The sequence below is a fragment of the Cupriavidus sp. C3SS-1 genome (genome assembly GCF_057073755.1).
Genome location: NZ_CP172701.1, coordinates 171,827 through 229,497 on the forward strand (window position 1 = coordinate 171,827; position 57,671 = coordinate 229,497).

Annotated in this window: 43 protein-coding genes and 10 pseudogenes (2 of these 53 running past the window's edge); 21 read left to right on the forward strand and 32 right to left on the reverse strand. The window is 61.9% G+C overall.

Annotation, left to right across the window (positions count from 1 at the left end; translation table 11 throughout):
* From ACIGJC_RS29310 to ACIGJC_RS29320, 3 genes are all read right to left on the reverse strand, one after another.
* A protein-coding gene (locus ACIGJC_RS29310; protein WP_483715053.1) for a tripartite tricarboxylate transporter substrate binding protein crosses the window boundary here: on the reverse strand, positions 1-64 show its 5' portion. 920 nt of this gene lie to the left of the window's left edge; only the first 64 of its 984 coding nucleotides appear in the window; the start codon lies at positions 62-64; the stop codon falls past the left edge of the window.
* A 67-nt stretch (positions 65-131) separates the two neighbouring features.
* The gene (locus tag ACIGJC_RS29315; protein WP_483715054.1) at positions 132-1,748 is read right to left on the reverse strand and encodes an alkyl sulfatase dimerization domain-containing protein; all 1,617 of its coding nucleotides are present in this window, start codon (positions 1,746-1,748) and stop codon (positions 132-134) included.
* A gap of 446 nt (positions 1,749-2,194) precedes the next feature.
* The gene (locus tag ACIGJC_RS29320) at positions 2,195-2,926 is read right to left on the reverse strand and encodes a Crp/Fnr family transcriptional regulator (RefSeq protein ID WP_483715056.1); all 732 of its coding nucleotides are present in this window, start codon (positions 2,924-2,926) and stop codon (positions 2,195-2,197) included.
* Positions 2,927-2,972: 46 nt separating this feature from the next.
* Between ACIGJC_RS29320 and ACIGJC_RS29325 the strand changes: the two genes are divergently transcribed.
* From ACIGJC_RS29325 to ACIGJC_RS29355, 7 genes and pseudogenes are all read left to right on the forward strand, one after another.
* Complete coding sequence (locus tag ACIGJC_RS29325; RefSeq protein WP_483715057.1) at positions 2,973-3,500, forward strand: thiamine pyrophosphate-binding protein; 528 nt, start codon at positions 2,973-2,975, stop codon at positions 3,498-3,500.
* A 10-nt stretch (positions 3,501-3,510) separates the two neighbouring features.
* Positions 3,511-4,104, forward strand: coding sequence for a thiamine pyrophosphate-dependent enzyme (locus ACIGJC_RS29330; RefSeq protein ID WP_483715058.1), 594 nt, complete (start codon positions 3,511-3,513; stop codon positions 4,102-4,104).
* Positions 4,105-4,115: 11 nt separating this feature from the next.
* Positions 4,116-5,729 carry a GMC family oxidoreductase gene (locus ACIGJC_RS29335; RefSeq protein ID WP_483715060.1) on the forward strand — a complete coding sequence of 538 codons (1,614 nt, stop codon included), beginning with the start codon at positions 4,116-4,118 and terminating at the stop codon, positions 5,727-5,729.
* A 44-nt stretch (positions 5,730-5,773) separates the two neighbouring features.
* Positions 5,774-7,414 carry an AMP-binding protein gene (locus ACIGJC_RS29340; RefSeq protein WP_483715061.1) on the forward strand — a complete coding sequence of 547 codons (1,641 nt, stop codon included), beginning with the start codon at positions 5,774-5,776 and terminating at the stop codon, positions 7,412-7,414.
* Positions 7,415-7,694: 280 nt separating this feature from the next.
* Positions 7,695-9,005 (forward strand): MFS transporter, encoded by a 1,311-nt coding sequence (locus ACIGJC_RS29345; RefSeq protein WP_483715063.1) that lies wholly within the window; start codon positions 7,695-7,697, stop codon positions 9,003-9,005.
* 453 nt (positions 9,006-9,458) lie between these two features.
* The gene (locus ACIGJC_RS29350) at positions 9,459-10,406 is read left to right on the forward strand and encodes a LysR family transcriptional regulator (protein WP_483715064.1); all 948 of its coding nucleotides are present in this window, start codon (positions 9,459-9,461) and stop codon (positions 10,404-10,406) included.
* 57 nt (positions 10,407-10,463) lie between these two features.
* Positions 10,464-10,607 (forward strand): annotated as a pseudogene (locus ACIGJC_RS29355) (IS701 family transposase); the annotation flags it as partial.
* 2 nt (positions 10,608-10,609) lie between these two features.
* Here ACIGJC_RS29355 and ACIGJC_RS29360 read toward each other — a convergent pair.
* The 9 genes and pseudogenes from ACIGJC_RS29360 to ACIGJC_RS29400 all read right to left on the reverse strand — a co-directional run.
* Positions 10,610-10,879 (reverse strand): annotated as a pseudogene (locus tag ACIGJC_RS29360) (IS66 family transposase); the annotation flags it as partial.
* A gap of 229 nt (positions 10,880-11,108) precedes the next feature.
* A pseudogene (gene ltrA / locus ACIGJC_RS29365) lies at positions 11,109-12,586 on the reverse strand (group II intron reverse transcriptase/maturase).
* A 415-nt stretch (positions 12,587-13,001) separates the two neighbouring features.
* The gene (locus ACIGJC_RS29370; protein WP_483715066.1) at positions 13,002-13,283 is read right to left on the reverse strand and encodes a hypothetical protein; all 282 of its coding nucleotides are present in this window, start codon (positions 13,281-13,283) and stop codon (positions 13,002-13,004) included.
* 29 nt (positions 13,284-13,312) lie between these two features.
* The gene (locus tag ACIGJC_RS29375; RefSeq protein ID WP_483715067.1) at positions 13,313-14,473 is read right to left on the reverse strand and encodes a low temperature requirement protein A; all 1,161 of its coding nucleotides are present in this window, start codon (positions 14,471-14,473) and stop codon (positions 13,313-13,315) included.
* A 35-nt stretch (positions 14,474-14,508) separates the two neighbouring features.
* A pseudogene (locus ACIGJC_RS29380) lies at positions 14,509-17,200 on the reverse strand (excinuclease ABC subunit UvrA).
* 691 nt (positions 17,201-17,891) lie between these two features.
* Positions 17,892-18,576: pseudogene (locus tag ACIGJC_RS29385) on the reverse strand (type 1 glutamine amidotransferase domain-containing protein).
* 190 nt (positions 18,577-18,766) lie between these two features.
* The gene (locus ACIGJC_RS29390) at positions 18,767-19,150 is read right to left on the reverse strand and encodes a hypothetical protein (RefSeq protein ID WP_483715212.1); all 384 of its coding nucleotides are present in this window, start codon (positions 19,148-19,150) and stop codon (positions 18,767-18,769) included.
* Positions 19,151-19,190: 40 nt separating this feature from the next.
* Positions 19,191-19,443 (reverse strand): annotated as a pseudogene (locus ACIGJC_RS29395) (transposase); the annotation flags it as partial.
* Positions 19,444-19,582: 139 nt separating this feature from the next.
* Positions 19,583-19,722: pseudogene (locus tag ACIGJC_RS29400) on the reverse strand (pyruvate kinase alpha/beta domain-containing protein); the annotation flags it as partial.
* A gap of 70 nt (positions 19,723-19,792) precedes the next feature.
* Between ACIGJC_RS29400 and ACIGJC_RS29405 the strand changes: the two are divergent.
* Positions 19,793-20,755 carry an IS5 family transposase gene (locus ACIGJC_RS29405; RefSeq protein WP_483715068.1) on the forward strand — a complete coding sequence of 321 codons (963 nt, stop codon included), beginning with the start codon at positions 19,793-19,795 and terminating at the stop codon, positions 20,753-20,755.
* A 103-nt stretch (positions 20,756-20,858) separates the two neighbouring features.
* The gene (locus ACIGJC_RS29410; RefSeq protein ID WP_483715191.1) at positions 20,859-21,419 is read left to right on the forward strand and encodes a nuclear transport factor 2 family protein; all 561 of its coding nucleotides are present in this window, start codon (positions 20,859-20,861) and stop codon (positions 21,417-21,419) included.
* A gap of 11 nt (positions 21,420-21,430) precedes the next feature.
* Here the strand turns inward: ACIGJC_RS29410 and ACIGJC_RS29415 are convergent, their stop codons facing one another.
* Entirely contained in the window at positions 21,431-24,898 is a 3,468-nt protein-coding gene (locus ACIGJC_RS29415; RefSeq protein ID WP_483715192.1) for an adenylate/guanylate cyclase domain-containing protein, read from the reverse strand.
* Between the two features lie 411 nt (positions 24,899-25,309).
* Positions 25,310-26,136, reverse strand: a pseudogene (locus ACIGJC_RS29420) (efflux RND transporter permease subunit); the annotation flags it as partial.
* A 350-nt stretch (positions 26,137-26,486) separates the two neighbouring features.
* Between ACIGJC_RS29420 and ACIGJC_RS29425 the strand changes: the two are divergent.
* Positions 26,487-27,023 (forward strand): annotated as a pseudogene (locus tag ACIGJC_RS29425) (IS630 family transposase); the annotation flags it as partial.
* A 417-nt stretch (positions 27,024-27,440) separates the two neighbouring features.
* Here ACIGJC_RS29425 and ACIGJC_RS29430 read toward each other — a convergent pair.
* From ACIGJC_RS29430 to ACIGJC_RS29445, 4 genes are read right to left on the reverse strand one after another with little or no spacing between them, the layout of a single operon-like run.
* Complete coding sequence (locus tag ACIGJC_RS29430; protein WP_483715070.1) at positions 27,441-29,165, reverse strand: acetyl/propionyl/methylcrotonyl-CoA carboxylase subunit alpha; 1,725 nt, start codon at positions 29,163-29,165, stop codon at positions 27,441-27,443.
* An 8-nt stretch (positions 29,166-29,173) separates the two neighbouring features.
* Positions 29,174-30,823, reverse strand: a complete 1,650-nt coding sequence (gene pxpB, locus ACIGJC_RS29435; RefSeq protein ID WP_483715071.1) for a 5-oxoprolinase subunit PxpB — start codon at positions 30,821-30,823, stop codon at positions 29,174-29,176.
* A gap of 27 nt (positions 30,824-30,850) precedes the next feature.
* Entirely contained in the window at positions 30,851-31,663 is an 813-nt protein-coding gene (locus ACIGJC_RS29440; protein WP_483715072.1) for a putative hydro-lyase, read from the reverse strand.
* A gap of 34 nt (positions 31,664-31,697) precedes the next feature.
* Entirely contained in the window at positions 31,698-32,987 is a 1,290-nt protein-coding gene (locus ACIGJC_RS29445; RefSeq protein ID WP_483715073.1) for an MFS transporter, read from the reverse strand.
* Positions 32,988-33,356: 369 nt separating this feature from the next.
* Between ACIGJC_RS29445 and ACIGJC_RS29450 the strand changes: the two genes are divergently transcribed.
* On the forward strand, positions 33,357-34,025 hold the full coding sequence (locus ACIGJC_RS29450) for a GntR family transcriptional regulator (RefSeq protein ID WP_483715074.1): 669 nt from the start codon (positions 33,357-33,359) through the stop codon (positions 34,023-34,025).
* Between the two features lie 285 nt (positions 34,026-34,310).
* Here ACIGJC_RS29450 and ACIGJC_RS29455 read toward each other — a convergent pair whose 3' ends face one another.
* The gene (locus tag ACIGJC_RS29455; RefSeq protein WP_483715075.1) at positions 34,311-34,673 is read right to left on the reverse strand and encodes a type II toxin-antitoxin system PemK/MazF family toxin; all 363 of its coding nucleotides are present in this window, start codon (positions 34,671-34,673) and stop codon (positions 34,311-34,313) included.
* A gap of 488 nt (positions 34,674-35,161) precedes the next feature.
* Between ACIGJC_RS29455 and ACIGJC_RS29460 the strand changes: the two genes are divergently transcribed.
* From ACIGJC_RS29460 to ACIGJC_RS29470, 3 genes are all read left to right on the forward strand, one after another.
* Positions 35,162-35,434: an XRE family transcriptional regulator gene (locus ACIGJC_RS29460; protein WP_483715076.1), complete on the forward strand. Its 273-nt coding sequence runs from the start codon at positions 35,162-35,164 to the stop codon at positions 35,432-35,434.
* A 441-nt stretch (positions 35,435-35,875) separates the two neighbouring features.
* A complete protein-coding gene (locus ACIGJC_RS29465; protein WP_483715077.1) occupies positions 35,876-36,556 on the forward strand; it encodes a methyl-accepting chemotaxis protein in 681 nt (226 codons plus the stop codon).
* Positions 36,557-36,569: 13 nt separating this feature from the next.
* The gene (locus ACIGJC_RS29470) at positions 36,570-37,364 is read left to right on the forward strand and encodes a type IV pili methyl-accepting chemotaxis transducer N-terminal domain-containing protein (RefSeq protein WP_483715078.1); all 795 of its coding nucleotides are present in this window, start codon (positions 36,570-36,572) and stop codon (positions 37,362-37,364) included.
* A 125-nt stretch (positions 37,365-37,489) separates the two neighbouring features.
* Here the strand turns inward: ACIGJC_RS29470 and ACIGJC_RS29475 are convergent, their stop codons facing one another.
* Both ACIGJC_RS29475 and ACIGJC_RS29480 read right to left on the reverse strand, forming a co-directional pair.
* The gene (locus tag ACIGJC_RS29475; protein ID WP_483715079.1) at positions 37,490-37,672 is read right to left on the reverse strand and encodes a glycine cleavage T C-terminal barrel domain-containing protein; all 183 of its coding nucleotides are present in this window, start codon (positions 37,670-37,672) and stop codon (positions 37,490-37,492) included.
* 129 nt (positions 37,673-37,801) lie between these two features.
* Positions 37,802-38,320, reverse strand: a complete 519-nt coding sequence (locus ACIGJC_RS29480; RefSeq protein WP_483715080.1) for an aminomethyltransferase family protein — start codon at positions 38,318-38,320, stop codon at positions 37,802-37,804.
* Positions 38,321-38,511: 191 nt separating this feature from the next.
* Between ACIGJC_RS29480 and ACIGJC_RS29485 the strand changes: the two are divergent.
* Positions 38,512-38,736: pseudogene (locus ACIGJC_RS29485) on the forward strand (IS3-like element ISAzo10 family transposase); the annotation flags it as partial.
* 283 nt (positions 38,737-39,019) lie between these two features.
* Here the strand turns inward: ACIGJC_RS29485 and alr are convergent.
* The 4 genes from alr to ACIGJC_RS29505 all read right to left on the reverse strand — a co-directional run bounded on the left by alr (position 39,020) and on the right by ACIGJC_RS29505 (position 43,423).
* Positions 39,020-40,129: an alanine racemase gene (gene alr / locus ACIGJC_RS29490; RefSeq protein WP_483715081.1), complete on the reverse strand. Its 1,110-nt coding sequence runs from the start codon at positions 40,127-40,129 to the stop codon at positions 39,020-39,022.
* A gap of 90 nt (positions 40,130-40,219) precedes the next feature.
* Positions 40,220-41,644 (reverse strand): amino acid permease, encoded by a 1,425-nt coding sequence (locus ACIGJC_RS29495; protein WP_483715082.1) that lies wholly within the window; start codon positions 41,642-41,644, stop codon positions 40,220-40,222.
* A gap of 98 nt (positions 41,645-41,742) precedes the next feature.
* The gene (locus ACIGJC_RS29500; protein ID WP_483715084.1) at positions 41,743-42,120 is read right to left on the reverse strand and encodes a Rid family detoxifying hydrolase; all 378 of its coding nucleotides are present in this window, start codon (positions 42,118-42,120) and stop codon (positions 41,743-41,745) included.
* Positions 42,121-42,169: 49 nt separating this feature from the next.
* Positions 42,170-43,423, reverse strand: a complete 1,254-nt coding sequence (locus ACIGJC_RS29505; RefSeq protein WP_483715085.1) for a D-amino acid dehydrogenase — start codon at positions 43,421-43,423, stop codon at positions 42,170-42,172.
* Positions 43,424-43,670: 247 nt separating this feature from the next.
* On the opposite strand from ACIGJC_RS29505, the gene ACIGJC_RS29510 reads away from it, so the two are divergent.
* Complete coding sequence (locus ACIGJC_RS29510; protein WP_483715086.1) at positions 43,671-45,200, forward strand: sigma 54-interacting transcriptional regulator; 1,530 nt, start codon at positions 43,671-43,673, stop codon at positions 45,198-45,200.
* 77 nt (positions 45,201-45,277) lie between these two features.
* Here the strand turns inward: ACIGJC_RS29510 and ACIGJC_RS29515 are convergent, their stop codons facing one another.
* Positions 45,278-46,660, reverse strand: coding sequence for an aminotransferase-like domain-containing protein (locus tag ACIGJC_RS29515; RefSeq protein ID WP_483715194.1), 1,383 nt, complete (start codon positions 46,658-46,660; stop codon positions 45,278-45,280).
* 169 nt (positions 46,661-46,829) lie between these two features.
* Here ACIGJC_RS29515 and cyoA point away from each other — a divergent pair, with 169 nt between their 5' ends.
* The 5 genes from cyoA to ACIGJC_RS29540 all read left to right on the forward strand — a co-directional run bounded on the left by cyoA (position 46,830) and on the right by ACIGJC_RS29540 (position 51,278).
* A complete protein-coding gene (gene cyoA / locus ACIGJC_RS29520) occupies positions 46,830-47,822 on the forward strand; it encodes a ubiquinol oxidase subunit II (protein ID WP_483715196.1) in 993 nt (330 codons plus the stop codon).
* A gap of 1 nt (position 47,823) precedes the next feature.
* Positions 47,824-49,800: a cytochrome o ubiquinol oxidase subunit I gene (gene cyoB / locus ACIGJC_RS29525; RefSeq protein ID WP_483715088.1), complete on the forward strand. Its 1,977-nt coding sequence runs from the start codon at positions 47,824-47,826 to the stop codon at positions 49,798-49,800.
* 4 nt (positions 49,801-49,804) lie between these two features.
* Entirely contained in the window at positions 49,805-50,449 is a 645-nt protein-coding gene (cyoC, locus tag ACIGJC_RS29530) for a cytochrome o ubiquinol oxidase subunit III (protein ID WP_483715089.1), read from the forward strand.
* Complete coding sequence (cyoD, locus tag ACIGJC_RS29535) at positions 50,446-50,823, forward strand: cytochrome o ubiquinol oxidase subunit IV (protein WP_483715090.1); 378 nt, start codon at positions 50,446-50,448, stop codon at positions 50,821-50,823. Before cyoC ends, cyoD begins: the two co-directional genes overlap by 4 nt.
* 164 nt (positions 50,824-50,987) lie before the next feature.
* Positions 50,988-51,278: a hypothetical protein gene (locus ACIGJC_RS29540; RefSeq protein WP_483715091.1), complete on the forward strand. Its 291-nt coding sequence runs from the start codon at positions 50,988-50,990 to the stop codon at positions 51,276-51,278.
* A 562-nt stretch (positions 51,279-51,840) separates the two neighbouring features.
* On the opposite strand, the gene scpA is transcribed toward ACIGJC_RS29540, so the two are convergent.
* The 6 genes in view from scpA to ACIGJC_RS29570 are tightly spaced (at most 57 nt apart) and all read right to left on the reverse strand, a layout consistent with a single transcriptional unit that may run on beyond the window.
* On the reverse strand, positions 51,841-53,940 hold the full coding sequence (scpA, locus tag ACIGJC_RS29545) for a methylmalonyl-CoA mutase (RefSeq protein WP_483715092.1): 2,100 nt from the start codon (positions 53,938-53,940) through the stop codon (positions 51,841-51,843).
* Positions 53,937-54,776: a Pnap_2097 family protein gene (locus ACIGJC_RS29550; protein ID WP_483715094.1), complete on the reverse strand. Its 840-nt coding sequence runs from the start codon at positions 54,774-54,776 to the stop codon at positions 53,937-53,939. The genes scpA and ACIGJC_RS29550 overlap by 4 nt, the downstream gene beginning before the upstream one ends.
* 1 nt (position 54,777) lies before the next feature.
* Positions 54,778-56,061: an MSMEG_0569 family flavin-dependent oxidoreductase gene (locus ACIGJC_RS29555; RefSeq protein WP_483715095.1), complete on the reverse strand. Its 1,284-nt coding sequence runs from the start codon at positions 56,059-56,061 to the stop codon at positions 54,778-54,780.
* A gap of 57 nt (positions 56,062-56,118) precedes the next feature.
* Positions 56,119-56,406: an MSMEG_0570 family nitrogen starvation response protein gene (locus ACIGJC_RS29560; RefSeq protein WP_483715096.1), complete on the reverse strand. Its 288-nt coding sequence runs from the start codon at positions 56,404-56,406 to the stop codon at positions 56,119-56,121.
* 3 nt (positions 56,407-56,409) lie between these two features.
* Positions 56,410-57,426 (reverse strand): sll0787 family AIR synthase-like protein, encoded by a 1,017-nt coding sequence (locus tag ACIGJC_RS29565; protein WP_483715097.1) that lies wholly within the window; start codon positions 57,424-57,426, stop codon positions 56,410-56,412.
* On the reverse strand, positions 57,423-57,671 hold the final stretch of the coding sequence (locus ACIGJC_RS29570) for an MSMEG_0567/Sll0786 family nitrogen starvation N-acetyltransferase (protein WP_483715098.1). 306 nt of this gene lie beyond the right edge of the window; only the last 249 of its 555 coding nucleotides appear in the window; its start codon lies off the right edge, out of view; it ends in the stop codon at positions 57,423-57,425. The genes ACIGJC_RS29565 and ACIGJC_RS29570 overlap by 4 nt, the downstream gene beginning before the upstream one ends.

Genomic DNA, 57,671 nt, shown 5'->3' on the forward strand with positions numbered 1-57,671 from the left:
CCGTGGCAGCAGCGGCCAAGGCTGCCGCGCGGGCGACAAAGGAGCGTCGGTCAAGGGATGTCATCTGGTTGTCTCCTATGGGTCTCAGGAGCAAGCGGCAGTCTTCGCTGCCGGCTTGCATTAAAGATGCATCAAAGCGCCTCGCAGCTCGCCTCATCGGGCGTGTCGAAGAGAGCGAAGAACTCCAACACGGCGGCGATATCACGGCTGCGCGCAGTGCCGGACTGCAGCGCTTGCTCTGGTGTAATCTCGCCGACGTATAAGGCCGCCCAGCCGGCGTGCGTGATGGCAAGTTCCGGCGCACCATTGAAGCCGCTGCCCGGCTCGGCCACAAACTCGCAGACACCGCGTCGTACGTGCAGCGCATGACGCACCTGCCTGTCGGTGACTTCGATCATCAGCTTGGCGTCGACATCGAGCGAGCGCTCGGCAGCAAGGCGAATTCGGAAGAAATTGATATAGCGGGACGGATCCACCGCCAGGATGGCTCGCGCCTCAGGCAAAACCGAAGCGGGGACGCTGATCTTGCGCTCTAACTCCAGCGCCTGCGTCAGGCAAAAGTGGCGCGCGATAGTTCCGGGGGTCCGGTAAGCGATTTGGCGCAGGGCCTCGGCCTGCGCTTCGCGGAAGCTGTCGTTCTGTGGCGCGGTGGCGAGCAGCCAGCCGGCAAGGCGGCTTGCCCACACCAGGTCGCCATCGGCCATGGCGGCTCGGTATTGCTCAACCACGCGCTCCGCGCCACCAAAGCCCTTGACGATACGCGCAGCCTCCTCGGCCAGTGGCATGCGGTGGATACTGGCAGCGTCCCCATCGAACCAGCCGAAGACATGGTGATACAGGTGCAGCGGGAAGTAAAAGAACTCGCTGTAGGTTTCCGCGTTGTTCGGGAAAGCTGCCAGATGCGACGGCAGCTTTACGAATTCCTTCAAGGCGTCTGGCGACAGGCCCTTGTTGATGCCGCGCAGAGTCTGGTCGATCATGAAGCTGATGGCGTCCATGTACAGCTCGAGCGACTCGCGCACCTTGGCCTTGCCCGAGATCGGCAGCGCATGGGTGTTGAGCACATGTTCGGGCTCCAGGTCGCGTATCACGCGCAGTCCGTTACGCCAGCTGCCCGGGTCGCGGAACACGTCGCCACGCAACGTATAGAAATTGAACAGGCTTGGCCAGAGGAAGTTGTTGTAGACTACCGAGAGCTCGGGAACCCAAGCGGTGAGCGTATCTTCCGAATCCGAGAAATAATGGGTGAAGAACTGCATCTTCAGGCCCGCGACGTTCATGACCTCACCGTCCTGCACCAGATACGTGGCCGGCACCGTGCCCTTGGGCTTGTTGGGCAGGATGGTTGCGGCAAAGCCTGTGTCCGGCCCTTCGCTCGGCAGCAGCGAGCCGAACTGGCGCAGGTAACGCGCCGTCAGTGCCGGCATGGCTTCTGGAAACTCACCGCCCGAAGCAAAGCCGGAAGCCAGCTCCGCCAAGTGGCGATTTACCGCCTGGTGGCCGATGACGATGGCGTCGGGCGAGTCCGCCAGAAAGGGCGACGTCCCGTGCGCATAATGGTTATGGCTGTAGACGATGGCCTTGATCGGGCGCCGACTAACCTTGCGGAACTCGGCCAGCGCGCGCTCGCCGTCTTCCAGGTCATCACCAGTATCTAAGATCACCAGCCCCTCGGGCGCATCGATCATGACCCGGCTCGAAATACCGATGCCCACCAGGTTATACACGCCCTGGCGCACCTCGATCATGCGTGGCTCGACGGCAAAGGTGGTGGTGACGGCCTTGAGCGTTGAGGCCGGCACGATGGCACCGCGCGGGCCCTGTGTCAGGGGAATGTCCTTGCCGCGGTAGCGGTCGAGGGTGGTCTCGGTCACGTTCATGTCTCCAGTTCGGTGTTGTCGTGATTTCCCCGGTCTCCGGGCACGTGAGACAAGATGCTAGGCAGCCGGCCTGTGGAAATCTGTAAAAAATCAAACACAAACGCGACGCGCCACACAAAGCGCCTGCTTGTGCAGCAGCTGGTCCACTACGTCGTTCGACATGCACCCCGTTAGATTGCACCATGAGGCCGTACGCATTCTTGCAAATGCTCACAATGGCCGCGCTATTGCTGCGCTTTGCGCCTAGACTACGGCCCCAAGTTACCGGCTCCCTGGCACGATTCCTCTGACGCACCTGCGGAAGTGGTATTGCGTCAGCCGTTGGCGATTTCTCTCAGGGAGAGCATATCGAGCACCACGAAATGTGAGTAGGTGGTCCTGATGATGCCCTCACGCTCCATCTGTTTAAGTTCGCGATTTACCATCGTCCGCGAGTTTCCAACCATATCCGCGAATTCGTCCTGCGAAAGCTTGAGGGAAATTGCAAGACCGTCGTGGCGCTCCAGCCCATAGGGCTCTGCCAGATGCAACAGCGCGCTGGCGCAGCGCGCGCGTAGCGGGAGCAGCGAACTCTGTGTGAGGTCGAGATAGGTGAGACGTGAGCGCAGACACAGCAGGCGCATTACCGCCTGGTTGAAGTCCGGCTCCGTGGCCAACGCGTGCTGGATCGTCGATCGGTGGAGGTCCAGGATCAGGGTGTCGACATGCGCTACCGCGTCATGGATCGCCACTTGTTCATCCAGCACCGGGATGAGATTCATGATCTGCCCCGGTTCCAGGTAGCGCAGCACATGGCGCTTGCCAACGCGCGTGGTGGTGCTGACTTCCAGGCTTCCGTCGGCAATAAAGCTCAGGTAATCGACCAATTGACCGCAACGCGAAAGCACCTCGCCTTTGCGCAGGTGGCGAACGTGGCCCGCGTCCACGAAGGCATCCCGCGTGGACTGGTGACAACTGCTAAACCATACGCTGCGCTGCAGCGCAGCCGCAACCAGGATCCGCTGGCTCGTTGCAATTTCTGTTTGGTTCTTTACAGATTTACTCATGACACCTACCTAGACTCGTCTCATCTTACAACAGCCAGGATTTTCCATGAATGCAGACCCTAGCATTGGCGCTTCTGCCTATCTGGCGGCGCTCGAAGAGGCAGGCATCACCCACTTCGTGACCGTGCCAGACTTCGTACAACTTGCATTGCACCAGGAACTTGAACGTGGCAAGGGAAGCATGAAACTGGTGCGTACCTGCAACGAAGACCAAGCCGTCTGTGTGGCCGCCGGCCTGACGATCGCCGGCCATCGCCCCATCATTGTGGTGCAAAACCAAGGCCTCTACGCCTGCGTCAACACCATCCGCGCGATTGCGCTCGACGCGCAGATCCCCACGCTGTTCCTGATCGGCCAATTCGGCCGCGAAAGCACCAACTTCGGCGAGCGCTACACGATGTCTTCGCGTCGTACTGTGAACCTGCTGGAGCCAGTGCTCGACGCACTGGGTATTCCGCATTGGGCCATCGAATCAAATGCTGACCTCGCCGCCATCCCGATGGCGTTGGACGCCGCTCTCGGCCGCCGTGGCGCGGCTGCGTTGATCGTGGGCCGTCCCATCGGCTGGCACTAAGGAGATTGACATGCGTATTGGAGAAGCCTGCAAACTGATTGCCGACGCTCGCGGTGAATGCGTGCTCGTCGCCACCATGGGTTCCATGTTCGCCTTTGACGCGCTGGGCGTCACAGAACGACGGTTGAGTTCGGTACCGCTGATGGGCGGCGCGGCCAGCCTGGGACTTGGCCTCGCCATCGGTCACCCCGAAGTGGGCGTGGTGGTGGTCGATGGTGATGCCAGCCTGCTTATGCAACTCGGCGGACTCGTCACTGTGGCCGATGCCCGCCCGGCGCGGTACATCCATATCGTGATCCAGAATGGCACGCAATTCGCCGGCGTGTCTAACCTGGCCACGCCCGGCGGCGACGCGGTCGACTTCGTCGCCATGGCTCGCGGCGCCGGCTACGGGAGTGCAGAAGAGGCCGACAATCCGGCCGCGTTGAGGGATGCATTCGCTCGGGCGCTGGCAGCCGACGGCCCGGCCTTTCTGGCCGTAGTGGTCGAGCCGGAGCCCTCGCAGTTGGGCGTCGAGCATCCTCAGCCTGAGATCCCGGATCGCCAGTTCCAGCGCATGGGTACCGAAGCCGAGCAACTGGGCATCTGGTACGCCACCCGCTAACGAGATGCAACATGGACACCCTCACATTTGACTACATCGTGGTTGGCGCCGGCTCCTCCGGCGCGACGCTCGCCACGCGCCTTGCAGAGCGCGGCCGCGGCAAGGTTTTGCTGCTGGAAGCAGGCGCACCCAACGACCAGGACTTCTGGGTCAAAGTGCCGCTGGGCGTGGCCAAGATCCTGGTCAACCCCAAGTACCTCTGGCAATTCCAGACCGAGCCGCAGCACCAGTTGGCGGGTCAGTCGATCTACTGGCCGCGCGGCCGCCTGCCCGGCGGTTCCAGTTCGGTCAACGGCATGATCTACGTGCGTGGCGAGCCCGCGGAATACGATCACTGGGCCGCGCTGGGCAATGCCGGTTGGGACTACGCCTCGCTGCTGCCCTACTTCAAGCGCCTGGAATGCGCCGCCTTCGGCGATTCGTCGCAGCGCGGACGCGACGGCCCGATCTCGGTATCGTCCATTGCGCAGGTGCATCCCAATCCACTGAGCGAAGCGTTCCTGACGGCCTGCGAGCAAGCCGGCATCGCGCGCACCCCAGACTACAACGGCGGCCAGTATGAAGGCGTGAGCTACCTGCAACTCTCGACCGGCGCGGGACGGCGCTGCAGCACCGCGGTGGGTTACCTGCGGGGGCGTCCACAGGCCAATCTGGCGCTGGCCACCGAAGCCATCGTGACGCGCCTGCTCTTCCAGGGGTCGCGCGTCACTGGCGTGGAGTACTCGCAGGGCGGCCAACTCAAGCGAGTCCTGGCATCGAAGGAAGTAATCCTCAGCGCGGGCCCGCTCAAGTCGCCGCAGCTCCTGGAGCTATCGGGCATCGGCAATGCCGAGCATCTTCGCCGTCTGGGTATCGAAGTGCGCCAGCACCTGCCGGGCGTGGGCGAGAACCTGATAGACCACCTGCAATCGCGCCTCACCTTCGAATGCACCAAGGCCGAGACGCTCAACGAAATCGTCGGCAGCAAGGTCCGGTTGGCAATGATGGGCGCACGCTATCTTCTGAACCGCCGCGGCATCATGGCAACGCCCTCGGCTACCGTCCATGCGCTGGCTCGCACTCATTCCGATGACCACCGTCCGGATGCCAAGATCCAGCTACACCATCTTACAGGCGCTGACCGCTATGCCGGCAAGGGCTTCGGTCTGGATCCCTTCCCAGGCTTCGCCATCGGCTTCTTTCAGTTGCGGCCCAGCTCGCGCGGGCACCTACATGCGCGTAGCGCCAACTGGCAGGACGCTCCAGTGATCGAGCCGCGCTACCTCACAGCCGAGGACGACCGCGTGGCGATGCTGCGCGCACTGCGAAAATCGCGTGAAATCAGCCTGCAACCTGGCATCCGCGAATATGTGGTGCGCGAAACGCGACCGGGTATCGATGTGGCCGACGACGCGCGCCTCCTCGACTACATCAAGACCTCTGGCCAGACCTCCTGGCATCCGATCGGTACCTGCAAGATGGGCGTGGACGAGATGGCAGTGGTCGACCCCCAGCTGCGCGTGCGAGGCATTGCCGGCCTGCGCGTGGCGGACTCCTCGGTGATGCCGACCATGCCTTCGTCAAACACCAATGCGGCGTCGATCATGATTGGAGAGAAGGCAGCCGACCTGGTCCTTGCGCACTAACGCCCTTGTCAATCATCGAACCAACGACCCCACGAGGGACAAACATGAGCACTCAGCCCTGGCTCGCCACGTACCGTGTCAACGGCATTCCGGCGGAGATCGACCCCTGCACATACCCTTCGGTCACGCACCTGCTCGAGGAAGCAATGGTGCGTTTCCCAGACAAGCCTGCCTTCCGCGCTTTCGGGCAGACACTCAGCTACGCCGACGTCGACCGGCTTTCCGCTGCCTTCGCCGCCTGGCTGCAGAACGTCGCGGGCGTCAGGAAGGGCGATCGCATCGCCCTGATGTCGCCCAACCTACCGGCCTTCCCCTTAGCCACGATCGGGATCCTGCGTGCCGGCGCGGTCCAGGTCAATGTGAACCCACTGTATACGCCGCCTGAACTGGCTCACCAACTAAAGGACGCGGGCTGCAAGGCCATCGTGATCTTCGCCGGCTCTACCCCGGTACTGGCCGACGCGATTGCCCAGACCGACATCGAGACCGTAATCACCGTGTCGCCGGCTGACGGCACCGCCGCTACTCTGCCGTCCCCCCCGGTGGATACTCGGTTGACCAACACCGTGCCATTTGCCGAGGCGCTGCGGGCCGGCGCGGAGATGCACCGCACGCCGGTCCACATCACGTTGGACGACCTGGTGTTCTTGCAGTACACCGGCGGCACTACCGGCTTGTCAAAGGGCGCCTCGCTTTCGCACGGCAATCTCGTGGCCAACGTCGTCCAGTACAAAACCTTCGTGCCCGAGCACTTGCGCCCGGGCCAGGAAGTGGTCGTTACCGCTATCCCCCTTTATCACATCTTCGCGCTGATGGTGAATTTCATCACCTTCTTCTCGGTCGGTGCCGACAACTGGCTGGTGGCCAATCCACGTGACATGGATGGCTTCGTCGACCTGCTAGCCGAGTGCAAGCCCACAGTCGTCATGGGCGTGAACACGCTGTACGCCGGCCTCACGATGCATCCGCGCATCACGGACGTGGACTTCTCCAATCTGCGGCTGTCCGGCGGCGGGGGCTCAGCCATCGTTGAAGCGGTTTCGTTGCGTTGGAAGGCGCTAACCGGCACCTTCATCCGCGAAGGCTATGGCCTGTCGGAGACCTCGCCTGTTGTCACCTTCAATCCGGGGTCGATCACGTCGTTCAACGGCACAGTCGGCATTCCTCTGCCTGGTACCGATGTAAAGCTGATCGATGCCGAAGACAAGGAAGTGGCGCTGGGCCAGGCTGGGGAGGTTTGCGTCAAGGGCCCGCAGGTGATGCGGGGCTACTGGGGGCAGCCGGACGGCCAGAGCGGCACCTTTACTGCAGACGGCTACTTCCGCACCGGGGACGTAGGCCTATTCGACGACAGGGGCTTCTTGAAGATCGTGGATCGCAAGAAAGACATGATCCTGGTTTCTGGCTTCAACGTGTTCCCCAACGAGATCGAGGCAGTGGCCAGCGCGTTCGAGGGTGTGGCCGAATGCGCCTGCATCGGCGTTCCCGACGAAAAGAGCGGCGAAGCGGTGCGACTCTTCGTCGTTGCGGCGCCCGGCAAGACGCCCGACATGGAAGCCCTGGCTACCTACCTGCGCTCGTCGCTCACCGCCTATAAGGTGCCCAAGCGCATTGAGCAGATCGAGACGTTGCCGAAGTCGACCGTTGGCAAGATACTGCGCCGAGAATTGCGCTCTGCGACATAGGTGTTTTAGCCTCGATCTTCCCTCATCCCCTTCGCGTCTCGGCGTCGATTGCCCGATCATGCCCATGATGTGTTCGTCGGATATCAATCCCACGTCATTCATCATCGCCGAGAAGGCAGCCGATATGACTCGTTCCGCGGCTTGCCGCTGAACAATTAGGGGATGGCGGGAGCATGCGCCCCGCTAGTGCGTCGGACCACCTCGTGGGGCGAATCCAGCAAAAATCGACCGCGACAAGACGGCCACGTGTTCAATCCGAGAACAATGATATGGAGACAACATGAGTACTACTTACCAGCCTCGCAAAGCCTGGCAAATAGCGATCCTTCTATTTCTGTTCATGGCAGTGAACTTCATGGACAAGATCGTGATTGGCCTGCTTGCAGTGCCGATGATGGAGGCGCTGCAACTGACACCAGCACAGTTCGGTCTGATCGCAAGCAGCTTCTTTTGGCTGTTCGCGCTTGCCGGCGTGGCGGGCGGTTTCATGGCGAACCGAGTTGCGACCACTGGGATACTGCTCGCAATGGCGCTGACATGGTCGATATTTCAGGTGCCGATGGCAATGTCGTCCAGCCTGGCGGTGTTGATATTCTCGCGCGTGCTGCTCGGCATTGCCGAGGGGCCGGCATTTCCGGTCGCCGTGCACGCCTGCTACAAATGGTTTCCCAATGACAAGCGCAACGTACCAGTCGCATTGTTCTCACAAGGTGGCAGTGTTGGCCTACTGATTGCCGGCATCATCATTCCATTGATCACGGAGCATTGGGGCTGGCGGGCCAATTTCTACGTGCTTTCTGCCGTTGGCCTGATTTGGGCGACCCTGTGGCTGACACTAGGCCGCGAGGGACACGTCGACAACGCCGATGTGAACAATACCGCCGCGAACGTTGCCACACGGGTCCCTTATCGCAAGCTACTCGTGGATCCGACCGTATTGGCCTGCTTCCTGCTGCATTTCGTTGCCTACTGGGGGCTAGCATTAACACTGACGTGGCTCCCGGCCTACCTGCAGCGCGGCCTGGGTTATACCGACATCGAATCTGGCCGCCTTTTTGCCGCCATTGTTGCTCTCAATATGCCGGTGGCTATCGGTACTTCCTGGGTCGCGCAGCGGATGCTGGCGCGCGGTACATCTTCGCGCAATGCCAGAGGCCGCTTTTCCGCGGGAATGCTCGTGCTCGCCGGGGCTGCCTTCGCGGCCGTTTGGGCCATGGACTTGGCTCCCATCTGGCGCGTGGCACTGATCGGGCTGGCAATCGGCGTCTCCCCAACGATCTACTCGCTGGGACCGGCCATGCTCGGAGAAGTCACTCCCAGCGCGCAGCGCGGAGCCATTCTGGCTTTTGACAATTCGATTGCGTCCATCGCTGGCGTTTTGGCACCGCTGGTGTCGGCGTTCCTCATTGAAGGTATTAGCGGCGCAGCGGGCTATCAGGCAGGATTTGCCCTCTGCGGCGGAATCATGATTGTTGGCGGGGTCCTGGGTGCGCTGATAGTCAATCCGGAACAATCCGTACGCGACCTGCACTCCAACGCGGCTGAGATTGGGCAATCGCCACAGCACGATCCGCACTCGGCCGCTGTCTAGAAACTGTGTTACGAGTTGATTCTTGCCTTTGGTCGTTGGAAGTACAGGCATATCGCGATGTCTAGCGACCAACAGGGTGCTGAGTTGATGTCGCATCACGGTGATCGACTCTGCCGCCATGTGCCATTTCGATCGCTGGACTTCCCCGCAGGACGTAATCATCGGGAAACGCAGGTATTTGGTGTAAGCCGCGGTTTTTCACCATTAGGCCGCGATGCTCAATGCGGCATGGTCCGTGAACACCGCGCCATCTGCAGTCTTCATAATGCTCACGTCCCCGTTCCGCCCGAGTTCGCGGCAGCATGTGGTTGGCCCTTCACAACGGCATTAATGGGATGGACTCCCCTTCCCCGTGAAGATACATGAGTACCAGACTGATGAGCATGGCAATCTCTCAAACAGGAACATCCCTCATGAAGGTCACGACGGTCGGCATCGACTTGGCGAATTTCAATGACCCCCACTGATCCCCTGAACTTGCGTCTCCTGCATCATGCGGCGCTGCTGGCCGAAGAGGGCCATTTCGGGCGAGCCGCCGCTCGTGCTTGCCTGTCACAACCAGCATTCAGCAGGAGCGTGGCTGCTCTTGAGGAGTCTGTGGGAATTCGCCTGTTCGACCGCGGTCCGGGATTCGTGCGACTTACATCGGCAGGAAAGCGGGTGATGACTCGGGCCAAGCGTTTGCTATCTAGCTCGACTGATCTTGCCCGTGAGCTCGCCCACCTCAGGAACGGCGATCTCGGCGACATTATTGTGGGATCCTGTCCTTGCTCTGGTCCCACGCTTATGGCTACCGCGATCGCCCAATTGCAGGACGCTCATCCATTGGTACGCGTCAGACTGGAAGTGGGCGCCCCCCCGGTCTTACAGCAAATGCTGTTGAATGAAGAAATAGATTTCTTTATTGCTGATCTAACTGAATTTTTAGAACACGATCAATGTCAGATCGAACCATTGGGCACAGCTTTTGGTGGGTTGTACGTCCGAATAGAACACCCCTTGGCATTGCGAAACCGAGTTACACTGGACGAAATCAAGCGTTACCGATTGGCTAGTGTGCATTTTCCTACTCCAATTAGTCGAAACTTAGGGAAAATTTTCTGCAACGACGAATCTGGGCTATTATCTCTAGCCATGGAATGCGAAAGCATTTTGGTGCTTCGAGAATATGCATTGAAGAGCGATGTCGTCGTCATCGCACCACAGAAGGTTTTTGAACTTGAGGTAGCAGCGAATCGATTTTTCCGACTTAGTATTCCAGAATTTGACGGAAACATCATGCATACGTCGCTTCACATGCGACTTGGTCTTGTTTCGTTAGAGAATAGAACACCTTCTCCAGTCGTCAATCTATTAGCGGAAGTAGTACGCAAATGCGCAGTTAATACACTGCACATTTAGCACTACAGCCGTAGTTTTTTAAGGTTTAATTTCGTCAATAAAGAACTCGCAGACGAGATGGCTTCGAAGGCAATGCAATGGCAGCGGGAATTGGAGAGTGCCCACAGTCGACTTGAAACTCCTTTCAAGCGACCAGAACCAAGAGCGCGATCGTTGGCGTATCGGAAGGGATTGCTGAGCAGTGTAAAACGCAAGAATGGGTGCGCCGGCTGCGCGGCCACGGCCGCCGCCATGCCTTCGGCCTCATTGAGGAACAAGTCCTTCTACTCCGAGCCTCGCGCCTCGCTCTTGGCGGCGAACAGCTTACGCTGGAACGCCTTGAGCTGTTCCAAGAGCAGGTCTCGCTGGACCGTCATCACACGCAGCTCACCCTTGATTGCCTCGCGTTCCGCGAGTATTGCCTTGAGCTCTCGCTCGGCGTCGCGCAACAGTTGCAGCGCGGCGGCGGTAACGGTAACGGGCGTGGATGGCATGGCGGGTTAGACCGCTGCCGCCAAGCACCGTTCACGCAGCGCGATGGTATTCGCGGTGCGGGTGCCGGCGCATCGCCTCGATGTCGATTCCCTCGACGAGCAGCCAGTGCAACTGTTCGACCGTCAGCGTAGCCACAGCCGCCTCGCGTGAACTGTATCGCGGTAGGAATACCGGTTGCCCGGCACCCCCCGCACAGATCCCGGCGTGCCCAATTCGGGCACCGGGCTCCTACCTTGGGTGCTTGACGGCAAAGCGCTGTTCGGGCCATGGATGAAGGATTCGAGCTTTTGGCAGCCAGGTATCCGCTAAGCGAGTCATTTGCTCCCACGTCTTTTGGTCCTTTTGGCTGCGTCGCCGGAGCGTGCGTCGCCATAGGTTCGTGACGTGATGGCGGAAAGCACTCAGTGCCCGATAATTCGTGGGCACCGCGTGGTACGCAAAGTAGCCGCGTACTACCTGACCTAGCCATCTCCCTTGCAGTGGTATCGGCACATGCATGCGCCGCCGTAGCTCATCCTTGATCTGCGTGAGCTTCGCCCGCATACGATCACAGCGGCTCTTCCGTTGAAGCTGGAAGGTGCCGCGCCGTGACCGACCGCAGATAAAGATGAAGCCCAAGAAGGCGAATGTCTCCGGCCGACGAAGTCCACGACTCTTGCGCCTGACCGCCGCATGGCGTCCAAACTCAATGAGTCGCGTCTTGTCCGGATGAAGTGCAAGAGAAAACTGCTCTAACCTCGTACGCATCGCGTCCCAGAAGCGCCTCGCATCGGCTTCGTGCTCGAAGCCGACCACGATATCATCCGCGTAGCGCAGGATGATGACGTTGCCGTTGGCTTCTCGCCGTCGCCACTGGTTGGCCCAGAGATCAAACACATAATGCAGATACACGTTCGAAGCAGTGGTGACGCCACTGCGCCTTGCGGTGTGCCTGCATCACTAACGTTCACTTCTCCGTTCTCCAGAACGCCCGCCTTGAGCCATTTGCGCACAAGACGGATGACGCGCTCATCGCCTATCCGATGCTCTAGGAACCGAACCAGCCAGTCCTGGCTGACCGAGTCGAAAAAGCCCCGAATGTCGGCGTCTAAGATCCAGTTCACAGGGGTGTTGGTGATGGCCGTTGCCAGTGCGTCCAACGCATCGTGCTGACTGCGCCCGGGTCGGAACCCGTACGAGAAACCGAGGAAATCTTCCTCGTAGATCGCGTTTAGCACTTCGACCACCGCACGCTGGACGATTTTGTCTTCCAGCGCGGCTATCCCTAATGGACGCTGTTTTCCATCCGGCTTTGGTATGTACTTCCGCCGGACGGGTAGCGCCCGATACGCACCGCTGATCACTTGCGTGTGCAAGCGCTGGAGATGCTCTTCCAGACCTGCCTCGTAGTACCGCCATGTCAGGCCGTCCACTCCCGGAGCCGCGTTGCGCTTGAGCGCTTGGAACGACTCCCGAAGCCGGTCGACCGAGACGTGATGCAGCAACGCGGTGAACTGCTCCTTCTTTCGCTGCTTTGCAGCTTGCCGTACACGTTCCAGCCCCTGTGACACGCTTTCCCGGTTCTGCGCCCGGCGCGTGTTGGACTGACCCATGTTCCCCTTGGTCCCCGCCCTTGGCTCCACCCACTCCGCAGCCGATGTCCCGGCGTTGTTCGCAGGCTTCTTCGCTACTATGGCGGAGTCTGACTTCTCCCGTCCGTTCATCATCGGCTACGGCTCCTCGCCTTCCCGATGCGGACCAGCCCAGGCTGCAACTGGCCAGACGAGAGATCTCCCGGTTCCCGCGCAAAGAACTTCTGTGCATGCCAGGTTCTTAGACCACGCTGGGTCGACCGGTCACTCGCTCTATCGCGACCAGTCGTGTTGCCTTCCATGATTACTAGCATGTCGACACCCAGGATTATGCAATTATCGTGGCTCAATGGCTGGCCTGCACGTCCCCTTGCCGACGCTTCGCAGACGTCCTCGCGGGCGTCTACGCACGGCACGAGGCCGACGTGAGTTGCTAGCTCTTCATCGTAACGGACTTGCACCGTCTATCCTTTGCCGGTCTCCCGGCGCACAGTAATGTTGCTCCGCGCCACGGGCTGTGCAGGTTTCTTCTCTCACGACTCAACTTTTCTCACTGCAGCATTTTGGGGAGCAGCACTACCACACGCCACTTCATTCGCATCTCTCTAACGAGCTTGCGGTTTTCGAATTCGATCCACCCTACCCTTGCCGCCAACTTGGCCATGATGTATCGAGCGTCCTCGTTTTGTTCCACGACATCGAAACCGCTGAGCCAACGTACAACGCCGGTAGCATGATGCAGGCGCTCGCACCTATATTCGCCGTCGACCACCGCCAGAAGTCCGGCCGTTTTGACTCTTTTTACTTCGACACAAATAACCTGGGACGCCATCCGCATCGCGCCTGAACTTGCTGTGTCGCTTATGGCTGGTCTCCCGTGATAGCGCTGTTGCGTGGATGATCCTGACGCCCACGGGGGACGGTCAGGTATTTGAGACTGAGGAAAGCATAACAAATCACCGTAGCGGTCAGGCCAAGCAGGATGTAACTGGTTCTGGGCAATAGCAGGGCAAGCCCGGTCAACACGAACACGACTAGGGTGTTGACGACCAACTGGCGCCGCAACTCGGGACGCTCCATGAAATAGGCGTACTGCTTGCCAATGAAAAAGCAGACCGTGCCGATGACCAACAGTATCCGGAAATCGGATACCTGCATGTCGTCCAGGATCGCATGCCGGATCAGGCTCGCTAGGATCGACAGGCCGATGAAAACGAAAAGATGCGAATACACGACCGAATGACCGGTCGTGAGCTTCTGTCTGGACAACAGGTGAAAACTGTCAAAGTAGACCCACCAGATGCTGGATATCGTCACGAAGCCGGTGGCGGCGGTCATCAGCCTCACCACAGTCCAGCTAATATTGGCCAGTCCCGCCGACAGGCTGATAACGGACTCTCCCAGTAAGATGAGCGTGAGCAGGCCCACACGCTCGATCAGGTGTTCGGTATGCACTGGGATGCCTTGGAGATGACGCGGCAAAAAAAAGATGAACGCAACCAGATCGAACAGTATTCCAAGGTAAAACACGACATATCGCTGTGGCGCCGGGAACAGGATCGAAGCGAGGCTGATGGTGGCGCCAGCGAGGGTCACCCACCCAACTGCCGTTGTGAGATGAACGCTTTCCTTGTGCCGTTGTTTCGATACGAAATACATCATGGCGATGATGTATTTCGAACAAGCGTAGCAGACGATGATGGCCTCAAAGCTGGCCAGGAATCGTTGGTCGATCAAGCCTGAGATGATAATCATCAGGAACATGATGAACAGGGTTGCGAGCCGATGCTTCCGGTCATCCGCGTCGAACCGGTTGGCATACATCGTGTGGCTGACCCAAATCCACCACAAGGGTATGAAAGCGAGGACGTATTGCCAGAACTGGAGTGGGTCAAGATGACCCTCGTGCGTGTGGTTCAGGATATTCGTTACGTCACCGATCGCTACCACAAAAATCAGGTCGAAGAACAACTCGAGCCAGGTGGCACGGCGATTGAGTTCGAAATATTTTGTGTTGTGCATTTCTGGCCTAACAAGTAATGCTAGCGCACCAATCTTCAGTGGTTGTTGAGGTACTGCCGCAGATACCCGACGGTGCGGCTTTCCGTCGCGCGCACGATCTCCACTGGTGTGCCGCTCGCCACGATCTTGCCGCCCGCGTCGCCGGCGCCCGGGCCGACGTCGATAACCCAGTCGCTCTGCGCGGCCACCCGCATGTCGTGTTCGACCACCACGACGGTATTGCCGGCATCCACGAGTCCCTGGAGTTGCACCATGAGCCTGTCCACGTCGGCGGGATGCAGGCCGGTGGTCGGTTCGTCGAGGATATACAGGGTGTCGCCGCGCTGCGCGCGTTGCAGTTCGGTGGCGAGTTTGATGCGCTGGGCTTCGCCGCCGGACAGTTCGGTGGCCGGCTGGCCGAGCCGCAGATAGCCCAGGCCGATGTCGCGCAGCACTTTCAACGCGCGCATCACGCTGGCTTCGTCGGCGAAGAAGTCGCAGGCGGCGTCGACGGTCAGGCCGAGCACCTCGGCGATGTTTTTATCGCGCCACGTGACTTCCAGCGTGTGCGTGTTGTAGCGCGTGCCGTGGCATGTCGAGCAGGGTGCGTAGACGCTGGGTAGAAATAGCAGTTCGACGCTGACAAAGCCTTCGCCTTCACAAGTCGGGCAACGGCCTTGCGCCACGTTGAACGAAAAGCGGCCCGCGCTGTAGCGGCGCTTGCGGGCGAGCGGCGTGTCGGCGAACAGCTTGCGCACGTGGTCGAACAGGCCCGTGTAAGTGGCAAGGTTGGAGCGCGGCGTGCGGCCGATCGGTTTCTGATCGACGCGCACGAGTCGCCGCACGGTGTCCATCCCTTCGGTGATGCGGCCGCCGGTCGGCACGGCGGTGGCCGCGAACAACGGGTCCTGCTCGTCGTTGTCCGGGTTTTCGAAGGCGCGTCCAAGGTGGCTAGCGACCAGCTCGGGCAGTGCCTGGCTCACGAGGCTCGATTTGCCCGAGCCCGACACGCCAGTGACGGCAGTCAGACAGCCGAGCGGAAACGCGGCATCGAGCCCGAGCAGATTGTTGCGCGTGATGCCGGCGAGCCGCAGCCAGCGGACAGGTTTACGCGGCATACGTTCGACCGGCGCCGGCGGCGCGAACAGATGCCGGCGCGTTTGCGACGCCTCCACCTTCGCGAGTCCGGCGGGCGGCCCGCTATAGACCACATAGCCGCCGGCCTCACCCGCTGCGGGGCCGACGTCGACCAGCCAGTCGGCGCGCCGCATCATCTGCAGATCGTGTTCGACGACAAACAGCGAATTGCCCGCCGCCTTCAATCCCTGCAGCGCGCTGAAGAGTGCTTCGCTATCGGCGGGATGCAGACCGGCTGATGGCTCATCGAGCACGTACACGACGCCGAACAACTGCGACGATAACTGCGTGGCGAGTCGCAGGCGCTGCGTTTCGCCGGATGACAGCGTGGGCGTGCTGCGCTCCAACGCGAGATAGCCCAGGCCCAGATCGACCAGCGTCGTCAGGCGCTCTAGAAGTTCGGCTGCGATGCGCTGGGCAGCGACGCGCTTCTCCTCGGACAGGTTGGGCGTGCGCCTCACGTCGGGCGAGGCTTTGTGCGCGGAACCGCCTGCGGCGACCCGCTTTTCGACGGCATCGCGCATGGCGCTCCTGCTGAGCACGCTGCCCTTGGCGGTGTCTTTGACCGAATGAGCGACATCCGGCTCGGGCCATTTTCCGCGCGCGATCGGTTCGAGCATCTCGGCAAGCCTGGCGAGCGGCAACTGCGCGAACGCGCTGATATCGAGCCCGGCGAATTTCACCGACAGCGCTTCCTTCTTGAGCCGCTTGCCATGGCAGGTCGGACAGACGCTGCCGACCATGAATTGCGACACGCGTTTTTTCATCAGCGCGCTTTGCGTGTTCGCGAACGTGTGCAGCACATAGCGGCGCGCACCAGTGAATGTCCCTTGATAGCTCGGTTCGTCCTTGCGCTTTAGCGCGGCGCGGGTTTCTTTCGGCGTGAGGCCGGCGTAGACGGGCGCGGTCGGCTGTTCGTCGGTGAAGAGAATCCAGTCGCGGTCTTTCTTCGGCAAATCGCGCCACGGTTTATCGACGTCGTAGCCGAGCGTCACCAGAATGTCGCGCAGATTTTGTCCGTGCCAGGCCGGCGGCCATGCAGCGACTGCGCGCTCGCGAATGGTCAGCGAGTCGTCCGGCACCATGGATTTTTCCGTAACCTCGTACACGCGGCCGAGTCCATGGCAAGTCGGACAGGCGCCTTGCACCGTGTTCGGCGAGAAATCCTCGGCGAACAGCATGGGTTGCTTTGGCGGATATTCGCCGGTGCGCGAATAGAGCATGCGCACGAGACTCGACAGCGTGGTCACGCTGCCAACCGACGAGCGCGCGCTCGGCGTGCCGCGCTGCTGCTGCAACGCGACTGCGGGCGGCAGGCCTTCGATCGCGTCCACTTCGGGGCACGCCGACCTGTTCGATCAGGCGCCGGGCATACGGCGCGACCGATTCGAAATAGCGCCGCTGCGCTTCGGCGTACAACGTGCCAAATGCCAGCGACGATTTTCCCGATCCCGACACGCCGGTGAAGACGACTAGCGCATCACGCGGAATCTGCACGTCGATGTTTTTCAGATTGTGTTCGCGAGCGCCGCGGACGCGCACGAAGCCGGTGAAAGCGGGTGCGGCGGATTGCGCCGGCGTCGAGCGAGCTTTGTTGCGGATGGCGTCCATATCGATGAGTAACGAATAAGCATGGCTCGGCGCATCGGGCGAAAACTAATGAAGGCGCGCGGAGCATTTTCTATGCCATGTTCGTGATATTAATTGGCATAGTAGAGAACGGCGATGCAGGAATTGCAAGGCGCTCGGCGCAGGCTATTCGGGCTCTAAGGTTGTTGAGCAACGCGGGCGGGGATGGCCGCTGCAGCCGGCATTGTCGGGCCACCCTCACCGCTTCAATTAAACCCGAAGCGCCAGCATTACAGCGACACATTTTCCCAGACAGTCGAGACCGTAAAGAGCCATCCCTAAAGATTCAAGCATGATGTGCGAGACCAGCATGAGGATGCTTGCAACGAATTCCGCACTGTGTCATATCGAAGAGGATGGGTTCTTCAAGGGAAGTTTGCATGACGCGGCTCCTCCATTACTCTTTAGACAATCAGGGAAACCAGTCAGGGCTGACACGGACAGCAACAAAAAGCCCCATGACATGATCAAACGATCGTCGTTCGCGCTTCCACCAGCCAGCGACGCCGATTTTCTGAAAAGATTCCCTGTGCGATCAAAGCAAAGTGCTTGGTGCGCGCCGGTTCAGGTTCGGCTCGGGCACATGTATCACGTCCTTCGATTGGTTTCGGGTTTCGGATCTGCTGGCCCACTCTCCTTTTGCATCACTCACTCCTTCAACTCCAGCGACGTATCAAGCCATGCTCAGCCTCGAGAGCAGCGCTTTTGCCGCTGCTTCCGACGAGGCGGGATTCTGTCCAGTAATCAGGCTTGCCGCGACGACCACATATGATTGCCAATCCGGCCCCTTCGAATACTTGCCTCCATTCTTCTTCAAGATGTCCTCGACGAGGAAAGGCACCACTTCCGTAAGACCGACGGCCGCTTCTTCTGAATTGGCAAAGCCGGTTACGGGTTTATCGCGCACGAGCGGAGAGCCATCGGGCGCCTTTGCATGACGGAGCACACTGGGTGCATGGCAAACGGCGGCGACCGGCTTTCCCGCCGCATACATGGTTTCGATCAATGAGATCGACAGCGAATCTTCTGCCAGATCCCAGAGCGGTCCATGTCCGCCCGGGATAGAACAAGGCATCATAGTCCGCGGCCGAGACAGTTGAGAGCTTCGCTGCATTTGCCAGGGCCGCTTGCACTTCGTTATCCTTCTTGAAACGCCGGGTCGCTTCGGTTTGCGAATCCGGATCGTCGCTCTTGGGGTCGAGAGGCGGCTGGCCGCCTTTTGGCGAAGCGAGCGTCATCTCGACGCCTGCGTCCTTGAACACGAAATAAGGCGCGGCAAACTCTTCGAGCCAGAATCCGGTTTTCCGGCCCGTATCGCCGAGCTGGTCGTGTGAAGTCAGTACCACCAGAATTTTCATGACAACCTTGCGAGTCCGTTCAATTCACGTTGCAACGAGCCGAAGAGCGGTGTCGTCGACCCAAGTCATTCTGGCAGTATAGGCGGCTGTCAGGAGCGCTGAGGGTGTTGCCGGTTTTTGTGCTGTGTTCTTTCCCACCCCTTGACCACGTCGGTACGCAAGCGATCCGCCTGTCGCCAGCACCCCCGGTCTAAGCCACCTCGGCCTTCAGTTCGGCAATGATCTCGCGCACGATCTCGGGATCGGGCCGCTTGTTGATCAGCGGCAACCGCACCTCCTCATCGTGCGCGCGCGCAGGCCACGCGCATTCGTCCACGGTAGGGCCGCACGGGGCAGATTTTCTTCCCTTCGCCTGCGCAGTTTTTTGCGGAATGCTGCCGTATGTCCACATCTGAAAGCTGCGCAGCAGGAGCGCAGAGATCCGGCACGTTCTCGCAGGAATGAGGAAGAAGTGCAACCGGTAAAGGCCTAGTCTCGGCTTCATCGTCATCGGGTCAATGGCCACGTCGACGAGATCAGCGTCATCTCTTAGCCTGCATATGTGGTCGGGATTGCGATGATCGGCAGGCTCCATACGACCGTGACGCCTTACCCAGACCCCGATGGGAACATCGTCCACTACGCAAAGGGGTTCGCGCGACGCCGCTGCGCTTGACGTGGCTCCATACCAGCTCTTCTGAACTGAGGTCGGATGCGTAACCGGGCAGGAAATGCAAGGTCAGTTTGCCCTGCGTACTGGCGTACATGGTCCTTGACGATGGCTTTCTTATGCGCTGGAAATCCGTCGACGATCAGATGCACCGCCTTCTTTCGATTGAACATCAGCTTCTTGAACAGCGTGACGAACAACTCACTGCTGAGCCCGCCTTCGTCTTTGCCGTGAGCAGGGTCACATCGGCGATCGACGCCTTGGATATTCACATTTTCTCTCCGGTCACGACATAGCAATCACCCGCGTCTTCGGCTCGCGTCCATGACGCGGACGTTGGACCCGCCGGACACCTCCGTCGACGACTTCGTTGCTCAGAACGGCGTGGACGCCCCATGCCAAGGAAAGCCTCTGGGCAGTACCAACTCGCGGGGTTATGCCGAGAATCGGCACCTCCGGCCGCTCACGCGCCTCCGCAAAGCCGAATAGCCCGAGCTAGGGATGCTCTGCACAATTAGCCGGCGGATGTGCTTGCAATGAATCGTCGAGCCAGCGAGCATGTAGCGCATGAAGCAATCTGACCTTGGACTGAACTTGTCGACCAAGCGCACCCGCAAGCGCGAATTCCTGGATGAGATGAACCGTGTGGTGCCGTGGGCCGATCTGGTGATGCTGATCGCACCGTACGCCCCGGAAGGCAAGCGCGGCCGTCCTCCGTTCGCGGTCGAGGCAATGCTTCGCATCCACTTCCTTCAGCAATGGTTCGGCCTGTCGGACCCGGCGATGGAAGAAGCGCTGCACGACGTGCCGTTGTATCGGGAGTTTGCCGGGCTGGACAACTGGACGGTGAGGCTGCCCGACGAGAGCACCATCCTGCGGTTCCGTCACCTGCTGGAGAAGCACAAGCTGGGCGCTCAGATCCTCGCGCTCGTCAACGACATACTTCGTGACAAGGGATTGATGCTGCGCGCGGGCACGGTGGTGGATGCGACGCTAATCAGCGCACCGAGCTCGACCAAGAATGCGTCGGGCGAACGCGACCCGGAGATGCACCAGAGCAAGAAAGGAAACCAGTGGTATTTCGACATGAAAGCGCACATAGGGGTGGACGCCGAAAGCGGGCTGGTGCACACGGTGCGGGGCACGGCGGGCAACGTCAACGACGTGGTTGAGGCCAACAGCCTGCTGCATGGCGAGGAAACCGACGCGTTTGGTGATGCGGGCTATCAGGGCGTGGAGAAGCGTCCGGACGCGCGGGTGGGCGTGAACTGGCACGTGGCGATGAAGCCAGGCAAACGTCGCGTCCTAGACCAAACCAAGCCGCTTGGCGCGCTCGTCGATCAGGTCGAGAGAATCAAGGCGGGCATCCGGGCCAAGGTCGAGCATCCGTTCCGGGTCATCAAGCAGCAGTTCGGCTACAACAAGGTCCGCTATCGAGGGCTGAGGAAGAACACCGCGCAACTCATGACCTTGTTCGCGCTGTCCAATTTGTGGATGGCGCGCGGCAAACTGCTGGCTGCTGGGGCATGAGCGCGTTCCTGGCCCACGTCGATGCCTCGCGCGCAGCCCGCGAATGCTGCTCAGCGCGTGGCAGACAGCTTCGCTCCGGGCTGATAGGTTGGCGTCGTGGCGCATTCAGCTTCCTGTTAAGCGACCAAGCACACTCGATTCGCGTTTGTGCAGAGCATCCCTAAAGGCGGAATCGGACATCCGCCGCATCATGGCCCGCTACGCGATGCTTTGTGACATTCCGCTGCCGGCACACGGCCTGGACGGAGAAGGCCGCCTGCGCGAGATCGTCAACCTGTTCACCACCGACGCACGCTGGGAGGGAGTTGGTTCGTACTATGACAATCAGTTCGGCGCAAGCGCCGGCCACGAACAGATCTACCAGCACTTTGAACGGTTCTTCCGCCCGGCCACGCCGCAAATGCTGCTGAACTGCCATTACCTCACCTGCGAGCAGATTCATGTGCACGGCGATACCGCCGACGGCCAGTGGGTCCACTTCCAGCCATGGATCTTCGACGACGGGTCTTCGGTGCTCCGTTCCAACCGCCTCAACAACGCGTTCCGCTGTGTCGACGGGGTGTGGAAGATGTCGCGCTACCGGACGGAGAACGTGTTCGTCGCTCCGCTTCCGAACAATTGGGCGACGGACTTCCCTACGACATCGGCGCTGATGAAGCCGTGAGGTTGCCCCGGTTATGATCCTGTGGATTTCGCGCTGTCGCGGTAGCCTCTTGGACTAGCGAGCAGTGTCTGCGCTTCTTGCCAGTCGGCCGTATCAAACCCTTCCGTGAACAGGCCGTGAATCCCTTCCAGCATCCGGTGCGCGGCGTCCGTCTTGTCCTGTCGTTGCCATAGCCGCGCCAGGCTCAGCGCGGCGCGCAACTCGAGCGACCGCAATTCCCGGTCATGGGCAACGGCAAGCGCTTTCTGAAAGCATGCTTCAGCCTCGGTGTCCCTGGCGAGCGCGCCGGATGCGTCGCCTGCCGACTGCAGCAACAGTTCCCCTTTGAGGCGAAGCAAAATGGGTTCCGCATAGCGCTCGCCCCTGGATTCTGCCAGTGCTTCCGCCTCAGCCAGCGTGGCAAGTCCCGCTTCCGGGTTCCCGGATAATCCGTAGACCTCCGCCAGCAAACCCAAGAGGCGCGACTGCCCCAACGCCGCACCAGTGGCCGCGTAGTCCGCGAGGCCTTCGCGTATCCGGGCAATGCCGTCCTCGTGGCTGCCCGACTCGGCCAGCGTCCAGCCGTGCAGGATGGTTCCCCACGCCAGGTAGAGAGGGAACCCCTGCTCGCTCGAGATCGCGATGGCGGCGTCCGCATATTCCCGCACCAGTTTCGTCTCGCGCCGGTACAGGTACAGTTCGGCCGCGAACAGCAGGCTCAGCGCAAGGCTGAAGGGATCAGCACATTTCCTGGCCATCGCCAGGGCCTCCTCGTTGCGCTGGCGGGACTGGTCCGGAAAGCCCAGATACCACAGGATCCATCCCAGGGCGCTCAAGGCATGGATGGCCGGCACGCGACCGTAGCCCAGCAGGAAATCATGCATGTACCCATCCGGGTGATGCAGCGCGAGCACCTGCTCCATATGCGTACGAGCCTCGCCGATCTGGCCCAGGCGAAACACGCTTGCCGCGACGGCGCGGTGTCCCTCGGCGAGATGCTCCGGCCTTTGCGAACGCTGCGCGAAACCGAGCAAGCGTTCGGCCAGGGCGAGCGCGGTGCCATACTGCCCGCGCAATTGATAGAACGACCACAGCCCCAGCTGCGCCGAGAATAACTCCGGGGTTTCCCCGCCCTGCTCGCACAAGGCAAGCGCACGCCTGTAAGTGGACTCCACTTCTGCGGAAGCGTGGCCTCGGGCGGCCATCCAGGCCGGGCCGAGCGTCAGCAGCAGGATGAGCTCCTCGCGAGCACGCCCAAGCGAATCCGGCGTGGACTTGAGCAGCTCGAGCGCGGCGCCGAGATGGCGGATGGCTTCGAATTGGGCCGAACGCTGCAAGGCCTGTTGTGCAGCGAGATGCAGGTATTCGATCGCCTTTGGTACATTGCCGCTCTTGCTGTAATGGTGAGCCAACTCGTTGCAATGGTCTTTCTGCCCGCCCGGATACAGTGCCTCGATGGCCTGGGCCGTGCGTTCATGCAACATGCTGCGCTGCTCCGTCAGAAGGGAGTTGCCGGCCACCTCCTGGGTCAGGGCGTGTTTGAACGAATACTCCACCTCGGGGAAAGCCGGACGCTCGAAAATAAAGTCCCCTGCCTGGAGATCGCCTAACAGCGGGCGCAACGTCTCTTCCGGCATGGCGCTGACATGCTGGATCAGGCTTAGCGGGAACTCCTTGCCAATGACGGCCAGGGTCTGCAGCAACTCCTTCTGCGCGACGGGAAGCCGGTCGATACGGGCGGCGAGCACCCCTTGTACGGTCGTCGGAATATGGAGGTCCAGCGGCGGCTTCTCGATCCGGTAGCTGCCGGGCTGGCCGAGCAGGACCTTCTCTTCAACCAGCGTCAGGACCACTTCCTCCATAAAGAACGGGTTGCCTTCGGTCTTCGACAGGATCAGCGCTTTCAGGGGAACGAGCGAGGGATGGTTGCCCAGCAGTCCCGTCAGCAGCCCCTGCGCCTCCGCCAGCCCCAGAGGATCCAGGCGCAACTGGGTGTAATAGGGCCTGGCGCCCCAGTCATGCGTGTACTCCGGGCGGTAATTGACCAGCAACAGGATCCGGACCTGCGGCACATACTCGATCAGGATATTGAGGAAAGCATCGGTCTCACTATCCAGCCATTGCAAGTCTTCGAACAGGACCATGAGCGGCTGGTTCTGGCTCTCGCGCACCAGCAGGCGTGCGATGGCTTCAAAGGTGCGCTGGCGCCGGATCGCCGGGTCCATCGTCGGCAGCACCGACCCTGGTTCGCTGAAGCCGAGCAGGTAAAGCACATAGGGCAGATGCTCCTCCAGGGTGCGATCCAGGATCATGAGCCTGCCGGCGACCTTCTCGCGGCACAGGCGCTCGTCATCCTGCATCGTGATCTGGAAGTAGTTCCTCAGCAGGTCGACCAGCGGCAGGTAAGGAAACGCCTTGCCGTGCGACACGGAGAAGGTTTCGAGCACCATGCAGCCTTGCTGCGAGCGTCCTTTGAACTCGTGGAACAGGCGCGACTTGCCAACGCCCGCCTCGCCCACCACGCCGATGATCTGCCCGCGCCCTTCCCTGGCCAACGCAAAGGCGTGCTGCAAGCGTTCCAGTTCGGCCTGGCGCCCGACAAACTTCGCCAGGCCGCGATGCGCCGCCACCTGCAGGCGCGTGCGCAATGCACCGAGGCCGAGCACCTCGTAGACCGCGAGCGGCTCCCGGACGCCCTTGACGTTTGTCGTCCCAAGGTCCTTGAACTCGAAATACCCTTCGGTCAGCTTGTGGGTCGATTCACTGATCAGGATGGACGACGGCATGGCAACGCCTTCCATGCGCGCGGCAATATGGATGGTGTGCCCCACCGGATCATAGTCGGTGCGCAGGTCATCCTTGCGGATGGAACGCACCACCACTTCGCCGGTATGGACGCCCACGCGGATCTGCAGCGGCACGCCCTGCTCCAGGCGGACCCGGTCAGCATGGCGGCGCATCGCTTCCTGCATGCGCAGTGCCGCGTACAAAGCCCGCAGCGGATGGTCCTCGTGCGCAATGGGTGCGCCGAACAGCGCCAAGATGCCGTCACCGAGGGATTTGGCGACATACCCCTCATAGTGGTGCACGGCCTCCATCATCAGGGCCACCACTGGGTCGATCAGGCCGCGCGCTTCCTCGGGGTCCAGGTCCTGGATCAATGCCGTCGAGCCAGCCATGTCCGCGAACAGCGCGGTAATGGTCTTGCGTTCGCCCGCCGTGCCACCCCTGGCTTCCATGGCCGCCTGTTCGGCAAGGATGCGCTCGGCCAGATGGGGCGGCGTGTAAAGCACCGGCGCGGCCATGACCGGCGCAGTTTCCGGGCGATGGGCCGGCGCCGCGGCGACGTCACTCAAGGGGGCGCCGCACGCTCGGCAGAATTTTGCAGTGGGACTGGATTCCTGGCCGCATTGAGGGCAGACCTGCACAAGCCTGTTCCCGCATTCCTCGCAGAATTTTGCTCCCGCGGGATTCTCGAAGTCGCAATTGGCGCAGCGCATATCGCCCTCTGACCGTATTCGGCCATGCACCCTATTAGAGGCGCTATCCCCGCCCTTCGCAAGGCGATGCAAGGCCACCGCCCGGGCTGCCCGATCACATCTGCACCAATGCAGATGATCTCCCTCGTCTTTGCGTTCGCGTCGCTTTAGCGGGACAACTAAGTCGTCGGGGCGGCCCAAGAATACATGTTGGTGTCACTATCCAACCATTGCAGGTCTTCGCACAGCAACTCAATGGGCTGATTCTGGCTTTCTCGCTCCTGTAGACGCGTGATCGCTTCGAACGTGCACTCGCGCCGAAGGCCGGCACCCATATCCGCCAGCGCCGAGCCGGGCTCGCCGATGCCCGGCAGATAGAGCCATCAGCAGTGGAAAAGCCTTCATCGCGGGCCAGAGCGTCGCATGCGGGGACTAGCTCGCATCCGAATGCAGCGCATTCGGCACACTGGCGGTTGCCGCTGTGCGCCGGAAGCGGTGGCGCAGCCATCGCCCCAGGTCATCCACATATGTGAACACCCCCGGGATAACGAGCAGGCTCAGCAGCGTGGAAGCGACCAGCCCCCCGATGACGACAACGGCCATCGGTTGGCGGAAGCTCGGCTCGGCGCCCAAGCCGAGGGCGTTGGGCAGCATGCCGGCCGCCATGGCAATGGTGGTCATCAGGATCGGACGCGCCCGCTTGTGACAGGCGTCCATCAACGCATCCAGCCGGCTCAACCCTTTCTCGAGCCGTGCCATGACCGCGTACTCGACCAGGAGGATCGAGTTCTTGGTCACGATGCCCATCAGCATCAGCAGGCCGAGCAGCGCCGGCATGGAGAAGCTCATGTTGGTCACCAGCAGCGAGAGCAGCGCGCCGCCGACCGACAACGGCAGCGCGCACAGGATTGTGGCCGGCTGCAGGAAATCATGGAACAGGAGCACGAGTACCGCGTACACGCAGAAGATGCCGATTGCCATGGCCAAACCGAAACTCTGAAACAACTCGCCCATGTTCTGCATTTCGCCTTGCTGGACCTGCCGGACGCTGGCGGGCAGGTGCTGAAGTGCCGGCAGCTGCTGCGCTTCACGATTGACCTCGCCAAGCGTGCGTCCGTTCAGTTCCACCGACAGCGTAACGTTACGATCCCGGTCCAGGTGGTCAATCTGTGAGGACCCGCTACCGATCGAGAGCGTGCCGATGGAGACAACGATCACGCTCCCATGGCTGCCGGCACACGCAACTGGCCGATGGCAGGAACTGGATACGACAATACAGCCTCATCCTCGGTAGTCAGATGCGGGGCTACACAGTGGCGGGCTTCGCCCGGCGGATCAACTCCGCCTTCAGTTCCGTGGACTCCTGCTCGAGAGCGCCCCATCGTCATTCTGGAAGGTCGCGGCACGGGGGATGGCGGAAAATGCCGGCTTTGCGGGTGCCCCCCATTTACTTTCATGTTTGTGAAACTATCCTGCAGCGTGGGCTGGTTGCCCCGCCCTTTGCCAGCTCCACAAGGGTGTGGGTTTGTGGTTCAGGCGATTAATTGCATTTTGATGTTGAGGTCCCTGGACGCCCGCGGTCAAGCGGCAAACACCGTCCCGGGCTTTAGTACGCCAACCGATTCCGGCCAGCCAGGCGAGCCCTTGCGCTACGACGGCGAATACAAGCGCAACGGCACCCCCAATCTGTTCGTCTTCCTCGATGCACACCGTAGCTGGCGCAAAGTGAAAGTCACAGAACGGAGAACGACTTCGCCCAGTGCATGCGCGATCTGGTCGATATCCACTACCCTCAGGCCCCGCGCATCCGGATCGTGCTGGACAATCTGTCGACCCACACGCCTGCTGCACTCTACCAAGCCCTGCCACCAGCGGAAGCACGCCGCATCCTTCAGCGGATCGAATTCCACTACACCCCAAGCACGCCAGTTGGCTCAACATGGTCGAGATCGAAATCGGCGTGCTGCGAAGTAAGTACCTGGATCGCCGCATCGACTGCCGGCACCGGCTGATCACGGAGGTCGCGGCTTGGGAGCAACTGCGAAACGCCAGCGGCGCTCGCATCAACCGGATGTTCTCCACCGAAAGGGCCCGGGATAAATTGGCCAAAGCCTACCCAGTACCGACCTCTGACAAACCGTCATGACCTCTGTGCGGAGGTACTAGGGGCTGCGGCACTTATTCCGCTATAGGCCAGCGGCCGGGCAACGGTCGCATCGCCGGGCCGCGTTCTGGCGAGGATCAGGGCAGCCAGCGCCGTCGGTGCGCCAGGGCACAGTTCACGAGCCGGTATCGACATGACCCATGTCTATGCAAGGCCGATAGGTCCGGCCACCCTGCCGATGTGCTGCCCCACCTATGTCATCGCCGGATGCGGATCACTGCAAAACCTGCGAGAGGCCGCGCCGCAATCGACGCTGTCAATCCAGCGCCGGCGGCGACTGGACATTCATGCTTATGGCCACCACCGGGGGCCGGCTCAGTTGAACCGGTGCGTCGTCGAAATGGGACATACGCGCCGAAACAAGGACGGCTTTGTCGTCCCGGGCCGATCAGCGACTTCTCAATCAATGGTCGCGATAGGCCGCCCTGCCGCCACGAACGCGCCCGCGGCAGAGCGCAGCGCAATGCGACCGGCGCGATGCGCGTGGACTTGCATCTCCATCTTCATGGCCTCCATCACGGCGATCAACTGCCCTTCCTCGACTTCGTCGCCCTCGGATACTTTCCAGGCATGCACCGTCCCTGCGACAGGGGCCGGCACGTCTCCGGCATCGGTTGCCGCAATCTCCGCCGTGACAGGACTAGTCGCCTGAGCATTGGAGAGCCCGCCCAGCAGTTGAGCCGGCAGGCCAAGCACTACGCGGCGACCGTCGATCTCGATGGCCGTGCGAAGCAAACTGCTGTCAGGCTGCGGCTCCGCGCGCACAGCGACGGCCAAGGGCTCGGCAAAGTCGGATTCGATCCAGCGGGTGTGCACGTTGAAGCCGTCCGCGCCTGCGAAGTCGGGATGGTCGACGACAGCGCGGTGGAAGGGCAGCACCGAGGCCACACCCTCGATGCGGAACTCGCGCAGCGCGCGGCGAGCACGGGCCAGGGCCTGTTTACGTGTGGCTCCGGTCACGATGAGCTTAGCCATCAGCGAATCGAACGTACCGGGCACCACGGAGCCCGACTGGACGCCCGTGTCCACGCGCACGCCCGGGCCCGAGGGTGCCTCGAAGCAATGCACCGGGCCCGGCGTCGGCAGGAAGCCGCGGCCCACGTCTTCCGCGTTGATTCGGAACTCGAAGGAATGGCCCAGCGGGGCCGGCGTGGCAGTGACGGAAAGCGGCAGGCCATCGGCCACGCGCAATTGCTCGACCACGAGGTCCACGCCAGTAGTTTGCTCGGTCACGGGATGCTCGACCTGTAGCCGCGTGTTGACTTCCAGGAAGGAGATCGCCCCGCCCGCGCTGAGCAGGAATTCCACCGTACCCGCGCTGGTGTATCCGGCGGCAGCGCAGATATCGCGCGCGGCCGTATGGATGCGCTGGCGTTGCGCGTCGGTCAGGAAGGGCGCGGGCGCTTCTTCCACCAGCTTCTGGTTGCGGCGCTGCAGCGAGCAGTCGCGCGTACCTAGCACCACCACGGCGCCATGGGTGTCGGCCAGCACCTGGGCCTCGATATGGCGGGGCTTGTCGAGGAACTGTTCGACGAAGCACTCGCCCCGGCCAAACGCCATGACGGCTTCGCGCACGGCCGACTGGTACAGCTCCTCGACCTCGTCCATGCGCCAGGCGATCTTCATACCCCGGCCGCCGCCGCCGAATGCGGCCTTGATGATAATGGGCAGGCCGTGCGCCTCGGCGAAGGCCAGAACCTCGCTGGCGTCCCTGACGGGATCTGACGTACCGGCCACCAGTGGGGCGCCCACCGCCAACGCGATCTTGCGGGCTTCCACCTTGTCGCCCAACTTGGCAATGGTCGCCGGAGACGGGCCGATCCAGCGCAGGCCGGCGTCGATCACGGCCCGGGCAAAGGCCTCGCTCTCAGAGAGGAAACCATAGCCGGGATGTACCGCATCGGCACCGCTCCTGCGGGCGATGTCCAGCAGCTTGGGGATGTTCAGGTAAGTATCGGCCGGGCGGTCTCCGTCCAGACCGTAGGCCTCGTCAGCCATGCGGGCATGCAGGGCATCGATGTCGGCATTGGCATAGATGGCAACGGACTGCACCCCGTAATCGGCGCAGGCGCGGATGATGCGGACGGCAATCTCGCCACGGTTGGCAATAAGGACTTTTTTCATCGGGAGCCTCAGATGGTTCCAGCCTCGCCCGAGGCGGCGGCGGGAGAGAGTTCTTCAAAAGCGCGGATCGGGTTGAAGCGCAACCAGGCACCAACCGGAATCTGGCCGGCGCGATCTAGGTGATAAGGCGCCACAGTGGCGATCACGGGGTAGCCACCAGTGAGCGGGTGGTCGGCCAGGAACAGCACGGGCTGGCCGTTGGCAGGCACCTGCAGGGCCCCCAGTGCCGTGCCTTCGCTAGGCAGTTCACCGCCAATGGCGCGCTCGAGCGCTACTTCACCAGCCAGGCGCAGGCCAACGCGATTGGACTGGGGCGTCACCTGCCAGCGCTGCGCAGCCAGGCGTGCCACGGCAGCCGACGTGAACCAGTCGGTGCGCGGGCCCATGATCACGTCCAGCACGACCTCCTGCTCCACGGTGGGCAAATCGGTCGCAGGCAGTGCGGGTGCGCTTACGACCGCACCGGCTGGGGCCGGACGCAAGCCCAGCACGTCCCCGACCGTCAGCGGCGAGGGCCCCACGTTGGCCAGGGTGTCGGTGGAGCAGCTTCCGAGTACGGGCACCACGTCAAAGCCGCCTCGCGCAGCCACGTAACAGCGAGCGCCTGTCACAGGCTGGCCGATCGTGAGGACGTCGCCATCGGCCAAGGCTACGGCCTCGTGCACTGGCGCACGCCATTGGCGTCCGCCTGTCGTGCGCACGGTGAGGGGCGCGTCGGCGCCGGTCACGGCAATCACGGTTTCGCCGAGGCTTTGCAGTTGCAAGCCAGCCCCGACGGTCTCGAGCGCCGCGCTGTCGCTGGGGTTGCCCACCAGGCGATTGGCCGCCTTGAGCGCAGCCTGGTCCATGGCACCAGAGGCAGAGACCCCGTGGCGTGCCTGGCCGTGGCGGCCCAGGTCCTGGAAAAGGGTAAGCAAGCCCGTGGCCCTGACCTGAAGCGCCGTCTGGCCCGGGCCCAGTGTGTCGCGCGTGCGGCTGCCAGCGAGCTCTGCCGCCGAGCTCTTCGGTGTACCAGTCTGAGCGCCCGTTTCCGTGACGGCATCCAGCGTGGCCATATCGAAAAAGCGCACGCGGTAGCCCGGTTGCAGCAGTGCGGGTTGATCGCGGCCCAAGTCCCACATCGCCACCGGCGTCACGCCGATGATCTGCCAACCGCCAGGGCTGGCCTGGGGATACACGCCGCTGAAGGTGCCGGCAAGTCCCACGGCGCCAGCCGGAATGCGCGTGCGTGGCGTACTGCGGCGCGGCACGTCCAAGCTGGGATGGCCGCCGCTCAGATAGGCAAAGCCCGGCGCGAAGCCGGTGAAGGCCACGGTGTATTCGCTGCCCGTGTGGCGGCGCACCACTTCCTCGGGCGTGATGCCCAGCAGTTCCGCGACCTCGGCCAGGTCCTCGCCGTCATAGCGCACGGGGATCTCGATCAAGGTGCTGCCGCGTTCGGCGCGCTGCGACAGGTCGCGCGCCGCGATCGCCTGCACCAACGCGGCCGCGTTGGTGGCCGATGCACGGAAGCGGACGAGGATGGTGCGCGCGGCAGGCACCGACTCCTCCACGCCGTGGAGAGGGTTGCGCTGTAGCGAGGCCAGCAGGGCCAGCGTCTGGTCCAGGTCGGCCAGCTCCACCAGCAGGGCATTCGAGGTGACGGGCAGGAATCGCAAGAGTAGCTCCGCAGGTGACCCGATGGTCTAAACGTGGTACGTGCTGTCCGGCACGTCGGTGATAAACATGTGTCCCGGTGCATGGGTGACGGCAAACGGCACGCCGGACGCCATCACGGCCGCCTGGGGCGTCACGCCGCAGGCCCAGAACACGGGGATCTCGCCCGGCTCAATACGCACCGCATCGCCGAAGTCGGGCTTGGCAAGGTCGGCAATGCCCAGAGCCGCAGGGTCGCCCACGTGGACGGGCGAGCCATGCACCGAAGGAAAGCGACCGCTGATGGAAACCGCATCAGCGACGAGGTGACCCGGGACCGGCCGCATCGACACCACCATCTGGCCGTGCAGGCGCCCCGCGGGACGGCATTGGCGATTGGTGCGATACATCGGTACGTTGGACCCATCGGCGATGTGGCGGACCTCGATGCCCGCTTCCTGCAGCGGCGTCTCAAAGGTGAAGCTGCAGCCGATCAGGAACGTCACCAGATCGGGATGCTCGCGCCACAGCGGCGTCGCGTCGACGACCTCCTCCGCCAGCCGACCGTCGCGCCACACCCGGTACAGCGGAATGTCAGTGCGGATGTCAGCGCCTTCAGCCAGCACGGTGTGATGCGCACCCGCTTCGATGACATCAAGCACCGGACAGGCCTTGGGATTGCGCTGGGCGTAGAGAAGGAAATCCCAGGCCCAGTCGCGTGGCAGCGCGATCATGTTGGCTTGCGTCATGCCAGGCGCCACGCCCGCCGTGGGCTCGATCTTGCCGGTGCGATAGGCGGTGCGAGCAGCCTGTGCCGCCGCGACGGCTGCAGCGCGGATCTCATCGAGCGCGTTCTTTGTCATGATGGTTTCCTTATTCCTTATGACGATGTCCGGCTCAGTGTTCCGCGACCTGGACGCCGCCGGCCGGCATGGCCGCACGATTGTCCGGCTGGGACTCGCTGCCCAGTTCGCGCCCCTGGGTTTCCGGCAACAGCAGACAGGCAATCACGACCAGCGAATAGGCGCCGGCGGCCAGATAGCCAATGGCCGTTCCCAACGGCATCGAACTGCTCATGTGGCCGATCATTGCGGGGAACACCGCCCCCACGGCACGCCCGAAGTTGTAGCAGAAGCCTTGACCGGAACCGCGGATGTGGCTGGGGAACAGCTCGGTCAGGTAGGCCCCCATGCCGGAGAAGATGCCCGACAGGAAGAACCCAAGGGGGAAGCCCAGCACCATCATGGCCGTGTCGGTGATGGGCAGTTGGGTATAGCAAGTCACGAGCACCGCGGCGCTCACCGCGAAAAGCATGAAGCAACGGCGGCGGCCAAGGCGGTCCGAAAGCCAGGCACTGGTCAGGTAGCCGGCGAAGGATCCCGCGATCAGCACCATCAGGTAGCCACTGGTGTTGAGCACGGAGAGGTGACGCTCCATCTTGAGGTAAGTCGGCAGCCAGGTCGTCACGGAATAGTAGGCACCTTGCATACCCGTTGCCAGCAAGCTCGCCATCACCGTGATACCGAGCACGCCCGGTTTGAAGATCAGCAAGAAGCTGTTGCTTTCCCCCGTGCGCGCAAGCTTAGCCTTGGTTTCGCGGAACACCTCGGGCTCACTAATGTTGCGGCGAATATAGAGGATGAACAACGCCGGCAGCGCACCCAGCCAGAACAGCACACGCCACGCGTATTGCTGGTCGACCAGTGCATAGACCGCCCAGAATGCGATGGCGGAAATGCCCCAGCCCACCGCCCAGCTGCTCTGCACCAATCCGACGGCCTTGCCCCGGTGGCGCGCGCGGATCATCTCGGCAATCAGGACCGAACCGACCGACCATTCACCGCCGAACCCAAGGCCCTGCAGCATGCGCGTGACGAACAGCTGGTCGGCAGACTGGGTGAATCCGCTGAGAAAGGTGAACAAGCTGAACCAGAGTACGGTCAGTTGCAGAATCCGCACCCGGCCGTACTTGTCGGCCAGGATGCCGGCCAGCCAGCCACCAACCGCGGAACTGATCAGCGCCCCGGTCGCAATGTAGCCGGCCTCGGCCTTGGTCATGCCCCAGACCACGATGAAGGTCGGAATCATGAACGTATAGATCATGTAGTCGAATGCATCGACACCGTAGCCGACGAATGCGGCAAAGAGCGTTCTGCGCTCCTCTCGGTTGGTTTCCTTGAGCCACATGGTTGCGTTCCCTTTCAAGAAGGACAGCGGATGGATGGAGGTCGTTGCCGCGCACATGGTCCTTCACAACGATGGCCGGCTCAGGCCTGCGGGTGGGCCCGCTCCCCAGCCATGTGATCCGATTTGGCAAGCCATGTGCAATGTTGGTGTAAAGATCACTTTAGCTCAACCAACATTAATGTATTGTTGAACAATATGATTGGAAAAGCAGTGGTGGTATACACCTAGCGAGACAACGTCGTTTTCTTGCCCCCTTATCGGAGCATTTCACTCATCAAGACGTGGCGTTTGCTTCATCAAAGTGCGCTACCATCCTGATGTTTCGAACACAGGCTCTGGCAAGACAGCCAGCACGAGCCACCCCAGCAGATGACATCCAGTGCGGACACAAGGAACCTGACCGAGCGCGTGGCTGAGTTGATTCGCCAGAAGATCGTGCACGGCGAGTTCTCCCCCGGACAGCGCTTGTCCGAGGCGGCACTAAGTGAAAGCCTGCAGATCTCCCGCAACACCCTGCGCGAGATCTTCCGCCTGCTCACCACGGAGGGGCTGCTCAAGCACGAGCCCAACCGTGGCGTCTCAGTTGCCATCCCCAGCATTGCAGCCATCATCGACATCTACCGGGTGCGCCGGCTTATCGAGTGCCAGGCGCTGCGCCAGGCTTATCCGCGCCACCCGGCCGGGAAGCATCTGCGCAACGCCGTGGAAGCAGCGGGGGAATGCCGCGGCCGCGGAGACTGGGTGGGAGTCGGGACAGCCAACATGGACTTCCATATGGCCATCGTGGAACTGGCCGACAGCGAACGGCTGAACGAGATGTTCTCGCGCGTGCTTGCCGAATTGCGCCTGGCCTTCGGCATGCTGCAGGATCCCGAATTCCTCCATGCCCCTTACGTAGATATGAACGGGCACATCCTTGAACTGTTCGATGCAGGAAAGCTGGACGAGGCCGCCGCGGCACTCGACAACTACCTGGCTCAGTCCGAGCGGATCGTACTCGCCGCGTGCGCACGCCACCCCGTATTCAATTCACGCTGATCACGCAGAGGTGTGGGAGAGAGCGTTAAAAACCTTCCTTGGTGTTCAAAGTGTCGCCCCGGCTACCAACGGACGGCTCGATGGCAGCCTCGGCCAGGCGCTCACTCTAGCGAATGTTGGCGTATTGCGACCCGCGGTCGCAGTGGTGGATGAGAGATCCATCATTGCCAGGCTGGCGAGCGTAAAGCGCCTGTTCAAGCGGATCCTCGTCTCCGCGCCGAGCCGGTGCAATGGGACGACAGGCTGTTTCCGCGCGATTCGTAGTAACTCGACCAAGCACGGAAATCACTCCGCGATAGCAATAATCTGATTCAGTTGCTCGCAAGCGGCTGCAAAGACCTCCAAGGGCGCCTGCTTCCAGGGGTGGGCCTTTGCGTTGCGGACTCGCCAGTCAAATGACTTGGGTTGATGGGCCAGAACGTAGCTCTCCTTTCCCTTCGGCCCCAGAAACTTGATCGCAAACGGGTTGGCCTCACTGTAGGCTGCCGTTGTCATTGGCAAGCCAATTACGATGCTCGTCCGTTCATTAAACGGCCGCGGCGAAAGAACTAGCATTGGGTGCATGTCCTTAATCTCGCGGCCGGCTTGCGGATTGCAGTCGATCAAGATGATGTCGCGTCGCTCAGGCGCCCACAGCTGATGGCGCAAAAAGCGGCAAATTCGACACGTTTGTCGATGGCGCCAAGGCCGGCAAGTTCGACACCTTTATGGACGGCGCCCGGTACTACATCGCATCGGACCGCTCCGCCGTCTAAACGCTGCGAGCCGTGGGCGGAGATCGATGCTCGCTCCGCCTCCTCAGGTAGTCGTTCCAATGGACGTCTGAAAGAAGTCCTTATCGCATTCCCTAGGAAATGCCCTGCTCAGGATGCGGGCTTCTGGCGGATACCAGCCCCACGCTTTTCGAAGCGTGGGGCTTTTTGTTTTTGGCGTCCCGACCAGGGTCACACGTGCGGATCAAGCCATCACCGCCATGAGTATGTCACCGTGATGACTGAGCAGCCTCTCACCGTCTTGGTGTTTCCCCGAGATTGTGCGGACCGTGCCTTGCCCCAATAATCGCGCCCTCTGCCTCCGTCGTGTAGGCGCAGTAGGCGCAGTAGGCGCTTGATTGCCCAGGATAAAAGGAAGTTCTGATGTTCCGCTTCGAGTATGGAACGAGCAATGTATATGTCCAGCTTGGATTCGCGGACGCAGACGAAATCCCGCTCAAAGCGGGAATTGTGAAAGACATCACCGACCGCATTCGGGCCGCCGGGCTGACGCTCTCGGATGCCGCCTCCATTGTAGGGACATCACAATCGGATCTGCTCCTGGCGCTTTGCGGGAAATTCCAATCTTTCCGCGCAGCAGAGTTGCACAGTTGGCTTGATCGCCTGAACTTCCCTTTGCTGTCAAAAAGCCGATAAGCCCCGGACGCTTCCTTTCCGCTCGTTCGCGCAATCCTCGTCCTCCGCCGACCCTTCACGGTGACACGTTAAGAACCTCTGGGTATCGGGGTGGGTGTACCTAGCCATTTGCCGGCGGCCGCTTCGTCGTGACGCATTGGGCACGAGATGAGTGCAGCGACTCAATCCCGACCTGTCATGGCGTGCTCACCGGCCCGCCGCGACTTGCGTGAGGTATGGCACACATATTGCGACAGGGTACACATAGGCCAATGGCGGCCTTTAGACAAACAGACAAGTCGCAATGACGCGCTCCGAATGGGGCCGCTGGGGCAATGGCGCTCCGAAGCAAGGTGACAGCGAACCCGGCTCGCGGTTTGCGGGCTTCTTGCTTCGGGGCGCTTTTTGATTGGCGGTCAACGCGGATGCGCATCTGTTTCGACTCCACCTCGAAGGCAATGGATGAATACCTTTTCCACTCAGTCACCTCAGGCCGAAGTGTCCGCCGAAACCATCGGTGCGTTGATCAACCTTTCCGGACGGAAGCGTATGTTATCGCAGCGGATCGTGCTCCAGATGCTTCTCGCCTCGCGCGGGGATCGAATTGCCCGCGAAAGCGCAGGCCAGTGCCTGTCGACGTTCGAATCCGCTCATTCGGATCTCGTGACGGGCAATGAGCGTTTGCCGGGCGCCTTCTCCGTAGCCTTGCAGCAAATGTATTTCGGCAATTCGCGTGCCGATGCACGCATCCGTGAATTCACCGCCCAGGCCCGGATGGTCATCGACGCGCCGCCGGCGGACACCCTCGGGCAAGCATCATCCCTCGATGCGGTCATTGCGCAAGCCACGCCAATACTGGAACTGCTGCAGACCGTCACCCAGGCCTACCAAGAGGAAATGCATCGTTGTGAGATGTCCGTGCGCAAGCGCCAGGCTGACCTCGTGGAGCACCTCAGCAGTATTTCGATGCAGGCGAATATCGTCGCAATGAATGCGCGCGTCTCCGCGGCGCGGGCGGGAGAATACGGCAGGGAGTTCTCCGTGATCACGCAGGTGCTGGCGGACATCATCAAGGAGATGGATCAACCGGTCCGCCACCTCGTCGGCGCAAGCAACGCAGCCAAGGCCTCACCTAGGCATTGACATGGAGACGACCTTGAAACGTTACCTCTGTTCCTTCTGCCGAATGCTCTGCTGCGTCCTAGCGCTGGCGTCGGCCGGGACTGCGTTCGCCGAAACGCTGACCATCCACTCGGCGATCAACAAGGCGGGCCGCCAGCGCATGCTTTCTCAGCGTATGGCAAAGGCGTATTGCCAGGTCGGGCTTGGCGTCGAGGTGGAACGATCAAAGAGGATTCTGGACGAGTCTGTGGCGCTCTTCGACAGGCAACTCGCCGATCTGAAGGCGTTTGCGCCCACGCCGGAAATCAAGGACACCTATGACAGGCTTGGGCAGACGTGGATCGTCTATAAGCAGTGGCTAACCGGCAGCGCGCCGAATCCCGAGAACGCTAAGAAGATCGCAATGTCCAGCGAGGACGTACTGAACCTTGCGCAGCAAGGAACCGTACAACTCGAAAGGCATTCCGGCACCGCAGCGAGCAAGCTGATCAACATTTCCGGCCGGCAGCGCATGCTTTCGCAGAGGCTCGCCAAGGCCAGCATGTTCCGCGCCTGGGGTGTCACCTCCCCGCAGATGGCACAGGAACTGGACAATGCCGCCAGGGAGTTCGCGGCCGCGCAGGAGCTGCTCACCGCAGCGCCGCAGAACACGCCGACCATTCGGAGTGAGCTGCAGCTTGCCGGCGCTCAGTGGCTCTTCTTTGAAGAGGCGCTTAAACAAATCGGAGGCAGTCGCGCAGAGCAGTTGAGAAACATCGCCACGACCAGTGAGCGGATTTTTCAGGTTATGGATGACGTCACCGGCTTGTACGAGGGAATGGCCAGATAACGTGATCCCATCCGTGCCAACTCGTGCACGACGGTAAGAAAGCGGTGTGAAAGTCAATCGCGAACGTGGCTTCCCCGGAACAGATGCGGAGCTTAGTCAGAATCGACCACATTTCATTGCCGCTATTAGACCCTGTCGCTTCCGTCACGCACGAAAGGGGGACGAATTACTTTCGCGGTGACCTTCTGGCTATAGATCTCAACACTCACATAAGAGCCGAACTTGACGTCTGGGGTAACCAGCGCAAGCGCGATGGCGATTTGAAGCGTCGGACTGTACGTTCCAATCACCTCCCCTTCCAGACTCATCACCGGGCTCTGTGTACGGGCGACCGCACCGCTTCCTTCGAAAGCGAGCCCGACCAACTGGGAAGCATGGGACCGACCACGCAGCGCTGCCTTTCCGACAAAGTCGCGCTCTAACCCCTGGTCAACAGGTCAGCCTAAGCCGACGTCAAACGGAGACGTGAGCGGGTCCATGTCCTGTCCATGCACCTGCATGCCTGCTTCGAGCCGAAGGGTCTCCCATGCGTTGAGGCCAGCGGCCGAGATGCCGACCGAACTCAACGTGTCCCATACTTTGACAGCATGCCTCGCCAACGTCGTTATCTCGAAACCGTCCTCGCCGGTTTTTCCTGTGCGCGCGAGCATCAATTCGCCGACGGCAGTGTCGTGCACGATAATCGAATTGAACGGCTTTACCTTGTCAGCGACTCGCGTCGACGGAATGGCTCGAAAGACCTTCTCTCGGACATTAAGACCCTGAACTGCGATCAGTGCCAGAGCCTCGACATCGCCAGCGACAAGATCCTGTCGGCGTGGGACCAACGTCACGGAGCATCCGCTCTCAATGATCTGCGAGCGGATCCAATGAATATCGCGGCTTGCAGCGTGCGCGCTCAAGACAACGCGGTAATACTCATCGTCCAGGTAATAGACGACAAGATCGTCGATCACCCCGCCCTTCCCCGTTAAGCATGCAGGAATAGAGCGCGATCCCACATGGCCGTCCGGTGGCATCTAGAGTGGTCATCACGGTGACCCCTGTGGGAAGGCGCCCAGTGCCTTGTGCAGTGCAAGGCCATCAATATGTTCCATCTCGCTTCCTTTCAGGCTGCACTGAGGGTTTTGCCGCGCATCCGTGTCACATGGTCCGCCATATCGAAACCGCTCACGCAAGCGGTGCTCGCCTGCGCACGGCCTGCGAGGTGGCTGGCATCACCGTGCGCACGCTGCAACGCTGGAAGGCCCACGATGGCCTGGTGGTCGGCGACCGCCGGCCCGGGGCCGAGCGGCCCACGCCCGCGCATGCTCTGAGCCTCGAGGAGCGCGAACGCATTCTGGCCGTTGCCAACGAGCCGCGCTTCGCCGACATCGGGTAGGCCAGCTCGGGGTTAGTTCGTGAGGGAAGAAGCCGCGCGATGGGGCGCAACGGTTTCCCTGTAGTCTTCCATATCGCCGTTCTCATCGAGAGGCCTCGGCAGAGATATGCAAGCTGCAACCCGTGGAATGCGAACGTGAATTGTATCTAGTGCTATATCGAACGCGCGTTTTCGCCGATTCCAGCAGCCGCATTCCAAAACATCCCATCACCGTGGCGGCGCCGGAAGGCTTCGCGAGGGCCCCGCTGACCAATGCCGACAACGCGGCCAGCACTCAATCATCGATGTACGCGCGCAAATAGCGATTCCCCAGGCTGGTCAAGACCTCGTAGCCGATGGTTCCGGCGCGCGAGGCAATCTTGTCTACGTGCATAGCATCGTCGGCTAGAGTGATAAGCGTCCCCTCTGCGATCTCGTGGGCCGGAACATCTGTCACGTCGACGGTCACCGTGTCCATGGAAACGTTTCCGACCAGTGGCAGGCGGTAGCCCCTGAAGCTTGCCACCGCCTTGTTGCTGAGGCTCCGGAAGAACCCGTCGGCATAGCCCACGGCAACCGTCGCGATCCGTGAGCGGCGAGGCGCAGTCCAGGTATGGGAATAGCCAACCGCATTTCCGGCCGCTATCCACCGGGTCTGTATCACCCTGCCTTCCAGTTTGATGACTGGGCGCAGGGGATTGGGCATCCCGGCGATGGGCGCAACTCCGTAGAGGGCGGCGCCAGGGCGCACCAGATCGAAGTGGTAATCCCGCCCCAAGAAAATGCCTGAGGAATTGGCGAGGCTCGCCCGCGTTTTGGGAAGTCGGGCAAGCGCCGCGCGGAAACGCGCCAATTGCAAGTCATTGATCGGCTCGGCCTGGTTCTCCGCGCTGACCAGATGGCTCATGATTAGTCTGAGATCGATCCCGCTCAGCATGCCAGGGTCCTCAGCCAGCGATTCCAGTTCCTCGCCGCTCAGGCCCAAGCGCGCCATGCCCGTGTCGACCTGGAGGACCGCTGGCAGGTGCTCGCCCCGCTCACGGGCGAGCTTCCCCCAGGTCTGGACTTGCGCGAGGCTGTTCAGCACCGGAACCAGACCATGTGTCACGAAATCCCGCTCTGAGTCCGGATGGGCGCCGTGCAGGACATAGAGAGCCGCATCGGCCGGCAGGGCCGGACGCAGCGAGATGGCCTCGTTCAGATGAGCAACGAAGAAGTGGCGGCAGCCGGACCGGTAAAGCGCTGGGCCGACTCTGGCCGCGCCAAGGCCGTAGGCGTCTGCCTTGACAACCGCGGCGCATTCGACCGCGCCGACCTTGGCCTTCAGGGTCCGCCAGTTGTCGCGAATGGCACCGAGGTCGATTGTTAGCACGGCACTGGCGGAAGTCTTTTCGAAATTGGACATTGGATGCTTTTCCGTCGAGTTCGATAGGAAGCGCGGGACGGCTATCGGGGCGCGCGCTGACGCGCCCCGGCGCTCACGCGCTCATGCGGCTCAGCGCGTGGCGCTGGTAGTGGCCACGCCGACGGAGGGGTTGTTACTTACGGCAAGCCGATAACCGATACCCAGTAGCGCGAACCAGATCGGCGCGACATACAGGGCCACGCGGGTTTCCGGGTCGAGAGCGAGCAAGCCCGATACGACCACCATGAACGCAACCACCAGCCAGTTGGCCAATGGCGCGCACGGCATCTTGAAACTCACTGCCTTGGCGCGGCCTGCGGCCACGGCTTTGCGATAGCCGAGGTGGGCGATCATGATGATCGACCAGGTCCACAGGGCACTCACCAGGGAGATGCTGGTGATCCAGACGAAAGCCTCGTCCGGGACCACGTAGTTCAGCACCACGCCAGCGCCCATCAGGATCGCAGAAAAGGTGACGGCAGTGGACGGTACGTGATTGGCATTAGTCCGGGCAAAGGCCTGTGGCGCCTGACCAAACTGGGCCAGGGTGTACAGCATGCGTCCGGTGCTGAAGATGCCACTGTTGCACGAGGATGCAGCGGCGGTAATGACGACGAAATTGATTGCGCTCGCGGCACCTGGAATGCCCATCTTTTCGAACAGGAAGACGAAGGGGCTGACGCCGGGCTTCAATTCGGTCCAGGGAACCAGGGACATCATCACCACCAGGGCGCCGATGTAGAAAATCAGGATGCGCCACACCACGCTGTTGGTGGCCTTTGGCAGAACTCGCTCCGGATTCTGTGCCTCGCCCGCCGTGACGCCGATTAGTTCCACGCCCTGGAACGCGAACATCACCATCTGCAGCGTGAGCGCGACACCGAGCACGCCGAAGGGCAAGAAGCCCTTGTGGGACCATAGGTTCGAAACGCTGGCGGTCGCGCCCAACGGCGTGACGCCGAAGAGCAGGATCGCCGCGCCGATCACGATCATGGCAACGAGCATCACGACCTTGATGAGCGCAAACCAGAACTCCAGTTCCCCAAAGACCGCTACCGAGATGCGGTTGACGAAATAGAGGACCACAAGGGTTGAGAGCGCCGGAATCCACTGGGGAATCTCGGGAAACCAGTAATGAACATAGACGGCGACCGCGGTAATTTCGGCCATCCCGATGGTGACCCACATGAACCAGTAGGACCACCCCGTGGCGAAGCCAGCAAACGGCCCGATGAACTCCTCTGCATACGTGGCGAATGAGCCCGCCACCGGCCGGTAGGTCAGCAGTTCGCCGAGGGCGCGCATGATGAAGAAGATGATGATGCCGCCGATGGCATAGCTCAGTAGCAGGCTCGGCCCGGCGATGCTGATTGCCCGTCCTGCGCCCAGGAACAGCCCGACGCCGATGGCCCCGCCCAGGGCAATCATCTGGATATGACGGTTCTTCAATCCACGACGGAGGTCCTGCGCCTCATGGCGGCCCTCCTCCGCAAGCATATTGTCGATTGTGGACATGCCTCTTGTCTCCTCACGGCTTACGCATACGCGTTCACCTGTCTCTAATGAATGCTTCATGACCGCTCCCGGCACATGGCGACGGGGCGGGGAAGACGTCACGCCTGGCTGCGGGCGATCGCGTTGATTTCGATGCCCGCCCCGGTGGGCAGAGCGGCGACCTGGATTGTGGTTCGGGCTGGCCGATGCGGGCCGAAGCGCCGCGCGAAGATTTCGTTCATGTCCGCGAATTCTTCGAGGTCGGTCATGAACACGGTCACCGCAACAACGCCCTCCAGGGAACTGCCAGCTTCCGTCAGGATGGCCTCCAGGTTGTTGAACACCTGCTCGGTTTGCTCCCTGATGCTGCCGCGCACGCTAGCGCCTGTCGCCGTCAGTGGAATCTGCCCGGACGTGAAGATCCAGCCGTCGCTGGCGACGGCCTGGGAATAGGGGCCGATCGCTCGCGGCGCTTCGCTGGTTGAAATGACTTGCATGCCTATTGACTCCTTAATGGTGATGGGAGGGTCGAAGAATGTGGGGTGATCATGCGTAGCGCGCCACGCTCAGATCGTTGACGGCGATCTCGGGAGTCCTGCCGCTGACGAGGTCAGCAATCACCCGGCCAGTGCCCGCCGCCATGGTCCAGCCGAGGGTGCCGTGACCGGTACTGAGATAGAGGTTCGAACAGGATGTCTTGCCGATGATCGGCGTGCCGTCGGGGGTCATTGGGCGCAGGCCCGTCCAGAATTCCGCTTTCGTGATGTCCCCACCGTTAGGAAAGAGATCGGTCACGACGAACTCGAGCGTCTGGCGACGCGGAGTGGCCAGACTGAGGTCGAAGCCTGAGAGCTGGGCGGTGCCACCCACGCGTATGCGATCGCCCAGACGCGTGACGGCGACCTTGTGGGTCTCGTCCATGATCGTGGATTCGGGCGCCATGGCGGCGTCCGCGATCGGTACGGTAATCGAGTAACCCTTGACCGGATAGACGGGTATGTCGATTCCGATGGGTTTTAACAAGTCGCGGGAATAACTGCCGAGGGCAAGGATGTATTTCTCTGCGCTCAACACCCCTTGGCTGGTGCGCACCCCGCTAACCCGCTTGCCATTGGACTCGATACCATCGATGGTGGTGTTGAAACGAAAGTCGACGCCCAACCCGACGGCCATTTCTGCGAGGCGCTGAGTGAACTTGAAGCAGTCGCCAGTCTCGTCGCCGGGCAGCCGCAGCGCGCCAACGAACTTTTCCTTCACGCAGGCCAGTGCGGGCTCATATTCGACGTAGCCCTCCCGGTCGAGAACCTGGAAGGGAATCCCGTAGCCTCTGAGAATCTCCACGTCCTTGCCGATCGCGTCCAGCTGCTTCTGGGTGCGGAACAACTGCAGCGTTCCCTGCGCCCGTTCGTCGTAGGCGATGCCGGTTTCCTGGCGCAAGCGGCGCAGGCAGTCGCGGCTGTACTCGGCCAGGCGAACCATGCGGCCCTTGTTGAGCCGATAGCGGCTCTCGGTGCAGTTGCGTAGCATCGAGAAGCACCACTGCCACATGGCCGGATCAAGCATGGGCTTGATGACCAAAGGGCTGTGCTGCATGAGCAGCCATTTGATCGCCTTTACAGGCACCCCTGGCGCGGCCCAGGGCGCGGAATAGCCAGGTGAAACCTCCCCCGCATTGGCGTAGCTCGTTTCAAGGGCCGGCCCGGCCTGGCGATCAACCACCGTGACGTGATGGCCATCCCGGGCAAGGAAATAGGCCATCGTGGTTCCGATAACACCGCTGCCCATGATTAAGACGTGCATGGCACTGCTCCCTGGATTGATTTAAATTTGCAAGCCACCAAGCAATGCGCGTGCCAATATTAGAATTTCCTTTAAAATCAATGGTATAGGGCATATATTTGATGTTTTTGCTTGGAGCGTGTATGGATTTCAATACGAACGATGAGCGTGAGCCGCCAGGCTGACGGAATAAACCCTTTAAAAACAGTAGCTTTGTGGGGGTTGTATCCAATACAGTACGCTGTACGTGAATTGACACACCCTAACCATGCGTATTGACGTCCTGTTTGCCGACCGGGTTGGCATCGCCCAGGAAATCCTTGCCAAGCTCGCCGAGCGTTCTCTCAATGTCACGGCGGTGGAGGTGGACCCACCCCACATCTTCATCGAGGCTCCGACGCTTGATGAGGCGAGTTTCAAGCGGCTTCGGGACACTCTGCTGGCGGTATCAGACGTCCGGTCGGTCGGCGCAGTGGCCATGCTTCCGGGGGCTCGACGCCGGCTCTATCTGGAGGCGCTCCTCGCCTCCCAGGCCGACCCCGTCTTCGCAGTCGATGCCGAGGGGCGCGTGGTCGTGGCCAATGGGGCTGCGATCAATGCGAGCGGGATGAGCGAGAGCGAATTGCTCAAGACGACCATGCAGGATCTGATAGGGGACTCTCAGCTTCTCGCCGCTCTGGTCAGCGGCGGCTATCACCTGCCGGCTCGGGAAGTGGAGATCGGTAGGGTTCCATACCTGCTGGAGACCATGCCCCTGTATGAGGCCGACGGTCGCGTCGCCGGTGCCGTGCTAACCCTCCATGCTGCGAGCCGGATCGGCGAGCGCATGAGCGCCCTTGTCAACTATGAGGCTCGGGGTTTCGAAAACATCGTCGGCAGCTCCCCGGAAATCGAGCAGCTCAAGCAGCGAGCCACGCGCATGGCCATAGTGGATGCCCCGCTGCTAATCACCGGCGAAACTGGCACCGGGAAGGAACTCCTTGCCCACGCCTGCCACGCTGGGAGCAATCGCAAGATGCAGCCCTTTTTCGCCCTCAACTGCGCCGCCTTACCTGAGAATCTCGCTGAAAGCGAACTGTTTGGCTATGCCGCCGGAGCTTTCACTGGCGCCTTGAAGGGGGGCAAGCCCGGGCTGCTGGAACTCGCCAACAATGGAACGGTATTCCTCGATGAAGTCGGGGAAATGTCACCCTATTTGCAAGCCAAGCTTCTGCGCTTTCTCAACGACGGCAGCTTCCGCCGTGTGGGTGGCGACCGCGAAGTGAAGGCCGACGTGCGCATCATCAGCGCCACACACCGCGCGCTGGATGCCATGGTGACCGGTGGCCACTTTCGCCAGGACCTGATGTTTCGCCTGAATGTCCTGACGCTACATGTGCCAGCGCTGCGCGAACGCCCAGGGGACATCCTGCCTTTGGCTAATTTGTTTCTTGCCCGCGCAGCAGCCCAAACTAACCGGCCAACTTTACGCCTCTCCCAGACGGCGTGCGCCGCCCTGCTGGCAAATCCCTGGGTCGGAAACGTGCGAGAGCTGCAGAACGTGATCTTCCGGGCTGTGACCATGGCCGACCGGACCATTATCAACGCCGAAGATCTGGAGCTTGCTCGCGCCGCCCGACCGGACGCAAAAAATCCTGTTGGGGAGGTCTCGACCTTGGAAGCGGCTCTGGCCGATTACGAAAAGAAGTTGCTAGAGCGCCTATATCGGGACTTCCCCTCCAGCCGCCGCCTAGCCAAGCGGCTGGGTGCCTCTCATTCAGCCATCGCCACTCGCTTGCGGCGCTACGGCATCGGCTAGCTCGGCCTGCGCCGGGCATCAATGGCAAGGCGTGATGCTCCGGCTCGGCACGCATAGTGCTTCGGCAGCATTCGGCCCTATACGACCAGTTCCGGCCCTGGCGTCGGCCTGCGCTCCAACAATGCTGCCAGTTTGCGCAATGCCTGCGATAACTGCGCTCGGTCCTGGGCGCCGCCCAGCGAAATGCGAATTGCATTCGGCGGATTAGCGCCTTCCCAGAATGCATCGGAAGGCGTTACCCTCAGGTCCTCCGCCAGGGCCGCCTGTGTTAGCTGATGCGTTGACCAGTAATCTGGCAGACGATGCCATGCGTGGATCGCACTTGGAGGGAGTTGCCCCATGCCGCTCAGCCACCGGTTGGCCAGTTCGCATCGTGCGAAAGCCTCGGTGCGGATGCCATCGAGCAATTGCGCCGCGGAGCCATCATGGATCCATTGCGTGGCCAGCGCCGCCGTCATTGGCGCTGCCATCAAGGTGAAGGCGCGCATTGCAGCAATCAGGTCGTCGCCCCCCCTGCCTTCTGGCAACAGGACATAGGCCGTGCGCAATCCCGGGCTCAGCGTCTTGGATAGCGTGGATATGTAGTAAGTGCGTGTCGGCGCGAAATGCGCCAATGGCGGCGGTGCGTCCGGTGTCAGCAACCAGTAGGGATCGTCCTCGAGCAAGGTGATGTCGCATTGATTGGCGACGCGGCCAATTTCAGCCCTGCGCGCGGCCGGCATGGTACGCGTGGTCGGGTTTTGCGCCGTCGGATTCAGGTAAGCCAGGGTCACCCCCTCGGCGCCGGCAGCTTCGAGCGAGCCGGGCAGCATCCCGTCGTCATCGCACCTCGCGACGACGACGCGTCGCCCCAGCCGGGCGGCTGCGGCGCGTATTCCGGGGTAGGCCAGGGGCTCCGTAACAATCGCATCGCCGGGCCGCGTTCTGGCGAGGATCAGGGCAGCCAGCGCCGTCTGCGCACCCGGGCAGACGACGAGCCGCGCGGTATCGATGTGCCCCCCAAATGTCTGTGCCAGCCAGATAGCGCCGGCCGCCCTGTCCGCTGTGCTGCCTCCACCCAACTGGTAGGTCATCAGCAGATGCGGATCACTGCGTAGCAAGACCTGCGACAGGCCGCGCCGCAGCAGATCCTGGTAATCCAGTCCCGGCGGCGGCGGCACATTCATGCTCATGTCCACCACCCGGGCCAGCTCAGCACGCGGAGCGGCAATGAAGGTCCCGAGCGCACCCTTGGCTTCGATCAACTGCCGCCGCCTGGCCTCCGTATAGGCCCGGGTCACAGTTGTGAGATCCACTCCAAGCGCGCTGGCGAGATGGCGTTGCGGCGGCACGCGATCCCCGGCGACAAGGCGCCCCTCACCGATCGCCCGTTCGATGAAGTCCACGATCTGCAAATACCGTGCACCGCCCCCGCGAATGATCTTTAAGTCCCAGTTCAAATCAACGCTGCCAGCCTGCATGGATTCCACGGCGAAAAATTCATCGATGTATGGGTTTTGTATTCCATTAGCATGCCAGACATCATCACGGGAATCCATACAATATAGCCCGATCCTGTCGTATTAATCACTTTCGGCATTTGGGTGGTAGCAGAGGAGACCTCCGTGATGCTTAACCAAGGTGTCCGAAATGCGCAAACCAACCGCCGGGCCGGCAGACAAGAATCAACACGGCCGGCTCCCCCGCAAGGCTTTAAATATCCCACCCCGCATCACCACGCTTCTGCTGACAGCGCTTGGCAGTGCGCTGCTGAGTGGTTGTAACCTCGAGCTCCTTACGCCAAAGGGCAGCATCGGCGAACAGGAGAAATCGCTCATCCTGATCTCCCTGTTCGTCATGCTGATGGTCGTCATTCCGGTGATCGTCCTGACGCTGTGGTTCGCCTGGCGCTACCGCGAGACCAACACGCGTGCCGCCTATGCTCCCAAATGGGCGCACTCGACCAGGATCGAGATCGTGGTCTGGAGCATTCCCTGCGTGATCGTTGCCTGCCTGGCCGTGCTGATCTGGCACTCGACGCACAAGCTCGACCCTTATCGGCCACTGCAGTCGCAGGTCAAGCCGGTTCAGGTCGATGTGATTGCCCTGAACTGGAAATGGCTCTTCATTTACCCTGAGTACGGCGTCGCTTCGCTGAATCAGCTCGCGATTCCCGTCGGTACTCCGGTCAACTTCCGTCTGACCGCGGAATCGATGATGAACTCGTTCTTCATTCCGCAACTGGGCAGCATGGTCTATGCCATGGCGGGAATGCAGACGCGCCTGCACCTGATCGCTGATGCGCCCGGCGTCTATCTCGGTCAGTCGGCAGCCTACAGCGGCCCCGGCTTCTCGGACATGCATTTCAAGACCCTGGCGGTCTCGCGCGAGGATTTCGATGCCTGGATACAGGCCGCCCGCGCTTCGTCCCAGGCACTCGACCTGAAGACCTACCGCACGCTGGAACGGCCAAGCAGCAAAGACCCCGTCACGCTCTACGCCGCCGTCGCGCCGAAGCTGTTCGAGCAGGTCGCGGACAAATACATGCAGGCAGGCGGCCAGATCTGCCGCACGGACACACTCGAATCTCTGCAGGCCTTCCAGCGCGTGCCGACAGCGCAGCCTGGGCGGACGGAGCAATAAGATGCTTGGAAAACTCAACCTTGAAGCCATCCCCACTCATGAGCCGATCATCATGGGGACGCTGGCAGCCGTAATCGTGCTGGGCACGGCACTGATGGGCGCCATCACCTACTTCGGCAAGTGGAAGTACCTGTGGAACGAATGGATCTGCTCCGTCGACCATAAGAAGGTCGGCGTCATGTATATCATCCTGGCGCTGGTCATGCTGCTGCGCGGCTTTGCCGATGCCATCATGATGCGTGCGCAGCAGGCCATCGCGTATGGCGATGCCGCCGGATACCTGCCCCCGCATCACTACGACCAGGTCTTCACGGCCCACGGCGTGATCATGATCTTCTTCGTGGCCACGCCTCTGGTGCTGGGGCTGATGAACGTCATCGTGCCGCTGCAGATCGGTGCGCGCGACGTCGCCTTTCCGTTCGTCAACTCGCTGAGCTTCTGGATGTCGGCGATGGGCGCGGTGCTGGTGATGCTGTCGATGTTTATCGGCGACTTCGCGGCCACCGGCTGGGTGGCCTATCCGCCCTTGTCCGAACTCGGCTACAGCCCGACGCCTGGCGTCGATTACTACATCTGGTCGCTGCAGATATCCGGGCTTGGCACCACGCTGACGGGCATCAACTTCATCGTCACCATTCTGCGCATGCGCGCGCCGGGCCTGAACCTGATGAAGATGCCGGTCTTTACCTGGACCGCCCTGATCACCAACATCCTGATCGTCGCGATCTTTCCGGTACTGACCGCTACGCTTGCCCTGCTCACGGCCGACCGCTATCTCGGCATGCATTTCTTCACCAATGAGCTCGGCGGCAACGCCATGATGTACGTGAACCTGATCTGGGTCTGGGGCCACCCGGAGGTCTACGTCCTGATCCTGCCGGCGTTCGGGGCCTTCTCCGAGATCATTGCGACGTTCTCGCGCAAACCGCTGTTCGGCTACAAGTCGATGGTGTACGCCACCTCCTCGATCGGCGTGCTGTCGTTCTTCGTCTGGCTGCACCATTTCTTTACCATGGGCTCGGGCGCGAACGTCAATGCCTTCTTCGGCATCATGACCTCCATCATCTCGATTCCCACAGGGGTGAAACTGTTCAACTGGCTGTTCACCATGTACCGGGGCCGGATCCGCTTCCACACCTCGACGATGTGGACCATCGGCTTTATGGTGACCTTTGCCGTAGGCGGCATGACGGGCGTGCTGCTGGCCGTGCCGGGCGCCGACTTCGTGCTGCACAACAGCCTGTTCCTGGTAGCCCATTTCCATAACGTGATCATCGGCGGTGTGCTCTTTGGCTGCCTTGCCGCGATCAGCTTCTGGTTCCCCAAGGTGTTCGGCTTCAAGCTCAATGAGTTCTGGGGCAAGGTGTCGTTCTGGTGCTGGCTGACCGGCTTCTTCCTGGCATTCATGCCGCTCTACGTACTGGGCTTCAAGGGCATGACCCGGCGGATGAACCACTATGCCAACGTCGACTGGCACCCCTACCTGGTGGTTGCGCTGATTGGTGCCTTCGTGATCGGCGCCGGCATCCTGGCCATGATTGTGCAGTTTGCTGTCAGCATCCGCGATCGCAATAAGAATCGGGACCTGACAGGGGACCCGTGGGATGGTCGCAGCCTGGAATGGTCGACGGCTTCTCCCGCCCCGTTCTACAACTTCGCTCATGTGCCGCATATCACGTCTCTGGAGCAACACTGGGACGACAAGGAAGCCGGACGTGCATGGCGTCAGCCAGCCCGCTATGAGGACATCCACATGCCGCGCAACACCTCGGCTGGGTTCATCGTTTCCGCATTCGGGCTGCTGCTGTGCTTCGCACTGGTCTGGCATATGTGGCTGCTCGCCATCGCCGGCCTGGTCGGCGCAATCGCTACCTTCATCCTTCGCAGCTATGACCGGGACGTTGACTACTACGTCTCCGCCGCCGAAGTCGAGCGGATCGAGCGCGCGCGCTACGCACAACTGCAGGAAGCTGCCTGACATCATGAACCCGACGCTATCCCCTACCCTGCGCCGTCCCGTGCCCGAGGCGGCACACCACCCGGCACATTCAGCGGCGCACCCGCATCACGACGCCGGCTCGCATACACCGCTTGGCTTCTGGCTCTACCTGATGAGCGACTGCCTGATCTTCGCGGTGCTGTTCGCCACCTTCGGCGTGCTGTCCGCGAACACGGCAGGCGGCCCCGGCGGCCGGCAATTGTTCGAACTGTCGTTCGTGTTTGCCGAAACCATGGTGCTCCTGCTCAGCAGCTACACCTTTGGCATGGCCATGCTCAGGCAGGACGCCAATGCCGCGCCGCGGATGGTCCGGTGGCTGATGGCGACGTTCGTCCTTGGCGCGCTGTTCATCGCCATGGAGGTTTACGAGTTTTCCCATCTGCTGCACGAGGGAGCGGGTCCCGGCGTCAGCGCCTATCTGTCTGCCTTCTTCACGCTGGTCGGGACGCACGGGCTTCATGTCACGTCCGGCCTGCTCTGGCTTGCCGTGATGATCCACCAGATTCAGCGTTTCGGGCTGGATGACATCGTGCGTCGCCGCCTCGCTTGCCTGAGCCTGTTCTGGCATTTCCTGGACCTGGTCTGGATCTGCGTCTTCACCTTCGTCTACCTGCGGGAGTTTGCATGAAGCCGTCCCATCTTCATTCCGTGCACGCGGACGAGGCTGCCACGCATGGCAGTGTGCGCAGCTACACCGTCGGCCTGCTGCTGTCGGTCGCGCTAACCGTGGCGTCGTTCTCCGCCGTGATGACAGGCACCTTGCAGACGCATGTCGCGATCGCACTGATCGTGGGCCTTTGCGTCGCGCAGCTACTGGTGCAACTTATCTACTTCCTACATCTCGGCACCAGCCCCGGCCGGCGTGGGAATAGCGCCATCTTCGCCTGCACCGCCTTCTTGATCGCCATTGTCGTGGCCGGATCACTATGGGTGATGCACAACGCCAATATCAACATGATGCCGACCGACATGTCCATCGAACGAGCACGGGCAAAAGACTAACGCGACGCCCGCGATTGCCGCCATGGACGGAGCCAGCAGTTCGGCTGCCCAGCGCTTGCCCGAAAAGCAGCGTTGGGCACCTTGGCGAGGTTCTCGTCGTCGTAGCAACGTAGCCATGGCCCTGCCAGCCGATATCGAGAGCTTCCTCACCCTGCAAACGAGAAATGCCCATTCAACCCGCCCAGTCTTATGCCAAGCCCGGCGACTTGTGGTCTGCCATCGCCGAGCTGTCGAGTGAGCAACTGCATACGATTATCGACATCGCCCTCGCCTCACCGAAAGGGCCGACAGATCTGGCTTCGTTCAGACACTGCATTCTTCACGTATTCAAGAACGTTGCCGGCTTCGAATCCACACCGCCTTCAGAGTCGATTCTGCTGAAACTATGGGACGAATACAGGGCCCTCCGCGTGTCTCGCATGCCAATTCCATCTTCCCCGTTCGTCAAACGCTGACTTCCACCACCGGCTCCACCTCGAGCTCGCACTCGACCCCGGCCATTCCAGGCTTCGTGGCTGCGCCCCGTCCTTGCTTGCCGCGTTACCTTACCCGCTCTCCCCACAGCGTTTGGCCTTTGCGCGTACATCGCCCGAAACTGCTGGGCTTCCTCATGTAGCCCCGCGCAGCGCCCGGACCCTGAATGCCTCCAGCAAAGGTTGGGGGCAGATAAACCAATAGGCTTACGGGCTAGCCGGATCAATGTCGAACAAGCGGACGAGGCGCCCATTGACGACTTCCTGCATGGCTAGTGAGCGCCGCACCAGCACAACGCCCTGACCATCGATCGAATCCTATATCAGGTGCGACGCATGCTTCTACCGCACACCGCGTCGCGGCTCTGTCCATCCTTCCCGGCAAGTTGGCAAGTTGACCATTGGTGCGCCTGGGAACCTGGAGGGACGGATTTGGCCTGACGGCAGTCCAAATATGGTGTGGACGATGTGGGGGCATCCCCATGAGATCACCGCTCATTGCGTACCGGCACTGCTTCCGGCCTGCTCAGCTAAGCCGCCGTGGTCACCGGTGCCCTGCCGCGACCGCATGCCCTTTATCGTGTTGCGCTGTCAGCACCATCACGATCTCTGTAACGATTCGCTCCAATGGCGTCCCTGGACCATAGATGCCACGGACACCTGCCAACTGCAAAGTGCGCCTATGCGGCGCTGGAACAATCCCGCCGACAAATACCGGCACGGTATCCCCGCCCTGGCGAAGGGCCTTGAACAACATGGAAACCTGGGCAAGATGTGCACCGCCGAGCGTCGAAATGCCGATGGCATCGAAGTCGCCATCGCACGCTTGCGCCGCAATGGCGTCAGCCGACTGGAACAATGGCGTAAGCCGGACCAGGAACCCGGCATCGCTGAGGGCGGCGGCGACAGCCTTCGCGCCGCGATCGTGCCCATCCTGCCCGAGCTTTGCCACCAGGATTCGCGGTGCGCGTCCAAGTGTCGCGCTCAGCCGCCTGACCTGGTCGCAAGCCGCCGCCCAGTTCGGACTCCCGGCGCGGGTAGCACCGTAGTGTACTTTGTCGTAGACCGGTTGCGCTGCGTAACGCGGCCAGACATCAAGCAAGGCGCGCGTGCATTCGCCGACCGCCGCCCGGCAGCGCATGGCATCAATGGCGCAGTCCAGCAAGTTCCTGCCGCCCCGTCGCGCAGCTTCCGCCAGTGCGCCCAGCGCCTGCTGGACTGTGTGCTCGTCCCGACTTGCCCGCAATGCCGCGAGTCGAGTCGCCTGCTCGGCGCGAACGCGGCCTCCATCGATTTCCAGGAACGCTGGCGGCGCTTCTTCGTCGGCCTGGAAACGATTGACGCCCACCACGACCTCCTCTCCCGCATCGATCCGCGCTTGTGTCCGCAGGGCATTGCGGTGGATGCGCTGCTGCACCCAGCCTGATTCCAGCGCCTTGAGCACGCCCCCATGAGCATCCATCTCTGCGAGGATCGAACGGACGGTATCAGCCATGCGCCCCGTTAATGACTCGATCAGGTAGGAACCGGCCCACGGATCCGCAACGTCGCAAAGGCTGAATTCGTGCTGCAGGATCAATTGCGTGTCACGCGCGATGCGCGAGGCTTCGACGCTGGGCAGCGCCAGCGCCTCGTCAAAGCCGTTGGTGTGCAGCGACTGCGTGCCGCCAAAGATCGCGGCCATGCCCTCGATCGTGGTACGGGCAATATTGTTATGCGGTGCCTGCGCCGCCAGCGTCCAGCCCGATGTCTGGCAGTGCATGCGCATCGCCGTAGCCTGGGCAGTGGTGCCGCCTCGTGCACGGACAATGTCGTGCCACAAGAGCCGGGCGGCGCGCAGCTTGGCAATCTCGTTGTAGAACTGTTTGCCGACGCCGAAGAAGAAGCTCAGCCCACCACAGAAGGCATCGACATCGAGACCCCGAGCGCGCAGCGCATCGACATAGGTCCGCGCGTTAGCCAGCGTCAGGGCCAGTTCCAGCGCCGGATCCGCCCCGGCTTCCCGGAAGTGGTAGCCGGAAATCGACATGCCGTGGAATTTTGGCGCATGCCTGGCGAGCCAGTCGGCCACATCCGCCGCAATGCGTAGCGACGGCTCCGGAGCATGGATCCAGGTGTTCCGGACCATGAACTCCTTCAGGATGTCGTTCTGGATGGTGCCACGCAGCCGGGCGTACGGAATGCCAGCTTCCTCAGCCACGACCAGGAACGCCGCCAGGATTGGCAGAACCGCCCCGCTCATGGTCATCGACACAGAGACCCGATGCAGGGGTATGCCGTGAAACAGGCGCCGCATGTCGTCGACCGAGTCGATCGCCACCCCAGCCATGCCGACGTCGGCCGCCACCTCCGGATCGTCCGAATCGTAGCCGCGATGGGTTGGCAGGTCGAACGCGACCGACAGGCCCTGCGCCCCTTGCCTCAGGGCCTCGCGATACGCCAGGTTCGACGTCGCGGCGTCACCATACCCGGCGTACTGCCGGATGGTCCACGGGCGCTGCCGGTACATGGTCGGGTAAGGCCCGCGTACGAATGGCGCCTCGCCAGGCATGCCGCCGAGGTGGCTCAGGCCGACAACGTCCTCCTGGCCGTAGACGGGTTTCAGCTCTACGCCGAAGCGCGGCTCATTCCACTCCTGGCTCATCGTTGCCTCCAGCGCTTGCGGGTCACGATATCCGCGATCTTCTCGCCATCGGCTGCGCGCCGGACCTCGCACCAGTGCGCCAGTCCCGACTCGTCTTCGCGCAGGGCCGCGAAGGTCAGCTCCAGTGCCTCGCCGACATTGACGTTGCCATGGAAGAACAGGTCCCGCGCGGCCACGGCTGGCGGCTCCGCATGGGTGCGCCATTGCCACTCGGCGCGGTCCACCATCGCCTGGAAGCTGGCGAAGTACATCAGGTCGGCGCCGTTGAAGTCGTTGTAGGGACATGGCAGGAAATCAACGACATGGTTAATGCCATCCTGCTGCTGGCGCAAGCCGAGATGCGTACCCCAATCCCCACTGCGAAAGCGACGTGCCAACTGCGACAGCTCCGCCGCATCGGTTGTGGATGCCGCGTTATTCCAGCCAGTTGCCACGGACGGCATCGCGCGAACCACGGAGCGATTGTCCCGCTCGCGCGTGCGCCGGATAAAGGTCGACAGCATGGTGACAGTGGCGCAGTGAGTCCCGTCCAGCGATGCCACGGCATGCTGGCTGAGGCGCTTCACGCCGCCTGCCGGCAACCCGGCCGAATCCAGCGTGAAGGTGCCATGCTCGCCGATCCTCTCCAGCACGGCATCACGTACGCGTACGGCGGTGAAGGCGGCATAGACAGGATTGCCCTCGTCGTTACGGAAGTCCGGCGCTGCCAGGCCGCAGCCCGCAGCCAACTGGCGCCAGTGCAGGTCGCCGCAGGTCTTCAGCAACCAGGTTTCCGACAGGCCGGTGTACGCCAGTTGCGGCATACCAGCGATATGGTGCGAGCGGACGGCCTCCATTTCACGCTGCCAGTGCGGCGTCGGGCCCGTATGCGGCGATCAGCCCGGCCAGGTACTCTGCATCGCGCGCGATGCCCGAGAAGCGCCCCGACCCCCACGTGTGCAGCCACGGCAGGCCAAGGAAATACAGGCCGGCATGCGCAGTCACGCCACGCTCGTGGCCCGGATAGCCGCGGCCGTTGAAGACCGGGACCTCCAGCCAGCTGAAGTCGGGCCGGAACCCGATGCTCCAGATGATGGTGCTGATCCCCGCCGTACGGGGATCGAGTGTGGTGCGTTCCGCCTCTGGCGTCCATACCGGCGCATAGATACTGGCCGGCGGCGCGTCGATGCCGCGCTCGGCAATGAAGTTGTCGATGCTTGCGTTGATGCGGTTGTAGGTCGTATCGGCATCGTCAAGGCTTTGGCGCAGGTCCGGCGCGAAACGCAGTTGCCCGTCGCGGTAGTCTTCCAGCACGCCGTACAACTGCATGCCTTCGGTGGCAAACTTGCGCAGGTCAATATCGCGGCCGCCATCGCGGCCGGTCACATAGTGGTTGGTGTTGTCGCGCACACCTTCGCGCAGCGGATGCTCGGTGACAGGCAGGTCGTAGTACTTCATGTCGGCGAGCCAGTCGACCACGTCGCGGCCGCGATAGAACCGCGCGCAGCGGGGCGCTTCCCCGACCGCCAGAACGACCTCGCGGCCGGCCAGATGCAGGTCTTCGGCAATCTGGGCGCCCGACTGCCCGGACCCCACTACCAGCACAGCGCCTTCCGGCAGGTCTTGCGGGTTCCGGTAATCGGCCGACTGGATCTGGCGGATCGAAGCGGGCAGGCGCTCGGCCATGCGCGGCACGATCGGCGTGTGGTAGCCGCCGGATGCGACGACCACCTGGTCGGCGCTGAAGACGCCCCGGCTGGTCGTGACGAGGTACCCGCCCTGCGGCCTCGGCTTGACGCTCAGCACCGCGGTATGTTCGAGCACCGGTGCCGCGACGGACTGGATGAACCCGTCCAGGTACGCGATGATCTCATCCTTCCTCATGAAGCCGTGCGGATCGTCTCCGCGGTACGGATGCCCCGGCAGCGCGCATTGCCAGTTCGGCGTGACCAGGCAGAAGGCGTCCCAGCGCTGTGTGCGCCAGGTATGGGTGAGCGTGTGCTTTTCCAGCAGCAGGTGTTCGATCCCGGCCTGCTTCAGGTAGTAGCTGACGGACAGGCCGGCCTGGCCGCCCCCTACCACGATCACCGGGAGATGACGCAGTTCCGCGTTAATGGGGGTATCGATGCTGTTGCGTGTCATGGCGTGGTTTCCTTGATGCGATTGAGGTTCGGCCACGGTGGCAGCCGTAAATGCTTGCTAATGACCGAAGCCGATCACCTGCACGGTGGCATCCGGCTGGTCGTGGAATCTTGCCGCGACCTCTTCAATGGCCTGCAACTGGTCCATGGCGGACGAGCACGCGTAGCCATACTTCGAGCGCACGCGGTCGGACGCCTCGGCCAGCGCCACGCGGGTCAGGTTGACAAACTCCGCGAGCGGATAGGTGCGGCCCGCGTCGAGATGCGCCGTCACCACCGATGACGGCGAATAGCAAACCGCTTCGCTCTGATCCGGCCAGCGGATCCGGAAATGGGTAACAGGCATGGCTTACGCTCCCAGCGTGACGGATTCCGGCTCTTCGAAACCCGCTGCCTGTTCAGGCAGGATGAAGGCGGCCTTGGCAAAGTCCCACAGAAAGGCCGACTCGCCCTTGTGCGTGATCGACACGCGCGTGGTGCCGTCGAACTGGCCGATGGACGCGCACGCGATGTCGCGCGCCTGGAAACACGCCGTGACTTCCGCAACATGGCCTTCGTCCACCGCGAGCAGGAACCCATAGCTTGGGAAAGCGCTCAGCCAACGGAGCAACGGCACATCTGGAGGCATTGGCACGGCATCGAGGTCGATCCGTCCGCCGACGCGCGAGCACTCCATCAACATCAATGCCGTGCCCGCGATGCCCGCCATGCTGATGTCCTTGGCGGCCGCGCACAATCCGGCCTCGGCCAGCGCGGGAAGGATCTCCAGATCGGCGCGCAGCCGTTCGGCTGGCGCGCTGGTGGACGCGTTCCAGTAGGGATAAGGTTCCTCAAAGGCACCCCGCAGGTCCACGGCCATCAGCAGGTGCTGGCCGGGACGCGCCGCGAAGCTCGACAGCAGCCGGCGCGCCCGGCCCAGAATGCCCACGGCCAGTTGCGCGCCGTCACTCCTGGCATTGCTATGCCCCCCGACGACCGGCACGCCATAGGCGACCGATGCGGCAGCCATGCCCCGGATGACTTCGGCCGCGCCGTCGATGCCATCGCTCCAGATCGCATCGACTACCGCCAGCGGCCGGCCGCCCATTGCATAGATGTCGCTGACGTTCACCATCACTGCGCTATAGCCAGCGAACCAAGGCATGGTGCGCAGGAACTCGCCAACCATGCCTTCGATCGCGAACAGCAGGTGTCCGTCACCGTCCGGAATCGCGGCACAGTCATCCCCCAGTGCGATGCCTCGGTCTTCCGCGCCCTGTCCGGCCGGCAGCGCATGCCTGAACACCGACAGCATGCCCGCGATATCGGTCTTGTGGCCGAAGCCGCGACCAGCCCGCAAGACCCTCGCCAGTTCCGCCGCGCTCATGATGCCCTCCTTTCCTCGATGACCAGTCCGGACAGAGGCGTGTGGCAAGGCGGGTAGTAATTCAGGTCTGCCTCCATCAGGTGATGGGACCGGCCCAACAGCACTTCCTCCTGCAGCGTGGTCCAGTGCAGCCGGCGGAACAGCGGCACGTTCTGGCTCTGCACATGGGCCAGGAAGCGCCGGCAGCCAAGCGCGTGGGCGCTGCTCACGGCCAGGCGGATCAGGGTCGCGCCGATGCGCCCCTG

What these genes read in the sequence shown, in the direction of transcription:
- ACIGJC_RS29515 (WP_483715194.1), bottom strand. Translation starts at nt 46,660, where the DNA reads ATGCAGGCTGGCAGCGTTGATTTGAACTGGGACTTAAAGATCATTCGC.
- ACIGJC_RS29460 (WP_483715076.1), top strand. Translation starts at nt 35,162, where the DNA reads ATGTTCCGCTTCGAGTATGGAACGAGCAATGTATATGTCCAGCTTGGA.
- ACIGJC_RS29405 (WP_483715068.1), top strand. Translation starts at nt 19,793, where the DNA reads ATGAAGCAATCTGACCTTGGACTGAACTTGTCGACCAAGCGCACCCGC.
- ACIGJC_RS29315 (WP_483715054.1), bottom strand. Translation starts at nt 1,748, where the DNA reads ATGATCGAGGTGCGCCAGGGCGTGTATAACCTGGTGGGCATCGGTATT.
- ACIGJC_RS29345 (WP_483715063.1), top strand. Translation starts at nt 7,695, where the DNA reads ATGAGTACTACTTACCAGCCTCGCAAAGCCTGGCAAATAGCGATCCTT.
- ACIGJC_RS29370 (WP_483715066.1), bottom strand. Translation starts at nt 13,283, where the DNA reads ATGGCGTCCCAGGTTATTTGTGTCGAAGTAAAAAGAGTCAAAACGGCC.
- ACIGJC_RS29540 (WP_483715091.1), top strand. Translation starts at nt 50,988, where the DNA reads ATGCCCATTCAACCCGCCCAGTCTTATGCCAAGCCCGGCGACTTGTGG.
- cyoC (WP_483715089.1), top strand. Translation starts at nt 49,805, where the DNA reads ATGAACCCGACGCTATCCCCTACCCTGCGCCGTCCCGTGCCCGAGGCG.
- ACIGJC_RS29340 (WP_483715061.1), top strand. Translation starts at nt 5,774, where the DNA reads ATGAGCACTCAGCCCTGGCTCGCCACGTACCGTGTCAACGGCATTCCG.
- ACIGJC_RS29335 (WP_483715060.1), top strand. Translation starts at nt 4,116, where the DNA reads ATGGACACCCTCACATTTGACTACATCGTGGTTGGCGCCGGCTCCTCC.
- cyoB (WP_483715088.1), top strand. Translation starts at nt 47,824, where the DNA reads ATGCTTGGAAAACTCAACCTTGAAGCCATCCCCACTCATGAGCCGATC.
- ACIGJC_RS29330 (WP_483715058.1), top strand. Translation starts at nt 3,511, where the DNA reads ATGCGTATTGGAGAAGCCTGCAAACTGATTGCCGACGCTCGCGGTGAA.
- ACIGJC_RS29325 (WP_483715057.1), top strand. Translation starts at nt 2,973, where the DNA reads ATGAATGCAGACCCTAGCATTGGCGCTTCTGCCTATCTGGCGGCGCTC.
- ACIGJC_RS29390 (WP_483715212.1), bottom strand. Translation starts at nt 19,150, where the DNA reads ATGGAGCCTGCCGATCATCGCAATCCCGACCACATATGCAGGCTAAGA.
- ACIGJC_RS29495 (WP_483715082.1), bottom strand. Translation starts at nt 41,644, where the DNA reads ATGTCCACAATCGACAATATGCTTGCGGAGGAGGGCCGCCATGAGGCG.
- ACIGJC_RS29445 (WP_483715073.1), bottom strand. Translation starts at nt 32,987, where the DNA reads ATGTGGCTCAAGGAAACCAACCGAGAGGAGCGCAGAACGCTCTTTGCC.
- ACIGJC_RS29430 (WP_483715070.1), bottom strand. Translation starts at nt 29,165, where the DNA reads ATGAAAAAAGTCCTTATTGCCAACCGTGGCGAGATTGCCGTCCGCATC.
- ACIGJC_RS29465 (WP_483715077.1), top strand. Translation starts at nt 35,876, where the DNA reads ATGAATACCTTTTCCACTCAGTCACCTCAGGCCGAAGTGTCCGCCGAA.
- ACIGJC_RS29475 (WP_483715079.1), bottom strand. Translation starts at nt 37,672, where the DNA reads ATGAGTCTGGAAGGGGAGGTGATTGGAACGTACAGTCCGACGCTTCAA.
- alr (WP_483715081.1), bottom strand. Translation starts at nt 40,129, where the DNA reads ATGTCCAATTTCGAAAAGACTTCCGCCAGTGCCGTGCTAACAATCGAC.
- scpA (WP_483715092.1), bottom strand. Translation starts at nt 53,940, where the DNA reads ATGAGCCAGGAGTGGAATGAGCCGCGCTTCGGCGTAGAGCTGAAACCC.
- ACIGJC_RS29505 (WP_483715085.1), bottom strand. Translation starts at nt 43,423, where the DNA reads ATGCACGTCTTAATCATGGGCAGCGGTGTTATCGGAACCACGATGGCC.
- ACIGJC_RS29350 (WP_483715064.1), top strand. Translation starts at nt 9,459, where the DNA reads ATGACCCCCACTGATCCCCTGAACTTGCGTCTCCTGCATCATGCGGCG.
- ACIGJC_RS29320 (WP_483715056.1), bottom strand. Translation starts at nt 2,926, where the DNA reads ATGAGTAAATCTGTAAAGAACCAAACAGAAATTGCAACGAGCCAGCGG.
- cyoD (WP_483715090.1), top strand. Translation starts at nt 50,446, where the DNA reads ATGAAGCCGTCCCATCTTCATTCCGTGCACGCGGACGAGGCTGCCACG.
- ACIGJC_RS29565 (WP_483715097.1), bottom strand. Translation starts at nt 57,426, where the DNA reads ATGAGCGCGGCGGAACTGGCGAGGGTCTTGCGGGCTGGTCGCGGCTTC.
- ACIGJC_RS29450 (WP_483715074.1), top strand. Translation starts at nt 33,357, where the DNA reads ATGACATCCAGTGCGGACACAAGGAACCTGACCGAGCGCGTGGCTGAG.
- ACIGJC_RS29560 (WP_483715096.1), bottom strand. Translation starts at nt 56,406, where the DNA reads ATGCCTGTTACCCATTTCCGGATCCGCTGGCCGGATCAGAGCGAAGCG.
- ACIGJC_RS29415 (WP_483715192.1), bottom strand. Translation starts at nt 24,898, where the DNA reads ATGCGCTGCGCCAATTGCGACTTCGAGAATCCCGCGGGAGCAAAATTC.
- ACIGJC_RS29550 (WP_483715094.1), bottom strand. Translation starts at nt 54,776, where the DNA reads ATGGAGGCCGTCCGCTCGCACCATATCGCTGGTATGCCGCAACTGGCG.
- ACIGJC_RS29500 (WP_483715084.1), bottom strand. Translation starts at nt 42,120, where the DNA reads ATGCAAGTCATTTCAACCAGCGAAGCGCCGCGAGCGATCGGCCCCTAT.
- ACIGJC_RS29510 (WP_483715086.1), top strand. Translation starts at nt 43,671, where the DNA reads ATGCGTATTGACGTCCTGTTTGCCGACCGGGTTGGCATCGCCCAGGAA.
- ACIGJC_RS29375 (WP_483715067.1), bottom strand. Translation starts at nt 14,473, where the DNA reads ATGCACAACACAAAATATTTCGAACTCAATCGCCGTGCCACCTGGCTC.
- cyoA (WP_483715196.1), top strand. Translation starts at nt 46,830, where the DNA reads ATGCGCAAACCAACCGCCGGGCCGGCAGACAAGAATCAACACGGCCGG.
- ACIGJC_RS29555 (WP_483715095.1), bottom strand. Translation starts at nt 56,061, where the DNA reads ATGACACGCAACAGCATCGATACCCCCATTAACGCGGAACTGCGTCAT.
- ACIGJC_RS29440 (WP_483715072.1), bottom strand. Translation starts at nt 31,663, where the DNA reads ATGACAAAGAACGCGCTCGATGAGATCCGCGCTGCAGCCGTCGCGGCG.